34 protein-coding genes, 6 tRNA genes and 1 rRNA gene are annotated in these 43,703 nt (G+C 60.9%); 9 read left to right on the top strand and 32 right to left on the bottom strand.

Annotated features, from left to right (window positions below; all coding sequences use genetic code 11):
• The 4 genes from PWJ82_RS05760 to PWJ82_RS05745 all read right to left on the bottom strand — a co-directional run.
• Positions 1-328, bottom strand: a 16S ribosomal RNA gene (locus tag PWJ82_RS05760); the annotation flags it as partial.
• Positions 329-1,052: 724 nt separating this feature from the next.
• Positions 1,053-2,312, bottom strand: a complete 1,260-nt coding sequence (gene tyrS, locus PWJ82_RS05755) for a tyrosine--tRNA ligase (protein ID WP_274735762.1) — start codon at positions 2,310-2,312, stop codon at positions 1,053-1,055.
• 97 nt (positions 2,313-2,409) lie between these two features.
• Complete coding sequence (gene argH / locus PWJ82_RS05750) at positions 2,410-3,837, bottom strand: argininosuccinate lyase (protein WP_274735761.1); 1,428 nt, start codon at positions 3,835-3,837, stop codon at positions 2,410-2,412.
• Positions 3,838-3,921: 84 nt separating this feature from the next.
• Entirely contained in the window at positions 3,922-4,746 is an 825-nt protein-coding gene (locus PWJ82_RS05745; RefSeq protein WP_274735759.1) for a nitroreductase family protein, read from the bottom strand.
• 275 nt (positions 4,747-5,021) lie between these two features.
• On the opposite strand from PWJ82_RS05745, the gene PWJ82_RS05740 reads away from it, so the two are divergent.
• On the top strand, positions 5,022-6,569 hold the full coding sequence (locus PWJ82_RS05740; protein WP_155875866.1) for an MFS transporter: 1,548 nt from the start codon (positions 5,022-5,024) through the stop codon (positions 6,567-6,569).
• Between the two features lie 160 nt (positions 6,570-6,729).
• Here the strand turns inward: PWJ82_RS05740 and PWJ82_RS05735 are convergent, their stop codons facing one another.
• From PWJ82_RS05735 to PWJ82_RS05710, 6 genes are all read right to left on the bottom strand, one after another.
• On the bottom strand, positions 6,730-7,965 hold the full coding sequence (locus PWJ82_RS05735) for an argininosuccinate synthase (RefSeq protein ID WP_016442686.1): 1,236 nt from the start codon (positions 7,963-7,965) through the stop codon (positions 6,730-6,732).
• A 2-nt stretch (positions 7,966-7,967) separates the two neighbouring features.
• Positions 7,968-8,441 carry an arginine repressor gene (locus PWJ82_RS05730; RefSeq protein WP_274735758.1) on the bottom strand — a complete coding sequence of 158 codons (474 nt, stop codon included), beginning with the start codon at positions 8,439-8,441 and terminating at the stop codon, positions 7,968-7,970.
• 113 nt (positions 8,442-8,554) lie between these two features.
• Positions 8,555-10,183, bottom strand: coding sequence for a dynamin family protein (locus PWJ82_RS05725; RefSeq protein ID WP_274735757.1), 1,629 nt, complete (start codon positions 10,181-10,183; stop codon positions 8,555-8,557).
• Complete coding sequence (locus PWJ82_RS05720; RefSeq protein WP_274735756.1) at positions 10,162-12,024, bottom strand: hypothetical protein; 1,863 nt, start codon at positions 12,022-12,024, stop codon at positions 10,162-10,164. Before PWJ82_RS05720 ends, PWJ82_RS05725 begins: the two co-directional genes overlap by 22 nt.
• Positions 12,021-13,337 carry a histidine--tRNA ligase gene (gene hisS, locus PWJ82_RS05715; RefSeq protein ID WP_274735755.1) on the bottom strand — a complete coding sequence of 439 codons (1,317 nt, stop codon included), beginning with the start codon at positions 13,335-13,337 and terminating at the stop codon, positions 12,021-12,023. The genes PWJ82_RS05720 and hisS overlap by 4 nt, the downstream gene beginning before the upstream one ends.
• Positions 13,338-13,350: 13 nt before the next feature.
• Positions 13,351-14,079, bottom strand: a complete 729-nt coding sequence (locus PWJ82_RS05710) for an MBL fold metallo-hydrolase (protein ID WP_274735753.1) — start codon at positions 14,077-14,079, stop codon at positions 13,351-13,353.
• Positions 14,080-14,220: 141 nt separating this feature from the next.
• On the opposite strand from PWJ82_RS05710, the gene PWJ82_RS05705 reads away from it, so the two are divergent.
• Both PWJ82_RS05705 and PWJ82_RS05700 read left to right on the top strand, forming a co-directional pair.
• Positions 14,221-15,513, top strand: coding sequence for a DUF349 domain-containing protein (locus tag PWJ82_RS05705; protein ID WP_274735751.1), 1,293 nt, complete (start codon positions 14,221-14,223; stop codon positions 15,511-15,513).
• A 90-nt stretch (positions 15,514-15,603) separates the two neighbouring features.
• Positions 15,604-16,083: a hypothetical protein gene (locus tag PWJ82_RS05700; RefSeq protein ID WP_016442679.1), complete on the top strand. Its 480-nt coding sequence runs from the start codon at positions 15,604-15,606 to the stop codon at positions 16,081-16,083.
• 62 nt (positions 16,084-16,145) lie between these two features.
• On the opposite strand, the gene PWJ82_RS05695 is transcribed toward PWJ82_RS05700, so the two are convergent.
• The 21 genes from PWJ82_RS05695 to PWJ82_RS05595 form a co-directional block, all read right to left on the bottom strand.
• Positions 16,146-18,449 carry a RelA/SpoT family protein gene (locus PWJ82_RS05695; RefSeq protein WP_016442678.1) on the bottom strand — a complete coding sequence of 768 codons (2,304 nt, stop codon included), beginning with the start codon at positions 18,447-18,449 and terminating at the stop codon, positions 16,146-16,148.
• Between the two features lie 19 nt (positions 18,450-18,468).
• Positions 18,469-19,011: an adenine phosphoribosyltransferase gene (locus tag PWJ82_RS05690; protein ID WP_016442677.1), complete on the bottom strand. Its 543-nt coding sequence runs from the start codon at positions 19,009-19,011 to the stop codon at positions 18,469-18,471.
• Positions 19,008-20,105, bottom strand: coding sequence for a protein translocase subunit SecF (gene secF / locus PWJ82_RS05685; RefSeq protein ID WP_274735747.1), 1,098 nt, complete (start codon positions 20,103-20,105; stop codon positions 19,008-19,010). The genes PWJ82_RS05690 and secF overlap by 4 nt, the downstream gene beginning before the upstream one ends.
• Positions 20,105-21,844 (bottom strand): protein translocase subunit SecD, encoded by a 1,740-nt coding sequence (gene secD / locus PWJ82_RS05680; protein WP_274735746.1) that lies wholly within the window; start codon positions 21,842-21,844, stop codon positions 20,105-20,107. The genes secF and secD overlap by 1 nt, the downstream gene beginning before the upstream one ends.
• 5 nt (positions 21,845-21,849) lie before the next feature.
• Positions 21,850-22,329, bottom strand: a complete 480-nt coding sequence (locus PWJ82_RS05675) for a preprotein translocase subunit YajC (protein ID WP_274735744.1) — start codon at positions 22,327-22,329, stop codon at positions 21,850-21,852.
• An 80-nt stretch (positions 22,330-22,409) separates the two neighbouring features.
• Positions 22,410-23,429: a Holliday junction branch migration DNA helicase RuvB gene (gene ruvB, locus PWJ82_RS05670; RefSeq protein ID WP_016442673.1), complete on the bottom strand. Its 1,020-nt coding sequence runs from the start codon at positions 23,427-23,429 to the stop codon at positions 22,410-22,412.
• On the bottom strand, positions 23,426-24,019 hold the full coding sequence (gene ruvA / locus PWJ82_RS05665) for a Holliday junction branch migration protein RuvA (RefSeq protein ID WP_016442672.1): 594 nt from the start codon (positions 24,017-24,019) through the stop codon (positions 23,426-23,428). The genes ruvB and ruvA overlap by 4 nt, the downstream gene beginning before the upstream one ends.
• 22 nt (positions 24,020-24,041) lie before the next feature.
• Positions 24,042-24,680, bottom strand: coding sequence for a crossover junction endodeoxyribonuclease RuvC (ruvC, locus tag PWJ82_RS05660; RefSeq protein WP_274735741.1), 639 nt, complete (start codon positions 24,678-24,680; stop codon positions 24,042-24,044).
• Entirely contained in the window at positions 24,680-25,435 is a 756-nt protein-coding gene (locus PWJ82_RS05655; protein ID WP_016442670.1) for a YebC/PmpR family DNA-binding transcriptional regulator, read from the bottom strand. The genes ruvC and PWJ82_RS05655 overlap by 1 nt, the downstream gene beginning before the upstream one ends.
• A 106-nt stretch (positions 25,436-25,541) precedes the next feature.
• On the bottom strand, positions 25,542-26,048 hold the full coding sequence (locus PWJ82_RS05650) for an NUDIX hydrolase (protein ID WP_274735738.1): 507 nt from the start codon (positions 26,046-26,048) through the stop codon (positions 25,542-25,544).
• Between the two features lie 9 nt (positions 26,049-26,057).
• A complete protein-coding gene (locus PWJ82_RS05645) occupies positions 26,058-26,651 on the bottom strand; it encodes a hypothetical protein (RefSeq protein ID WP_016442668.1) in 594 nt (197 codons plus the stop codon).
• Positions 26,648-27,772, bottom strand: coding sequence for a glycosyltransferase family 4 protein (locus tag PWJ82_RS05640; protein WP_274735736.1), 1,125 nt, complete (start codon positions 27,770-27,772; stop codon positions 26,648-26,650). The genes PWJ82_RS05645 and PWJ82_RS05640 overlap by 4 nt, the downstream gene beginning before the upstream one ends.
• A complete protein-coding gene (locus tag PWJ82_RS05635) occupies positions 27,769-28,776 on the bottom strand; it encodes a phosphatidylinositol mannoside acyltransferase (RefSeq protein WP_274735735.1) in 1,008 nt (335 codons plus the stop codon). Before PWJ82_RS05635 ends, PWJ82_RS05640 begins: the two co-directional genes overlap by 4 nt.
• Complete coding sequence (pgsA, locus tag PWJ82_RS05630; protein WP_274735734.1) at positions 28,773-29,438, bottom strand: phosphatidylinositol phosphate synthase; 666 nt, start codon at positions 29,436-29,438, stop codon at positions 28,773-28,775. Before pgsA ends, PWJ82_RS05635 begins: the two co-directional genes overlap by 4 nt.
• Complete coding sequence (gene thrS / locus PWJ82_RS05625; protein ID WP_274735731.1) at positions 29,438-31,417, bottom strand: threonine--tRNA ligase; 1,980 nt, start codon at positions 31,415-31,417, stop codon at positions 29,438-29,440. Before thrS ends, pgsA begins: the two co-directional genes overlap by 1 nt.
• Before the next feature lie 262 nt (positions 31,418-31,679).
• Complete coding sequence (locus PWJ82_RS05620; protein ID WP_016442663.1) at positions 31,680-32,126, bottom strand: Dps family protein; 447 nt, start codon at positions 32,124-32,126, stop codon at positions 31,680-31,682.
• A gap of 771 nt (positions 32,127-32,897) precedes the next feature.
• Positions 32,898-32,969, bottom strand: a tRNA-Val gene (locus PWJ82_RS05615).
• 1 nt (position 32,970) lies between these two features.
• Positions 32,971-33,043: transfer RNA gene (locus PWJ82_RS05610), tRNA-Gly, on the bottom strand.
• A gap of 71 nt (positions 33,044-33,114) precedes the next feature.
• A tRNA-Val gene (locus PWJ82_RS05605) sits at positions 33,115-33,189 on the bottom strand.
• Positions 33,190-33,193: 4 nt separating this feature from the next.
• Positions 33,194-33,264, bottom strand: a tRNA-Cys gene (locus PWJ82_RS05600).
• Between the two features lie 58 nt (positions 33,265-33,322).
• Positions 33,323-33,395: transfer RNA gene (locus tag PWJ82_RS05595), tRNA-Gly, on the bottom strand.
• Positions 33,396-33,607: 212 nt separating this feature from the next.
• On the opposite strand from PWJ82_RS05595, the gene PWJ82_RS05590 reads away from it, so the two are divergent.
• The 4 genes from PWJ82_RS05590 to treZ all read left to right on the top strand — a co-directional run bounded on the left by PWJ82_RS05590 (position 33,608) and on the right by treZ (position 40,415).
• A tRNA-Val gene (locus PWJ82_RS05590) sits at positions 33,608-33,679 on the top strand.
• A 52-nt stretch (positions 33,680-33,731) separates the two neighbouring features.
• On the top strand, positions 33,732-35,894 hold the full coding sequence (gene glgX / locus PWJ82_RS05585) for a glycogen debranching protein GlgX (RefSeq protein WP_016442661.1): 2,163 nt from the start codon (positions 33,732-33,734) through the stop codon (positions 35,892-35,894).
• 10 nt (positions 35,895-35,904) lie between these two features.
• The gene (gene treY, locus PWJ82_RS05580) at positions 35,905-38,568 is read left to right on the top strand and encodes a malto-oligosyltrehalose synthase (protein WP_274735729.1); all 2,664 of its coding nucleotides are present in this window, start codon (positions 35,905-35,907) and stop codon (positions 38,566-38,568) included.
• Positions 38,568-40,415, top strand: coding sequence for a malto-oligosyltrehalose trehalohydrolase (gene treZ / locus PWJ82_RS05575; RefSeq protein WP_274735728.1), 1,848 nt, complete (start codon positions 38,568-38,570; stop codon positions 40,413-40,415). The genes treY and treZ overlap by 1 nt, the downstream gene beginning before the upstream one ends.
• 34 nt (positions 40,416-40,449) lie before the next feature.
• Here the strand turns inward: treZ and PWJ82_RS05570 are convergent, their stop codons facing one another.
• Complete coding sequence (locus PWJ82_RS05570) at positions 40,450-41,493, bottom strand: lipid II:glycine glycyltransferase FemX (protein ID WP_274735726.1); 1,044 nt, start codon at positions 41,491-41,493, stop codon at positions 40,450-40,452.
• 66 nt (positions 41,494-41,559) lie between these two features.
• Between PWJ82_RS05570 and PWJ82_RS05565 the strand changes: the two genes are divergently transcribed.
• Together PWJ82_RS05565 and PWJ82_RS05560 are read left to right on the top strand one after the other, a co-directional pair.
• The gene (locus PWJ82_RS05565) at positions 41,560-42,126 is read left to right on the top strand and encodes a DUF3000 domain-containing protein (RefSeq protein WP_274735724.1); all 567 of its coding nucleotides are present in this window, start codon (positions 41,560-41,562) and stop codon (positions 42,124-42,126) included.
• A 104-nt stretch (positions 42,127-42,230) separates the two neighbouring features.
• Complete coding sequence (locus tag PWJ82_RS05560) at positions 42,231-43,448, top strand: HRDC domain-containing protein (protein ID WP_274735723.1); 1,218 nt, start codon at positions 42,231-42,233, stop codon at positions 43,446-43,448.
• The last annotated feature ends 255 nt before the right edge of the window (positions 43,449-43,703 follow it).

The following is a 43,703-nucleotide window of genomic DNA, read 5'->3' as shown; positions in this document are numbered from 1 at the left end:
TCTCAGTCCCAATGTGGCCGGTCACCCTCTCAGGCCGGCTACCCGTCACCGCCTTGGTAGGCCATCACCCCACCAACAAGCTGATAGGCCGCGAGCCCATCCCCCTTCACAAAAGCTTTCCCAAACAATCCATGCGAATCATCCAGAATATTCGGTATTAGACCCCGTTTCCAAGGCTTATCCCAAAAAGGAGGGCAGGTTACTCACGTATTACTCACCCGTTCGCCACTAATCCACCCACAACAAGTTGCAGGCTTCATCGTTCGACTTGCATGTGTTAAGCACGCCGCCAGCGTTCGTCCTGAGCCAGGATCAAACTCTCCACAAAAAAACTGTAAAGAGCAAGAAAAATAACTAGCTCAAAAAATATATATAAATAACAAGAACAACACACCACCAACAAACAAACCAAACACCACATAAAAACACGGCATCTAGTCACTATCTATTGGAGTGCTAACTGTCCTCGCACACACCCACACAACCAACCAGGAAACCAACAACAACATCAGTCAACCCAGCAAAGGTCATGTGAACAAAAAAATTTCACGTAAAAAATAATAGTCAGACACGCTATTAAGCATCCAAACACCACACCCACACCCCACACCAACCACCAAAACCATTGACTGGTCAGCCCAGGAAGAATCATCCACGCTCAAGAAGAGCAACCCCGTAAGCCTACCACCACCACTCGATTCTTTCAAAGCGGGAAGCTAGTGAACTAGGCTACTCACGAGGAGTTTCCGTGCCACCTCGAGGCGTTTCCGGCTCTCGGCGACGGATAACAAGCTTACAAGCCCAACCCGCCCAACGCAAACCAAACCAACGAGACACCCACCACACCTGGCTAAATGAACGGAAAACACTTGGAAAACACCCAAAAACCCGATAAAAGCCGCAGCACGCCCGGCAAAAATCGTCAATTACGCCGATATCCCGTACTGATCTATTCGTGCACCGTGGTTCATAGATAGTGGCGGCGCTACCGTCACCGGTAACGCCGCCTACCCATCACAGCTCACGTGCGAAAGCTGTTTTGACTTCGCTATTTAGTCCGTAACGCGGATAACCGCGAGGTTTTTCTTGCCCTTGCGTAACACCACAACACCCCCGGGAAGCACATCGCTGCTAGTCAGCACGTCAGACTCTCCGACTTTGCGATTGTTGATATTCAGGCCGCCGGATTTCGCGGTTCGCCGCGCGGCGCCCAGACCCCGTTCTTGACCCGTGGCCACGAAGAGCTCGGGAATGGAAGCTCCCAGACTCGCGTTCGCCTGCGGCAGTTCTGCCACGGCATCACGCAGGGTATCCGCATCCAAAGCGGCCAAACCGTCACCGCCGAAGAGCGCGCGCGAGGCATTGTCCACTCGTTCTGCCACGTCCGCGCCATGCACCCAGGCCGTCACATCTTGAGCAAGCACGCGTTGTGCCCGCCTTTCCTGGGGGCGCTCCGCCACCGCGGTAGCCAGCTCCTCGATCTCTTCCCGAGTCCGGAAAGTAAAGACCTTGAGCATATGCACCACATCTTCGTCGGCGGTATTGAGCCAGAACTGGAAGAACTTGTAGGGACTGAGCATCTCGGGGTTGAGCCATACGGCCCCACCCTCAGATTTCCCAAACTTCGTGCCATCCGACTTGGTGATCAGCGGATTCGTGAGCACGTGCACCGACTCCCCTGTCACCTTGCGGATGAGGTCCATGCCGCCTACGAGGTTGCCCCACTGGTCGTTCCCGCCAACCTCCAAGGTGCAGCCGTAACGAGTGAACAGCTCAAGGTAATCATTGGCCTGGAGAACCTGGTAAGAAAATTCGGCGTAGGAAATGCCCTCGTCCGATTCCAGGCGCCGCGCCACAATGTCTTTGGAAAGCATCGTCCCGAGCCGGAAATGCTTACCCAAGTCGCGCAGGAAATCAATCGCGGAAAGCTGCCCGGTCCAATCCAAGTTATTGACGAGCCGAGCCGGGTTATCTCCCTCGAAATCCAACAGGCCGCGCAACTGCCCGGCCAGAGATTCCACCCATTGAGCAACGGTGTCCCGTGAATTAAGCGTGCGTTCGGTTGAGGGGCGCGGATCCCCAATGAGCCCGGTTGCCCCACCTACCAGCACCAGGGGATGGTGTCCGGCCAGTTGGAGATGCCGCATGAGCTTCACCGCGACAAGGTGACCGTGGTGCAGAGAAGCCGCCGTCGGATCAAAACCGCAATAGAAGGTGACCGGACCGGAGTTCAGCGCGCTACGCAGCGCGTCAATATCCGTATGCTGGGCGATCAGCCCCCGCCATTCCAGTTCCTCAAGAACGTCCTTCACGTCTCGTGTCCTTCCGTTGTGATTCGCGCGTCACGGGCCTTTCCGTAACGTCACGTCCGGACGTTATCACGCCCGGTTTTTTCTTGCCACTATATTTTTACGACGACGCATCGGTCGCGCTGCGGGCAAAGCCCTCCGCGCGCCCGATGAATTCCCGCGCACTGGCCAGCTGCTCCGCGACCCGCTCCGGAGCGGTGCCGCCCGCCCCGCGCCGGGCCCCTACAGAGGCGGCCACCGTGAGTACTTCCCGGACATCCGGAGTGAGCCGCGCGTCGATGGAGCGCAGCTCGTCGTCGTCCATATCCCATAACTCAATGCCGCGCTCTTCGCAGAAGGCGACCGCGCGACCCGAAATTTCATGCGCGTCACGGAAAGGAACCCCGCCACGCACCAACCACTCGGCGATATCGGTGGCGAGGGAGAATCCCTGGGGCGCCAGCTCGGCCATGCGCGCGTAATTGAGCTCCATGGTTTCCACCATGCCCGCTACCGCGGGGAGGAGGAGGTCGAGGGTATCGATGGCGTCGAAAACCGGTTCTTTATCCTCTTGCAGATCTCGGTTATAGGCGAGCGGGAGTCCCTTGAGGGTAGCTAACAATCCGGCCAGATCACCGATGAGTCGTCCGCTCTTGCCGCGGGTTAATTCGGCCACGTCCGGGTTCTTTTTCTGCGGCATAATCGAGGATCCGGTCGCGTATGCATCATCAAGAGTGACGAAGCGGAATTCGCGGGTATTCCACAGGATAATTTCTTCGGAAAGCCGCGAAAGATCCACCCCGATCTGAGCGCAAATATAGCTGAATTCGGCAACCACGTCCCGTGCGGCGGTGGCGTCGATGGAATTGTGTTCCGGGGCATTAAAGCCCAGTTCTGTAGCGATTGCCGCAGCATCCAGCCCCAGGGTATTCCCCGCCAGAGCCCCGGCACCGTAGGGTGAATACGCAGCCCGCTTATCCCAGTCCTGCCAGCGCCCGATATCGCGCAATAACGGCCAGACATGGGCGAGCAAATGATGGGCCACCAACACCGGCTGGGCGTGCTGGAGGTGGGTGCGCCCGGGCATCACCGCGTTGCCGGCACGTTCGGCCTGCGAAACGAGGGCCTGAACCACCGTCAGCAGTTTTTCACTCAGGTACCGCGCCGCGTCGCGCAGGTACATGCGGATGAGAGTAGCGATTTGATCATTGCGCGAACGCCCAGCGCGAAGCTTTCCTCCCAGCTCCACCCCGGCTTCGGCCAGCAGGGCACGTTCTAGAGCCGTATGCACATCTTCATCATCGGGGGAAGGCGTGAGTTCCCCGCTAGCCACCCGCTGTCCGAGCGTATCTAAAGCAGCGAGCATCGCGGCAAGCTCGGAGTGGTCCAAGAGGCCTGCCTTGGCCAACGCCCGGGCGTGGGCGTGGCTCCCGGCAAGATCGTAGGGTGCCAAGCGCCAATCAATATGAGTCGAGCGTGAAAGTTCGGTCAGGGCGTCAGCGCTGGAACCGCTGAAGCGCCCACCCCATAGGGCGAGATGTTCAGTCATTACACTATTCTAAACACGGTCACTTTCATGCGGGAAGTTCAGCCGCTCCCCCGCGGAAAATTCCGTGCACCCGCCGGTATCCCACTACTCTGCTACATCTTCCACTGGAAGTGCCACGTCAAAGCCCTGCGCTCCAATGGCTGCCAGGAGTCGCCCACGGCGTGCCACCGACCCGCTCAGGCGGGTGGGTACGTACTCGGTGAAAGGCCCGACCGGCTTTCCGTAACGGATATCCACCCAGGGCGCGATAGCGGCGTCGTATTCACGCAGCGATTCCACCGCGGATTCCGGTTCCTGATAATGATCGGTAAAAACGCGCAGCCCGGCATCCATGCGCGGTTTGAGCTCGGGAATACGCTGCGAATCGGGGTAGCCCATAATGAGGCCGATAACCGGGAACGTGAGTTCGGGCAGGTCCAGCACCTGGCACATGCGTTCGGCGTCGTTCAAAATAGAACCGAGGTAGGTGGTACCCAAACCGTGACCTTCCGCAGCCACCACGGTGTTCTGGGCCGCGATCATGCAATCCGCAACCGCGGCGTTAAAGGCGTCATAGCTACGGGCACCGGCGCCCTCGACCCCCTGCTCCTGGCATACGCGCCAGACGCGGCGCGTATCCGCCACGAAAATCCACAATTCAGGTGCCTGCGCCACATAAGCCTGGGTGCAGATTTCCGCAATCGCCTGGCGGCGGTCCGGATCCTGCACCCGGATAATACTTGCGTATTGCATGCCCTGCGAGGTCGCGGCGTGCAGGGCTGCCTGGATCAGGGCGCCAGTAAGTTCCTCTCCGAGCGGCCGGCCATCAAAATCACGAATGGTGCGGTGGTTAAGCTGAGTGCGCAGAATCTCTTCCGCGCCGCTGTTGGCAGGACGCGTACCTTCTGAAGTCTTATGTGAAGTATCCATACGGGTATTCTCCCACGCTTGGGCCGCGGCGCAAGATTCGTCACAACTGGCATTGGCGGGGAATGCTGCTATGCTGGCACCCGTACCGGGACTGCTGTCTCTGCTCGCTCGCCTCCGCGCGGGCTCTTTTTGTGCATGCGCCGGGTGTTCGGCTATTCCGCCGCCCCGTCGCTCACCTTTGTACACCACAGCATCGCAGAGTTACCGGAGCTAGGGTGCGTTCGTCTCACGGCTATATCTATGCCGCCAGCGTGCGCGTTGTTGTGAAGGATGGAATGGAAAATACGCGTTATTTCACGATTCCGGGTTCGGACCGAACGTATGACCGCAATAAGCTCCTCGTGGTGCTCATCGTTGCGCTCGTCATGTCGCTTATTCAGGTCAGCTCGGTTAATAATCTGCTTCCCATTATCGAAACGGGCCTGAATGCCGGGCGCGGTGATATTCAGTGGGTGCTCTCCGGCTATTCCCTAGCTTTCGGGCTGCTCCTGGTACCCGCGGGGCGCCTGGGTGATATCTTCGGACGTTCCTCGCTGTGGATGATCGGGATGGCGGTGTTCACACTCGGCTCGCTACTGTGCGGGGTTGCCAGCGACGCGTTGATCCTCAATATCGCGCGCGCCCTCCAGGGCATCGGTTCGGGGATTTTCTCTCCCCAGGTCACCGGCATGATTATGCAGTATTTCGACGGTCACGCCCGCGCGAAAGCCTTCGCCTATATGGGCCTGGCCATTTCTGCCTCGGTTGCCGTGGGACCGCTGCTCTCGGGGAGCCTCGTCCAGATCTTCGGGCCCGTGGGCTGGCGATGGTCCTTTATTCTCAACGTCCCGCTCGGCTTGCTCGGTTTGGGGCTGGGTATTTTCTTGCTGCCGTTCCTGAAGGAACGGCGTGCTATTGGCGACGACGCCGCCAAGATTGACGCCGCCTACCGGGCAGAAATGGAACGTCGGGGCCAACCGGTCGGTCGCCGACGCGGGCATCACCTCGACCTCGACCCGGTGGGAATGACCCTGTTGGCTCTCGCCGTGCTCTGCCTCATGCTGCCCTTCATGTCGCACTTCGCCTGGCGTTGGGCACTGCTGGGCGGTGGGGCCCTTCTCGGGCTCGCCTGGGTGCTCTGGGAGCATTCTTACGCGAAGCGGGGCCGGATTCCCATGGTCAACCTACGCCTCTTCCGCATCGAATCCTTCAGTTTCTGCACCTCCATTACCGCCATCCAGTTCCTTGGGACAACATCTGTTTTCGTGGTGCTGGCCATGTATCTCCAGCAGGGCATGGGATTCAATGCACTGCAGGCCGGCATGCTCGGCCTGCCCAATGCGATTGCCTCGGCCTACGCCTCGGTGTGGGCGGGGCGCTACGCGGTGGCTTGGGGCCGGCATATCCAGGCTGGCGCTTTCGCGCTCGCACTGGTATCGCTCGCCTCAAGTATTCCGTTGGCCGCTGGAATTGCCTATTCGGGGTGGAGCCCGTGGTGGCTTTCCCTTCCCATTTGCGTTTTCGGCTTCGGAATTGGCGTCATTGGTTCGGCCAATCAGACCCAGGCGATGATTGATGTTCCGCGAGCCCACGGCGGTACCGCGGGCGGGGTGCAGCAAACCAGTCAGCGTATTACCACCGCTATCGGCAATGCCATGGTAACCGCCATCCTCTTCGCTTTCGTCAACGAAGGTACCCCGCGCGGAGACGGTGCCTGGTTCACCGGTTACGCGGCTTCCATGGGGACCATCTGTTTTATTGTGGCACTCGCTCTGACTGTCTCGATTATTTTCATGCGCCGGCCCGCTTCGCCGGCGATGCTGCGCGCCCGCGAAGCGAAGTAACGCATTGTCAAGCACCGAATAAAAACGGGGCCGGGGTTATGACGACCTCGGCCCCGTTCTCGATACGGCTAAGTTGGCGTGCATCCTAAATACCTGTAGCTGCTCGCCGGGAACCTCGCCGCGCGAGCAAAACTTAGTTCGGTCGAGCTCACGCGCCTCACTAGTTCAGCCGCGCGGGCGGGATAGCCACCCCGCGCCCGAAGGTAACATCGCGAGCGGCTGCAAGTTTCGCGGGCAGCCCGGTCAATTCGATGAAGCCCTTCGCGTGGGACTGGTCGAAGGAGTCACCGGCATCGTAAGTAGCCAAATTGAAATCGTAAAGCGAAGCCTCCGAGCGTCGCCCGGTGACGGTAGCGCGCCCGCCATGCATAACCATACGAATATCACCGGAGACATAACGCTGGGTATCTTCGATATAAGCATCGAGGGAGCGCTTAAGTGGGGAGAACCACTGGCCTTCGTATACGATATCCGCCCAGCGATCTGCGACCGTACGCTTGAAACGAGCTTGCTCGCGATCCATCGTCACGTTCTCGAGTTCCTTATGCGCGGTGAGCAGCGCCATGGCACCCGGTGCCTCGTAAATCTCACGGGATTTAATACCGACATAGCGGTCTTCAACCACATCAATCCGGCCAATCCCCTGCTTTCCAGCCCGCTTATTGAGCTGCTCAATAGCTTGCAGCGGAGTGACTGCTTCGCCGTCGATCTTAACCGGAATACCGCCCTCAAAGGTGATAATCACTTCATCAGGCAATGGCGGGTAGGTCGGATCATCCGTGTAGGTATACACATCCTTCGTGGGTGCATTCCATAGATCTTCGAGGTACCCGGTTTCAATAGCCCGGCCCCACACATTCTGGTCAATGGAGAAGGGATTATGGTGGGTGGTTTCGATGGGCAAATTGTGCTTATTGGCGTAATCAATAGCGAATTCGCGGGTGAGCGCGAGGTCACGCACCGGGGATAGGCAGGCCAGATCCGGTCCCAACTGGGTAATGCCGTTTTCGAAACGTACCTGGTCATTGCCTTTTCCGGTGCATCCGTGCGCTACCGTACTCGCCCCGAATTGCCGGGCCGCTGCCACCAGGTGCTTCACGATGACCGGACGGGAAATCGCGGAAATAAGCGGGTAGGCGTCCATATAGAGCGCCCCGGCCTTGAGGGCCGGCATGCAGTATTCGCTGGCGAATTCATCGCGGGCATCGGCGATATAGGCTTCCACGGCCCCGCAATCGAGGGCGCGTTGGCGAATGGTCTCCAGATCCTCGCCCCCCTGGCCTACATCCACGGCGACCGTGATGACTTCGGCTCCGGTTCGTTCCCCGATCCAGCCGATCGCCACCGAGGTATCCAGTCCGCCCGAATAGGCGAGAACTACCCGCTCCTTCGCCATTATTACTCCTTTTTCTCCCCCATTGAGAGGAGGTGTTGCCTGATCTCTACCGCGCGTTCTTCGCTACGGGCAATGACCAGCACGGTGTCGTCTCCGGCAACGCACCCGAGCACGCCATCCAAGCGCGCCCGGTCAATCCCGGCGGCGAGTAGCTGCGCGGCCCCGGGCGGGGTGCGCAACACGATCTGGTTGAGAGCACATTCGGCGCTGAGCAGTATTTCACGAGCCCACCGCGCCAGGCGCTCCCCGGTATCCATCGTCTGGTCAGCGATGCGATATGCCATCGATCCGTCCACCCGGATCTTAACGGCCCCCAAATCGTCTAAATCACGGGAGAGCGTAGCCTGGGTGACATCCACCCCGGCACGTATGAGATACTCCCGCAGTTCATTTTGGGAACCGATGAGATGAGCATCCAGAATCGAGGCGATAAGCCCTTGGCGGGCGGTGCGACTCGAAGGAATTCCGGCGGTCACAATGATCCTTTCGCATCACCGGGAGCGCGAACCGGCGGCCCGCACTCCCTTGCATTATAATCATACACGCGCATGCAAGTTCTTGCATTACACGCGGCGGGTGTCGGCCCGAGTCAGGCAGACACCCGCATTAATGATGCCACGGCGCGCGCAAAGTCTCGGTAGCGTTCCATTTCCGTGCGGAACGGCACCAGCACGTTTTCGCGAACTTCGGTTTCGATAGCGGCGCGCGCCCGGGTGCTCACCTGCCGTTCCAGGCGCTGCGCCCCGCGCGTGCGTGCGGCCCTCGCGCTCATACTTACGACGACGCCGCATACGGAACCGGCCACCAAGCAGATCAGGCTCGCCCGACGCAGCCCCAGCGGAAGGGTCACTCCCCCGACCTCGGTGATGATTCCGGCGGCTAGTCCTAGCGCTCCCAGCATCAGAGCGGCGAAAGCGAGCCATTGGAGGGCCGCGGCGCAGCCCCACCAGCGCGGCCGGTGCCAGGCCTGGCTTTCCCGCGCGATTATCCGGGCGATGTTATCGGCGAGCCGCGCAGCTTGCCGGGAACTCTCATCGCGTACCGCCCCGCGCCAGGAACGCGGGAGAAAACGGGTAACTTGGGTGGTGAATTCGGCCAAAGTTACCCGAGTGTTTTCCACGGCTCCGGAGCTAGCCACTGCCGCAACGCTGCCCGCCACATATGGCCTGGCACCCGTATCGGTAGTGGCGGCCGAATGAGACGTAACTCCCGCTGCGGAACTACGCATAATATCTGCGCCGCTTCCGTTTCTGCCACCGGGAAGGGCTCGCCTACCCCGCCCGCGCAGCGGCGGCCAGGCGGTGGCACGCCGTGCCGCCCTCCGGTAATGTCCTGCCGCTTCGCGTGCTGCGGAGCTGAGCCCGCCGGCCCGAGCCAGCCCGCTAACGAGCTCATCCACCCCGGCAATATCGGTGAGGTCACGCGGATAGCCGCCCTGGTAAATGAGGTTCTCCGTGAGCGCGGCTCCCGCGGTCCGCACATCCGCGGCGAGTTTTTCTGCCGCAGCTCTCTTCCCCGCCGCGATTTCTACCAGCGCCCCGCGAATCTCTTCGATGCCGCGCCCGGTGAGTGCCGAGGCCGCCACAATATCCGCGCTCACGCCTTCGGTGACGAGAATACGCCCCAGATCCGCGACAATAGCTTCTTCATCACCAGCACCGAGACGATCAACTTGATTGATGACGATGAGGAGAGACGAATGATATTCGCTCATCGCGGCCAAGAAGTCTTCGTGAACCACGGCATCCGCGTATTTTTGGGGGTCGAGTACCCAGATAACCACATCGGCTCGGGCAATAATACGCTCGGCCTGGACGCGATGGGTATCCGCCGTGGAATCAATATCCGGCAGGTCCACAAGCACCAGATTGGCGGTGGTATCGGGAGCTAGCTGGAGCAGCACTTTACGTTCGCGCACCCCGAGCCAATCGAGGACATCAGAGGCATGGCGCCCCGATACTCCTAGAGGTGCGCGGGTGGCTGGACGGGTGGCGGCCACCCCGGCCACCTCCTGTCCCACAATGGCGTTAAGCAGGGATGACTTACCCGAGCCGGTGGCGCCTGCCAGAGCCACCACGGTGCGTTCGGTTCCTATCAGACCGCGCTGGCGCGCGCGGGTTAGCACATCGCGCGCCTGGGCACGCACCGACTCATCAAGGTAGGCACCACCCAGGTCGAGGGCCTGCTCCAGGTTCTTTAATCCAGTGGGGAGATCCATCCGCGCCTCCCTTCCGCGCTACGCATCGCCTCATCTAGCTCATTCAGAGCATCTGTGCTGACTCCCAAGCGCGCGATTTCCTCTCGATAGGGTGCGGCCGTGGCCGCGAAGAACTCTTCTGCGCGCCCGAGGAGATCCTCGGTAGCGGAAGCGGCCATGCGGCGAACAGCGTCGTCGCCGAAAATAGCTTCCAAAACGCGCTGCGCTACCACGGCCGTTCCCCCGGCGATAGCTACTTCTCCACCGGTAAGACCGGCGGAGTGAGCAAAAACAACCAGCATGAGCGCGACGCCCACCGCATTAATACCGAGGGAAACGACGCGTGCGGTGAGCTGCTTGCCGTGTCCCTGCTCGCCGAGCATATCCATGAGAGAGCGGCGCCAATCACGGACCAGGGCTCCGGCAGCGTCCCGGCGAGCCGCGCGATCCCTGCCGGCTTCGATAGCCCCGCCTACCGCGGCATCATGCCCGGCATCTCCCGCCGCGGTATCGCGCTCGGAACCGGCCTCCGCGCCCCGGGACTCAACAGCGAGAACTATTCCCGCACCCGCTGCGCTGCGCTCCAATTCGGTGGTAAGGCAAGTAGCCAGGCCGGCGTCCGCGGTGAGGAGCATATCGGTGAGGGAGTCTTCGATGGCCTCTCCCACGGCTTCTTCGCTTGCGTTCCGGCTAGCGGTACGCCGCGAGCTCAGCCGATCACGCCAACGCGTGACACCTGCCTGCACAGCGCGAGCCCACTGCCCGCTGCCGAGCATCTCATGCCAGCGACGCAGCACCTCGCCGCGCAACACGGTACCATCCGCGATACCGGATTCTATTCGGGCACGTGCCTCTTTCAGCGCAGCACTGACCTCTGTGTCTAAGCGTTCGGCTTCCTCGATCTGTTCGAGATAAGAGTCGCGGGCCTGGGCGCAGGTATCGGCCAGGCTAGCGAGCGCCCCGGTGAGAGTTTGGCGCGCTACCGAGGCACGCGAACGTTCATCACGGGCGAGCCCGGCGAGCCACTCACGCAGCGGAGCCACATCGGCCTCCGGAATGCCCGGCGCCCCCGGGTACTCGGTTATCACAAAGAGCGGGGCGCTTCCCAAACCGCGTTCCTCAAGCCTGCGGATCAAATCGGGGCGAATCGCCGCGGCATCCCCAACAGGAACCCTATTGAGGACAACGGCAATGACAATATTGCGCTCGGCTGCTTCATCGAGGAGGGCCCATGGAATCGCATCCGAATAACGCGCGGCGGTGGTAACAAAAACCCACAAGTCAGCCGCTTGGAGAAGCTGGCCGGCCAATCTACGGTTATCCCCCTCGACTGAGTCAATATCCGGAGAATCCACCAGTGCCAGGCCCCGCGGGATACGAGGTGATTCCACCAAGCGGATGTCACCGCTCGCTTTCGCCGCCCGCGCGCTACCAACCGCTGCTGCGCCGTCGCTCACAACCACCGCTGCGCCCTTGCCGGAACGTTCTGGCGCAAGCGCTGCGCCGTCGCCATTCAAACGAGCCAGCCCGGGGAAAATACGGTCGCCGGAAAACCATGCTCCCTCCCCGGGAGCGTGGGCGAGCACCGGGATCCGGGTAGTGGGGCGCAGCGCGGAAGATGGTGTCACCGGTGCACCCACGAGGGCGTTCACCAGGGCCGATTTACCCGAGCCCGTAGATCCGCCCACCACGGCCACCAGCGGCGCATCCAGGGAGCGCAGGCGCGGGAGCACGTAGTCATCAAGCTGGTGGAGACCGTCGGTGCGAGCATCGCGCCCGTCTGCCGCCCCCGGGGTGGGCAGTGGGAACCTCAGGTCTTCCAGCGCCTGGCGCACCCGCTCAAGGGAAAGCAGGCGACTCACGGCATAATCACCCGCGGGTAGCGATCTTCTTCCGGCGGAGTCCAGGTGTCCGGGTCAGCGGGGACCTGGGTGCCCGAGCGCACATCACGAACCTGCTCGCCTTCCGCCGTTGTAAACCACACAAAGGGAATACCGCGCTTATCAGCCGCTTTAATCTGCTTACCGAATTTCGTGGCGTTATGCGAGACGTCCGCCGGAATACCGCGGGCACGCAAACGTGCCGCGATGGTGGAGGCATGGTGACGTTCGGATTCATCGTTGACCGCCACGTACACGGCCGTGGGAACCTTGCGGCTAGCACGCAGCAGATCCTGGTGCAGGAAACGTGCGAGCAGGCGCGATACCCCGATGGACAGGCCCACGCCCGGATAGCTGCGGTTACCGGCCGTTGCCAGGTTATCGTAGCGCCCACCCGAGCATACCGAGCCAAGATCTGCGTGACCTTCCACCGTCGATTCGAAAACAGAACCGGTGTAGTAGTCCAGACCGCGTGCAATAGACAGATCCGCGCTGACCGAACCGGGTATGAGAGAGTTCGCTTCGGTGACGAGTGTTGCTAGTTCTTCCAGGCCTTCGTCCAAGAGCGACGACGACGCACCAAGCGCGCGGACTCTGTCTACGAAGGAGGCATCCTCGGTGATGATACCCGCCAAGCTCAAGGCAAGTTGCGCCTGCTCCGCGCTTGCACCCACGTGTTCGGAGAGTAACTCGGTCACCACGTGCGGGCCGACCTTGTCGAGCTTATCTAGGATTCGCAGGGTTTCCTCGGTATTTTCCAGCCCGATCGCTTCGTAGAAGCCCTGGGCGAGTTTACGGTTCGAGGCACGCACCCGCACCCTTGGGATGGGAAGCTTGCTCAACGCATCAACCATGACGAGCGGCAACTCAATATCGTGGTGGAAGGCGAGGGAGTCCTGGCCAACCACATCAACATCAGCCTGGTAAAACTCCCGGAAGCGCCCGTCCTGGGGGCGTTCGCCGCGCCAGACCTTCTGGATTTGGTAGCGCTTGAAGGGGAAATCGAGTTTTCCGGCGTTTTCCAGCACGTAACGGGCCAGCGGCACGGTGAGATCGAAATGAAGACCGAGGCCGGAATCCTGGCCTTCCTCCCCCTGGAGGCGGCGCAGCACATACACTTCTTTGGAAGTTTCGCCCTTGCGCAGCAGCTGATCCATAGGTTCGACGGCGCGAGTTTCCACCCCCGAAAAACCGTGGAGTTCAAAGGTGGAACGCAGGGTGTCAAGAACTTTCTGTTCCACGATACGGGCTTGCGGAAGCCATTCGGGGAAACCGGAAATCGGCGCAATTTTCATAGGTACTATTCTTTCACTTCATCGCGATATAGGCGCGCAGGTACGGTGAGGCTTTGAGCTCGCGCGCCAGGGTGGAGGGTTTGCCGTGGCCGGGGAAGAAAATCGTGGAGCCGTCCACCTCGGCAACGATGGTGCGCAAGGAAGCGCGCATCTGCGCATCGTTCCCGCCCGCGAGGTCGGTGCGGCCCACTCCGTCCCGGAAGAGCACATCTCCGGTGATCATGAAATTCTCCCCGAAACCCCAATCGGGAAGCTGCGGAGTTTCTGGATCCGCTTCGAAGCGCCCCGAGAAGAGAAAAACTGTCGAGCCCTCGGTATGCCCCGGGGTAGCGATGGCGCGCAGGTGCACACCGGGAACCAGCTCCATTCCCTCCGCGTATATTTCTTCGGGAAGAGGCACGATCTTTTCCGGTTTCACCCAGGAACGCCCCCCGGTGGCGGCCAGGACGAGCGGCGCGTAAAAAGCATTGGCGATCGGATTATCCAGCCGGTATGCGTCAGGCTCAGCGATAAAGCACGGCACGCTTGAGCCGGCCACCACCCCGGCATCCCACACATGATCCCCGTGCCCGTGCGTGGCCAGTACGGCGCCCAGGCGCAAATGACGGGCTGCCAGGGTGCGTTCTACCCACGCGGCGCTGCCAGCTCCCGCATCAACAACCAGGGCAACCCGATGAGTAGGGTCGGCCATGATATAACAATTCGCCTCCAGGGCAGTATTGGAATACCGCAAGAAAATCATGCATTAACCGTATCCTTTCTCCCGATTTTTTCCTACTGGCACCCGGAATCCCTTTCTCCGTGGCACAATTGTGGTATACCGTAAGAATTAAAGTTGTCCCGCGGCGTGTACCTCACGCCTCTTTCTCCACAAGGAGTAACAATGTCCACAGCTCATCCCGCTCAGCCCGCTCCCGCGCCGCTGGATCCGGCCGCCGTCGCCAAAGCCCGTCCTTTCGGACGCGTGGACGACGAAGGGAAGGTGTGGCTTAAGGATGGCGATACCGAACGGGTCGTTGGCCATTACGCGGCTTCCGGCACCGAAGATGATGCCCTGGAATTCTATATTCGCCGCTATATTGACCTGGATACCCAGGTAAGTCTGGCAGAAACGCGTGCCCACCACGTATCCCCCGAAGAAAGCCGCAAGTCAATTGCATCCCTACGCAAGGAACTGGCCGAACCGGCCGCGGTGGGTGATATCGCGGCGCTGCGCACTCGCTTGGATAAGCTCGAAGAAGTCGTGGCGCTGCGCGCCAAGGAATACGCGGCTCAGCGCGCCGCCGCCAAGGAAGCTGCTCTCCAGGAGCGAACCCAGATTGTGGAACGCGCTGAGGAACTCGCCAACGCGAATCCGCACACCATCCACTGGCAGAATACCCGCGCTGAGCTCAATGATCTTTTCGAAAGTTGGAAACGGGCCCAGCGCCAGGGTGCGCGCATTGATCGTCCCACCGAAGAAGCACTGTGGCGGCGCTTTGCTACTGCCCGCTCCACCTTTGATCGCGCCCGGCGCAACCACTATAAGGAACTGGATGTACGCCGCAGCCAGGTGAAGGCCACCAAGGAAAAGCTCATTGCGGAGGCCGCCACGCTCTCCTCCTCCACCGATTGGCGGGAAACCGGGGATCGCTACCGCGAACTCATGGATGAATGGAAGCGGGCAGGGCGGGCCGGGCGCCGCGATGACGATAAGCTCTGGGAGCGTTTCATGGCCGCTCGCCAACCTTTCTACGACGCTCGGGATGCGCATTTCAGCCAGGTGGATAGCCAGTACGCGGAAAATTTGGCCGCGAAGCTCGAATTGGTGGCGGAAGCTGAAGCTCTCCTTCCCATTACCAATGTTGATGAAGCCCGCGAAAAGCTCCGTGAGATCGGGGAACGCTGGGATGAGATCGGCTTTGTGGCCCGCGGTGATATCGCCCGGACCGAGGGCCGGATGCGGGAAATTGAGGAAAAGATTCGCGCGGCGGAAAACGACCGCTGGAACCGTACCGACCCGGAAAAGCAGCAGCGTTCTTCCGGTATGGCCGCACAGCTCGAAGCGCTTATCGCCGAACTCGATGAGGAAATCGCCCAGGCCCGACAGGCCGGTGATGAAAAGAAGCTCACCGAGCTAAACGAGGCGCGGGCCGCCCGCGTGGCCTGGCTCGAGCAGGTAAATAAGGATCTGTAACTTTTTCCTACCTGTGGATAAATGCAAGCCGCTCTCCCCGCCTGGGGAGAGCGGCTTGCATTATTTTATTCACCACCACACACTCTCGGTATGTATGTGGACGGGGTGCAGCGCCTGGATATTAACGCTGGCTTGCTGGTGGAATACGCTCCCGGGTTAGTGTGCGCGGCTGATTGTGCCGCCTATGCGCCGCTGCGGGCTTCTCTTCTTGCGCAGGTACTGGGGCGGGATAGCATTGCCACCACACTGAGCGCAATGTGGGTTTATACCGGTTACTGGCCCGCGGACCGGCTGATTCGGATCTGTAGCGTGCGAGCTAAGTCACGGACTATCCGCAAGCCGGCACCCGAGGAGCGCCAATCGATAGCCGGCTTGTGCTTAACCACGCTGCCACGTACCATCACGGATATTTTTCGCCAGGAAGAGCTGGACGTAGCAATTACCTGTGCTCTGGAGGTGGCGCGGCAGCGCCTTCTAGAAGCTGATGGGTGGGAAGCGGCGGCAGAAAACCTGACCGGCCGGCACCTCGCCGCAGCGCGTGCGGCTGTGCATGCTATTGCCCAGCGCTAAGCACGGGAGCGACCAGGAGCTTCCGGCGTTCAGCTCCGTGCCGTAACCGCGGCGAATCCGCGCTATGCACGCGGAGATTCCACCCGGCGCTGATTAGCGGGCTTGGAATTAGTCACCCGGTACGCATCGTACACGCCTTCAATCTTGCGTAGATCTGCCAGCACCCGAGCTAGGTGATGCGGATCGGCCATCTCAAAGGTGAAGGTGTTACGCACCATGCGTTCTTTCGTGGTCATCATATTGCCGGCCAGAAGATTCACCCCGTTATCCAGGAGCGCTCGGGAAATATCGGAGAGTAAGCCCTGCCGGTCGAGTGCGTCCACCTGGACCTGGATAACGTACACCGCTTCGGAATCATCAGCCCAGTGCACCTCGAGGAATCGTTCCGGTTGCTTTTGCAACTGCTCCACATTCGGGCAATCCGCGCGGTGGATGGACACACCCGAGCCGCGAGTCACGAAACCAACGATGGAATCGGGGGGAACCGGGGTGCAGCAGCGGGCTAGCTTGACCATAACATCCCCGGCTTCCATACCTTGGACCACCACAGCGTTATCGGTGCTGGCCGTGCTCCGCCGCCGTGAAATACGGTTCGGAGTCACTGCCTCCGCGAGAGTTTCCTCCACCCCGGCCTGCCCGCCCTGGGAGGTAATGAGGTTACGCACCACCGTTTCGGGGGAGATATCCCCTTCCCCAATACCCGCGTACAGGTCATCGACGGAACTGCGTCCGGCCTCCCGCGCTACTTCCGCGAGTGTGTCATGGCTCATGAGGCGCTGGACGGGTTGGTTACGTTTACGGATGGCGCGGGCAAGCTTATCCTTGCCCTCTTCTACCGCTTCATCCCGGCGACTCTTCTTGAACCACACCCGGATCTTGGCGCGGGCACGCGGACTTGCCACGAAATCAAGCCAGCCGAGGGAAGGTCCGGCATCCGGGCTTTTCGCGGTAATAATCTCAACCGTATCCCCGGATTCCAGCTTGTGATCGAGGGTGACGAGACGATCATTCACCCGCGCCCCCACCGTACGATGCCCCACTTCCGTGTGGACAGCATAGGCGAAATCGACCGGGGTGGCTCCGGTGGGGAGCTCCATAACTTCCCCGGCCGGAGTGAACACGTACACCTTATTACCGGAGATCTCATAGGAGAGCGACTCGAGGAATTCTGCCGGGTCCGCGGTTTCCCGCTGCCAATCAACTAGCTGGCGTAGCCAGTTGAGCTGGGTTGTTTCTTCGTCGACTTTCGCGGTCCCGCCCCCGCGCTTGGTGGCATTCGGGTTTTCCTTATACCGCCAGTGCGCTGCCACTCCGTATTCCGCGCGCCTATGCATATCGTAGGTACGGATCTGAATTTCAAGAGAGCGGTTATCCGGGCCGATAACCGTGGTGTGAATCGACTGGTAGAGGTTGAATTTAGGGGTGGTGATATAGTCCTTGATCCGCCCCTGAATGGGCGTGAAAATAGTATTGGCAACACCCAGCACCGCGTAGCAGTCCGGGATAGTTTCCACGAGTACCCGCACTCCCACGAGGTCATAAATATCTTCGAAGTCCTTACCCCGCAAAATCATCTTCTGGTAGATGGAGTAATAGTGCTTAGGGCGACCGGTAATCGTGCATTTAATATGGGAACTCTTGAGCTCCCGCTCCAAAATGGCCTTGATTTTCGCGATATACGCTTCGCGTTCCGGGGTGCGTTCTTGCACCAGGGATTCAATTTCGGCGTAGACCTCCGGGTACATGGTTTTAAAAGAGAGGTCCTCGAGTTCCCATTTAATGGAATTCATGCCGAGGCGGTGCGCGAGGGGCGCGTAGATCTCCAGGGTTTCATGTGCCTTGGATCGTGCCTTTTCCTGCGGCATGAAACGCCAGGTGCGGGCATTATGGAGCCGGTCGGCAAGTTTAATGAGAAGCACGCGGATGTCTTTGGACATCGCGATCACCATTTTGCGCACCGTTTCCGCCTGCGCTGCTTCTCCGTATTCGACCTTATCGAGCTTCGTGACTCCGTCCACGAGCAGTTCCACGGTGGAGCCGAAATTATCCCGGACCTGCTCGAGGGTATATCCGGTATCTTCCACGGTGTCGTGGAGGAGAGCACCCACGAGGGTATCCTCGTCCATTCCGAGTTCGGCGAGGATGGTTGCCACCGCGACCGGATGCGTAATATACGGCTCTCCCGAGCGCCGCTTCTGGCCACGGTGGCATTCCTCCGCCACGTTATACGCCCGGATAATGCGTTCCTTATCAACATTACCCAGGGCGCGCATAAGGGGTTCCAGGGCATCAGGAACCTGGCTGGCCGTGCGTCCGGTCAACCACGATAGCCGCGATAGTACCCGCGGACCCTGCGATTCCGACATGCCCCACTCCCCTCTTGCGTTAATCGAAGGTTAGCACCGCTTCGACCTGCCTACCGGCCAGACGCTCCCGACCGCCCATACCCGCCAGCTCAATGAGCATGCACAGGCCGGCCACAATCCCGCCCGAGCTTTCCACCAGCTCACAGGCTGCATTCGCGGTTCCACCGGTGGCGAGAACGTCATCGATGATAAGAACGCGCTGTCCATCTTCAATATTAAAGGGCTGAACCTCCATGCGGGCCGAACCGTATTCCAGTTCATAATCAACCCCGATAACCGGCCCGGGCAACCGCCCGGCTTTGCGGATGGTGACCATTCCCAGCCCCATGGCGTACGCCAGCGGCGCGGACAAAATAAATCCGCGTGATTCCAGCCCGGCAACGGCGTCGATCTTACCTTCGTAATGGCGGGCCAGCTCATCAATAAAGAGGTGGAATGCTTCACCGTCTGCTATCAGCGGGGTGATATCACGAAAGATAACCCCGGGCGCCGGGAAGTTTTCACGTTCTCGCACCCGACTGGCCGCTAGTTCCACGAGTTGCGAAGAAAACGCAGTGCTCACTTCTTGCTCCTCTTCTTGCGGCGCGGCTGCGCGGTATTACCAAGATGGTGGCCAGGTTCGAGCACCGCGGAGACGACGTCCTCTTCCGCAACACCGGCCTCAACACGTTCGGCGCGCGCAGCAGCCACTTCCGCGTTATGGGCCTTGATGCGCGGATCGGCATTCGTCAGGGTGACGGCGAGCGGCGCCGCCAAGAAAATGGACGAGTACGCCGAGAGCAGCAGACCGACGAAGAGCACCAGCGCAAGATCGCGCAAGGTACCCGCGCCCATAAGGTACACCCCGATGAACAGAATGGATGCCACCGGCATAATCGAGGTGACCGAGGTGTTGATGGAGCGGATGAGAGTCTGGTTGACGGCGTGGTTCGTGGACTCCCCGAAGGTCACACGGTGCTGACGCAGCACGTGCTCGGTATTTTCACGGACCTTATCGAAAACCACCACGGTGTCGTACAGGGAGTAGCCGAGGATCGTCAGCAGACCAATCACGGTGGACGGCGTGAATTCGAATCCAAAGAGACAGTAAATACCCACCGTCACCACAAGGTCGTGGAAGAGCGCAACAATTGCGCCCAGGGCATTGCGCCAGGATCGCATATAAGCCCACAGCGCGAGGAGCACCAGCACGATAAAGACCACGAAACCCTGGAGGGCCTTCGTGGAAATATCCTGGCCCCACACCGGGCCGATATAGGTGGAGGTGACATCCTGAACGGAGGTTCCGTATGCTTCAGCCAATTCCGTGCGGATCGCTTCTGTTTCCGCATTGCCCACGCCGGTACCATCAGCATTCGCCGAGGTTTGGATGCGCAGGGAGTTCTCACCTACCTGGGCTACGCGAGCGGCTGCATCCCCGCCGTGGCGGGCCATGATATCCGAGGCGAGGCGCTGATCGGTGGTTTGTGCCCCCGAGACCGTGAACTGGGATCCACCGGTGAACTCAATACCCATATTGAGCCCGCGGGTGAAGAGCGCGATAAACGAGGCGATAACGCAAATAATCGCGATGGTGTACCAGGTCTTGCGCCGCTGCACAATTTTGAAGCTGCGCCGCCCAGAGTAGAGATCATTACCTAAGCTGTACATCGACATTAGGCGTTCTCCTTTCCCTCGCTGCTCGCGGGGAGAGCGGCCCGACGCTCGCGGGTGCGACGCTCAGCAAGCGAGCCTTCCCCGGGAACCTTACGGCCGCGGTACGCCGGGGTATGCGCCAAATGCTTGGCGGACATACCCGATGCCGGGTGCCCCCCGCCGAAGAACTTAGTGCGCACCAGCAGCGTCATAAGCGGATAGGTAAACATAAAGACGACAACGAGGTCGAGGATCGTGGTGAGCCCCAAAGTGAAGGCGAAACCGCGCACCGAGCCCACTGCAATGAAGTAGAGAACCCCGGCGGCAATAAGGTTGACGGAATCAGAGGCGATAATCGTGCGGGTTGCGCGCTTCCATCCGCGCTGCACCGCGGTACGTACCGCGTGCCCGTCACGAATCTCATCCCGAATACGTTCGAAGAACACAATGAAGGAATCGACCGTGATACCGATAGAAATAACCAGACCGACGACGCCGGCCATTGACAAGCGGTAACCCATCACCCAGGACAGTAAACAAATAACCCCGTATGACAAGCCCGTGGCAAGCACCACCGAGCCGATAGCCACAATAGCGAGGGCATGGTACTGCCAAATCAGGTAAAGAACAATAAGCACAAGACCGATCAGCCCGGCCACCAGGCCCGCGCGCAGCGATTCAGAACCGAGGGTGGCCGAAATTTGCTGTTCGGATTGCACCTCAAATTCCAGGGGTAGCGAACCGAATTGCAGCTGGTTGGCCAGCACCCGCGACGTCGTCGCGTTAATGCCGGAACCGTTAATAACGGCCTGCCCGCCTGAAATCTGGGTTTGCGGAACCGCGGAGGAAATAACGCGCCCGTCTAGAACGATAGCGAATTGGTTTTGTGGACTCTTCAGGCCCACCAGCCGCCCGGTCACTTCAGAGAACTTCTGCGCGCCCTCGTTATCGAATTCCAACTGTACAATCCACTGGCCCTGCTGCTGATCGAAACCTGACGTGGCCCGGGTCAGGTTCGTTCCGGCAATCTCGGCCGGGCCGAGCACGTACTTAAACGGCGTGACCTCGCCCGTTTTAGAATCCTTGCTTTGCCCGCAGGCCACCAGCGCGGTATCCGGGTTTTCTTCCGGGGCGGTAGCCGGGTTCTCTGCGGTGCAATCCAAGGTCAGCGCATCGTAGGTGACCCGCTCGGTTTTCGCCCAAGCTGGATCCGAGGCGTTGCTCGGCTGGCTGGGCGGAGTGGTGGAGAGCTTGCCGTCTCCATCTGCGTCGGCAGCCTTCATGGCCGCTTCTTCCAGCGCGGTGCCGGTCAGGGGTGCGGCATTCTCCCCCTCGCCCTTCATGGTTCCCGGATTCGCCATGGCGAGCACCGGGCGCATCCGCAACACCGCGGAATTACGCACGAGGTCGAGGGTTTCCTGACTGGGATGCCCGGGCAGACCCACCACAATATTTGAGCCACCCTGAGAGGTAATTTCCGCTTCCGCCACACCCGAAGCGTCCACGCGCTGGCGAATAATTTCAATCGCCTGGTTGACATCTTCGGCAGTGATCTCGGAATTATCCGTGGTCTTCGGGGTGAGAATAAGCTCCGTGCCCCCTTCGAGGTCAAGAGCAAAATTCGGGGTCCACCGGGATTCCGATCCGGAGCCCGTTGCCGACCCCACCCCCAGGGAGACAAAGAGCGCGATCGCCAAGATCGCAAGGGTAATGATCCGGCGCCAGGATAACCGGACGCCGGAATTTTTAGATTGAGACATAGTGTTTACTTCCAGGCCGAGCCCGACTCATCTTTCTTTTCACCAAAAGCCGAGTCCGTGCTCCGAGGAGTCACGTGACCGGTCACTTCCGGGGCCGCCGCACTAGCGGAAGCAGCAGTTCCCGCGGCACTATCCGCATCGCTCGCGCCGGCTCCGGATAGCTCCGAAGCGCTCAGGCGAGCGGCTTCCGCAGCATCTTCCGCCGCCGCTTCTTCTTCAGTGACCGGCGCGAAGGGAATGGAGGCCTGCTCCCGAATAGCCAGGCGCGACCACACAGTTTCATCCCCGGAGGGACTTTCGAGCGTCACCGCATCCCCGTCAATAGCAACAATGCGCCCGTAAAAACCCGCGGTGGTCATGACATCTGTGCCGACCACCAGAATGCTATTGCGGTGTTCTTCAGCACGTGCCCGGGCCTTCTTATTGGACTGGGACATGAACAGAACCATCCCCACCAGGATGGCGCCCATGATGACGAATTCCACGCGAAAGCTCCTTGGAAAAGACAATAATTACCGTGCCAGTTTACCGTGCATAACTGAAAACACCTGCGGCCGTGACGAAACTAATCTGTAGGCGGAGTTAAACCCAGATGTGTCCAGGCCCGCGGGGCCGCCATTCGCCCCCGCGGAGTGCGCACTAGATAGCCTTCGCGCACCAGGTAGGGTTCCACCACCGTCTCTACCGTTTCCGGTTCTTCTCCCACCGAAACTGCCAGGGTAGTCAGGCCCACCGGCCCACCGCCAAAGCGGGTACACACCGCGTCGAGTACCGCACGGTCAAGCCGATCCAACCCGGCTGGATCCACCTGGAAAAGGTCGAGGGCGGCCCGCGCGGCCCTCAGGTCCAGCTCCCCGGTGCCGCGCACCTGCGCCCAGTCCTGGACGCGGCGCAACAGCCGGTTGGCGATACGCGGGGTGCCGCGCGAACGCCCGGCGATTTCCTGAGCGGCATCCTCGGTAATGCTATGGCCGAGCTTAACGGCATTACGCCGCACAATACGGGCTAGGTCGCGCTGTTCGTAATATTCCAGGTGCGCCGTAAAGCCAAAGCGATCACGCAAGGGAGCGGGCAGCAAGCCGGCGCGCGTCGTCGCCCCTACCACCGTGAAGAAAGGCAGCGGCAACGGGATCGAGGTGGCGCCCGGTCCCTTCCCCACCATCACGTCCACCCGAAAATCTTCCATGGCCAGGTAGAGCATTTCTTCGGCATTGCGGGCCAGGCGGTGGATTTCATCGATGAAGAGGACGTCGTTTTCCTGCACGGAGGAAAGAATCGCAGCCAGGTCTCCCGAATGCTGGATCGCCGGACCGGAGGTCAGGCGCAGCGCCCCGCCCACTTCCGCCGCAATAATCATGGCGAGGGTGGTTTTCCCCAGACCCGGCGGCCCGGAAAGGAGCACGTGATCGGGAGTGCGCCCGCGCTGCACCGCCGCCTGGAGCACAAGAGAAAGTTGGTCACGCACGGTATCCTGGCCCACGAATTCGGAGAGCTGGCGCGGGCGCAGGGCCGCTTCGGCGGCACGCTCCGTTTCGTTGGCTTCCGGGGAGACCAGGCCGGCGTCGAAGGACATATCTTCGCTCATCGGCGGGCCCCTAGTATTTGGAGACTTGCGCGCAGCAGCTGGGCCACGGTGCCCTGCGGTACTTGCGCGCGCGCTTCTTCATAGGCGGCGACGGCGTCGCTTTCTTTCCACCCCAGTCCCACCAGACCGGCAACCACGGCATCGGGATCCGCCCCGGCGGTGGCCGTCTCACCCGCCGCCACCGGCGCCGGACCAAGCTTATTGCCCAGCTCCAAAATAATGCGCTGGGCGCTCTTCTTGCCAATACCGGGAACCCGGGTGAGAGCCGCTTCGTCCTTGGATTGCACGGCGGCGCGCAGAGCATTCGGGGTGTGGACAGAGAGAAGAGCGAGCGCAACTTTGGCGCCGATCCCGGACACCGTTTGCATAATGTCGTAAACGTCGCGCTCGTCCGCTTCGCTAAAACCGTAGAGGGAGGGAAGATCATCGCGGCTGGCAACCAGCGAGGTGTAGAGAAAAGCTTCCGCGCCTTCGCGAAGGCGCGCGAGAGTATCCGGCGTCGCAAAAACTTTGACGCCCCACCCGCCGACCTCCATCACCGCGAAAGTGGTGGTAACACGGCTCACAGTTCCGCGAATACTTGCAATCACTCAGGGCTCCTTCCTCATGACTCTAGCCGGTAGCGGAGCGGTGCGGGGAGACCGCGCCGGCGCGCCGACTCATGCGCTCAGCTCCCGCCCACATGCGCTGCGCGGCGGTTAAATCCGCTCCTTCGGCACGTGGGAGGGTACCGGCCCCACCGTGCTGACCGTTATCCACCGTGGCATCCAGGGCGTGGGCGCCCCCGCGCCAAGCGTGGGTGATGGCAATGGCGAGGGCGTCCGCGGCATCCTTGGGACGCGGGAGCTCGGCCAGATCTAAAATCCGCTGAACCATATTCTGCACCTGGAGTTTCCCGGCGCGCCCCGAACCGGTGACCGCTGCCTTCACTTCGGAGGGCGAATGCAAGCCGAGGGGAAGCTGGGCGCGGGCAGCAGCCAGCATAGCGATGCCGGCCACCTGCGCGGTTGAGGTCACCGAGCGCACATTTTCCTGCGCGAAAACGCGTTCCACCGCCACGACCTCGGGGGAAAATTCCGCGATCACCGCCTCGATTTCATCCGCGATGAGGAGAAGACGCCGATGCGGAGCCAGGTCCACCGGGGAGCGCGCCACGCGCATATCCACCAGACGCACCCGCCGCGTCACATCGGCGTCAATGGTTCCCAGCCCGCAGCGCGTCAGTCCCGGGTCAATCCCCAGAATGCGCACTACTCACCCTCGAGCTCAGCGAGGATCTCATCGGCGATATCCGCGTTGGTGTAGACCTCTTGAATATCATCGACATCGTCGAGCGCATCGGTGAGTTTGAGGAGCTTTTCCGCGCCGGCGCGATCCAGGGGAACATTGGTAGATGGAACAAAGCGTGATTCTGCGGAATTGTAGTCAATTCCGGCTTCCTGAAGCGCGGTGCGCACAGCTACCACATCGCTAGAAGCACAGTAAATGGTGAACGTTTCGCCGTCGTCCTCAATTTCTTCGGCGCCGGCGTCAAGAACCGCCATGAGAACGTCATCCTCGGAGTTCTCCCCTTTAACCGCTTCCACCACACCGCGACGGTTGAAGAGATAGGAAACCGAACCCGGATCCGCCAGGGTCCCCCCATTGCGCGTGAGTGCGGTACGCACATCCGAGGCGGCACGATTGCGGTTATCGGTCAGGCATTCGATGAGGATAGCCACCCCACCCGGGCCGTAACCTTCGTAAGTAATGGCTTCATACTGGATGGAATCATCAGTTTCACCCGAGCCACGCTTAACCGCGCGATCAATATTATCGGCCGGCACCGAGTTCTGCTTGGCTTTGCGGATCGCGTCAAAGAGCGTGGGATTGCCCGCGGGATCTCCACCACCGGTTGCCGCTGCCACTTCGATATTCTTGACCAGACGCGCGAAAAGCTTGCCGCGCTTGGCGTCATTAGCGGCTTTCTTATGCTTAGTGGTTGCCCACTTGGAGTGTCCTGACACGTGTCCTCCCGAGTAGATAAAAACTTCCGGAGCCATTGTACGCGGTTCGAGGCCCGGGAACTATTACCTGGGCCGCAGCGCGCCTAAGCTGTACCGTTCAGGGAGGTTAGTTCTCCCAAAGCTCGCGGCAAATCCCATCCCATCCGGCGTGCACCTGGGCCGCCAGCTCCGCGAGACCCGCCGGATACACCCGTTCCCTCGGGGAACCAGCGAGTTGCGCGCCGGCACGCCAGTCGATAACGTCGAGGAGTTCTTCTTCCGCCGCGGTCCAGGCCCGCCCGCTTCCGGTCACCGCCGCGCGGGCGCGCACCGCGTCCAGCCGCACCGCGAAAAATTCTTCGTCTTGGCTGAGGGTGGTACGGGCAAAACGAAAAGTTGCGTGCCGGCGCAGAACCGGCCCGATAAGTTCCGTTTCAGTTACGACGACGCCGGTCTCCTCCCGAAATTCCCGCACCGCCGCCTGCTGGGGGCTTTCCGTATCTTCCAGTCCCCCACCGGGCGTGAACCACCACCGGTGGGAAGGATCGTCCCGGTCATGGCCGCGGATGAGGAGGACGCGGCCGGCTTCATCCAGGGCGATAATGCGGGCAGCACGCCGGGGAGTGGTGGTCATCGGGAACTCTTACTCATCGTCAATATCGATGGTTTGTGGGACCGGGGCGTGCCCGGCGATGGGAAAAATGGAGAGAATCCGGGAATTGCGTACCCGGCGAGCCTGGTCCACATGCGAATTATGGAAGGAGCGTGTCATGCGCACATCGAGGCGGGCACGTTCGAGGCGCCGGTAAAATTCACGGGCGGCTGCATCGGTGATATCGTTCGGGTCCAGCTCATCCACGGTGAGTCGCAGGGCGCGGGAAAGCTCGGATTCCACCGCGCGCCGTTCGCGGGCTGCCACGGCCGGATCGGGAAGATCATCGCGCATATCACCGGGTAAGGCTTCCAATCCGTCCGCCACCACCGGAAGCATGGAGGCGGAGAGCACCCGCTGGGCACTATCGGTGAGGATAAGAGCCCCGGCCATATCCAATTCCCCGGACATAGCCATATCGTAGGCGGTGCGGGCGCGGGCGGCGAGCGCCTGTTCCACCGCGCGGCGCGATTTCAGGAGGGTGGTATGGAGGCGATCAAGGCGACGGGCCGCCACCACCGCGCTCAGACCGAGAAGGAGAAGCACCACGCCGGCGACGAGGGCAAGCCACCACCATATATTCACTGCTCTACCTCCATCTGGGCGGTGCGGACCGCAGTTTCATAGACGGCAAAAACTTGAGAGGCAACAGTGGACCAGTCGTAACGCTGGGCTTCGGCCTGGCCGGCCTGCGCCACCCGAGCCCGGCGTTGCGGATCACGCAAAGCCGCCACGGCCACCCGGGCCAGATCCTCCGGGTCTTCATTGGCGAAGTGGTCCCCGAAGGTTCCCCCGCCCAACACCGCGCGAAAAGCGGGAATATCCGAGGCGAGCACAAAACCACCCGCGCTCATTGCTTCGATAAGAATAATTCCGAAGGATTCACCCCCGGTATTGGGGGCTACGTAAAGGTCCACACTGGCGAGCATGGCGGCTTTATCGGGATCGCTGACGGGACCGAGGAACGTCACCCGTGCGGCCGCCTCCCCGAAGAGTTCCCGCGCTGCCCCCTCATCGCCTTTTCCGGCCACGAAGAAGCGCGCCTGCGGGTAGTCGCGCAGGATGAGCGGGGCGGCAGCGGCCAGCACCGGCAGACCCTTGCGAGGCTCATCCAGACGGCCGAGGAATCCGAAAGTGGGCGAGTCGGGCGTGCCGGTGAAGCGGGCATCACGCGGTACTTCGAAATCGGCGGTATATACGCCATTGGGAATAATAAAAGCGTCTCCACCTAAATACTGCACCGTGGTACGGCGTGCTTCTTGGGAAACCGCGATACGCGCCTGGATCTTTTCCAGGATGGGGCGCAGCACCGGAGAAAAGAGGTCGAAGGCCCGGGAACGGTCCATGGCGGTGTGGTGGGTGGAGACGACCGGGCATTCCGCACTCATGAGGGCAAGCATAGAAACGGAAGGAACGAAAGGTTCGTGCACGTGGAGCACATCGAAATTCCCTTCCCGCAGCCAGCGGCGTACCGCCCGATTGACTCGCGGACCGAAGGAGAGGCGCGCTACCGAACCGTTATAGGGAATCGCCACGGAGGCTCCCACCGGTACCACGTAATCGGGCAGCGCCTCGTTTTCTTCACTCGGGGCGATCACCGAAACACTGTGTCCGCGGGCGATGAGCTCCTCGGCTAGATCCCGGATGTGGAATCCCACTCCCCCGGGCACGTCCCACGAATAAGGGCAGGCAATCCCGATGTTCACGGCGTTCCTTCCTTCGCGTCGTACTCTGCTTGGCGGCACGCAAGTTCCCGGGCGGCTTTCTCACGGTTGGTGCGATAGCGTTCACCGTCCAAATCGGCGACAAAAACAGGCTGGAGCATATGCCAGTCCTCAGGGTGCTCAGCCAGCACGCCTTCAAAAGCTGTGATCCATTCCTGGGTGATTCGCTCGATTTCTGCGTGGCGTTCGCGCGGGGAAGCCGCGGCGTCCACTCGCGCGCGGATGGGTGCGCCGCTGCGCAACACCATCCGCCATCGGGTGGGCACTTCCCGGGTACGTTCCCTTTTCACGTAGTAGGAGAAAATAGGAACGACGGCGCAGCCGGTATCTATGGCAAGGATCGCCGGTCCGGCAGCGGCGAGCATACTCTCCCCAAAGAATTCCACTTCCACACCGGAGGCGGTGAGATCACGATCAGCCAGAACCGGGGCGAGAATGGGTGCCTGGCGGGTATCCTCCGCGAGACGGTGAATCGCCCCACCGCCTTTGACCACGGGATAGATAACCATCCCAATATTTTCACGCAGGCGCACGAAGCGCTCGAAAACCTCGGCGGGTTCTAATTTTTCTACCAGGGTGTGCACAGGTGCGAGGAAATAGCGCGACCACGCCCCGGCCATATCCCAATTGCCCATGTGCATGAGCGCCCCGATGAGGGCATGGCCGCGGGCAAATTCCGCGCGAGCGGAATCGAGACCGTCCTCGATGACCCGCGCCGCTAAGTCGTCGGCTTCCCAATTTCCCAGCCGCAGGGCTTCGTAATAGTAGCGCATATAGGAACGCATGGCGGCGCGATTGAGCCGGCGGGCATCCCTGCCGCGCACATCTGGGCGTATCCGCGCGAGGTTGCGGCGCAATTGCTGGGCTCCGCGCAGCGGCAGAGCTCCGGCGACCGTCCCGACCGCGGCAAAGAGACCGCGGCCCACCGGTTCGGGGAGCCGGGCCACCGCCCCGGTGGCACGGAAAAGAAGATTGCCGAGATTCACTGGCCGCTCCCCTGGCCGACCCGCTCACCAGCACCGTGCTCCGCGCGGGACTGCCGGTAGACCGTTACCATGCGCTGGGCCACCGTGATCCACCCGGCTACCGCGAGATAACCGAGAGCCACCAGCAGCACCCATGCACTGGCCCCGTAGCCGGTAATCAGCGCCCCGAGCAGCACGATAACCAGCCGGTCCGCGCGTTCACTGATCCCCACATTCGCGGTGAATCCCACTGCTTCGGCGCGGGCGCGCGCGTAGGAGGTGCACAGCGCGGCCGGGAGGGCCGCCAGGCAGGCCAGAGCCAGCCAGTCGGTGAGCCCGGCCGTCGCCCCGATGCTCCAACGCGTGATCCACAGGAGAATACCGCAGAATATCGCGGAATCTGCCAGGCGGTCCAGGGTGGAGTCCAGGAAGGCACCCCAGCGGGACGCGGTTCCGGTCAACCTCGCAATTTGGCCGTCAAGACTGTCGAAAATCACGGTGATACCGATAATCCAGGAGGCCCACACGGGGTGCCCGAGGGGATAGAGGATGAGCGCGCAGGCCACCACCGCCACGGTTCCGGTGATCGTCACCGCGTCGGCGCTGATCCCCGCGCGCACGCACAGGCGCGCAATGGGACCGAAAATTGCCTGGGCCAGAGGCCGCCCGCTCCGGGAGAGCATTAGAACTTCTCCGCTTCCGGCTCATTAGCGCGCCGTCGTACCACATCCACGATATGCGCGATCGCTTCGTCAATAGCAACCCCGTTATGCTGCTCGCCGTCGCGGAAACGGAAGGACACGGCACCGGCATCGACGTCGTCCCCACCGGCAATGAGGGTGAAGGGGATCTTCTCCTTCGCGGCGTTCCGAATCTTCTTGCCGAAGCGATCATCGGACGTATCAACTTCGGCGCGAATATGCTGTTCACGCAGGCGCCGGGCGATATCTTCGCAGTAGTCGTTGAAGGTTTCGGCCACCGGCACCAGGCGCACCTGCACGGGAGCGAGCCAGGCGGGAAAAGCCCCGGCGTAGTGCTCGACCAACACACCCAGGAAGCGTTCGATGGAACCGAAGAGGGCCCGGTGGATCATGACCGGGCGCTGGCGAGAGCCGTCCGGCGCGGTGTATTCCAGGCCGAAACGCTCCGGGAGGTTGAAGTCAAGCTGGATCGTGGACATCTGCCAGGTACGTCCGATGGCATCACGTGCCTGCACCGAAATCTTGGGGCCGTAGAAGGCCGCTCCTTCCGGATCGGGCACCAGCTCGAGACCGGAGGATAGCGCCACTTCTTCCAGGGTGCGGGTGGCTTCTTCCCAGAGGTCGTCATCCCCGATGAACTTCTTGGGGTCCTTCGTGGATAGCTCCAGGTAGAAATCGTTGAGACCGTAGTCCTTGAGGAGGGACAGCACAAAGGTGAGCAGTGAGGAGAGCTCCTCGCGCATCTGCTCGCGGGTGGTGTAAATATGGGCATCGTCCTGGGTGAAACCGCGGGCGCGGGTGAGACCGTGGATAACGCCGGACTTTTCGTAACGATACACCGTTCCGAATTCGAAGAGCCGCAGCGGGAGATCGCGGTAGGAACGCCCCCGCGCCTTATAAATAAGGGAGTGCATGGGGCAGTTCATCGGCTTGAGGTAGTAATCCTGATCCTCATCCACCCGCATGGCCGGGAACATACCATCCTTGTACCAGGACAGATGCCCGGAGGTCTGGAAGAGCTGGCCTTTGGTGATATGCGGAGTATTGACGAAATCGTAACCGGCTTCGATATGGCGCTGGCGAGAATAGTTTTCCATTTCCATGCGGATAATGCCGCCCTTGGGGTGGAAGACCGGGAGCCCGGAGCCAATTTCATCGGGGAAGGAGAAAAGATCTAATTCGGTTCCCAGCCGGCGGTGGTCCCGGCGTTGGGCTTCCGCAATACGGGTCTGGTAGGCATCCAGTTCTTCTTTACTCGGCCACGCGGTGCCGTAGATGCGCTGGAGATGATCGTTATTCTGATCCCCCTTCCAGTAGGCGGCCGAAGCGCGGGTGAGCGCAAAACCATTGCCGATAAACTTGGTGGAAGGCAGGTGGGGCCCGCGGCATAGATCGGTCCACACCACATCGCCGTGGCGATTGACATTGTCGTACATGGTGAGCCCGCCATGGCCCACTTCTACGCTGGCGCCATCCGCATCGTGACCCTTGGTGGTGATGAGCTCAAGTTTATAGGGCTGGGAGGCTTCTTCCTGGCGCGCCTCTTCTTCGGTGACTTCGCGCCGCACGAAACGCTGATTTTCCTTAACGATGCGCTTCATGCGCTTTTCGAGTTCTTTCAGCATCTCCGGAGTAACCGGGTCAATATTGCCGAAATCGTAGTAGAAGCCATCCTCAATAAAAGGACCGATACCCAGATTGGCATCCGGGTAGATCTGCTGGACAGCCTGGGCCAGCACGTGGGTGGCGGAATGGCGGAGAATATTGAGCCCGTCCGGGGAATCAATGCGCACCGGTTCCACTTCGGCGCCGTCCAGCGTGGTCAAATCCGTGGCCAAATCCTTGAGTTCCCCGTTGACTTTCAGGGCGATAATCGCGCGATCCGCGGCGAAATAGGCGGTTCCCGGGCACGGTTCGTCAAGGGTGACGAGGGTGCCGTCCACGGATAGACGTGCGGGCATAGTTTTCTCCTTAGTTCTATTTTTCACGGCATCCAGACCGGGGATGCCCGCCCACCAGGATACCTGTTTCACTCCGGCCACGCCCGCGGGGCATCACCACCGGGGCCCGGAAGGGGATACAGCTCACGCATACCGCGGGTAGAGTGCTGGGACGCTCACGCACCCGTTATAAACACAACGGAGGGGACACACCCCACATATCAGTGGGATGGTCCCCTTCGCTCAGAGTCACAAATGTGAGCGTCAGTATGACGCAGGTGACTTAGTTTTCGACCGCGGAGGCCTTCATGAACCAGCCCTGCAGCTCCAGGTTGCGAGCGACCCCGATGAGTAGGTCACCGCTGAGCGGATCGGCTTCGTCCACCTTGGACAGGTCATTCTGAATACGCCGGGACGCTCCGTAGAGCTTTTCTGCCATCACGGTATAAACATCGTCCACATTGAAGGGACCGGTACCCGCATCATCGAGACCGCTTTCCTTGGCCACGGTCACGGCCCGGCCATCCGGGAAACCACCGATGGTTGCGATACGTTCGGCAACCTCATCAAGGTCAGTGCGGGTGACGGATACGACTTCATCAAGAGCAAGGTGCAGAGCACGGAAACGCGCACCCTGAATATTCCAGTGGTACTGCTTAGCCTGCAGGGAGAGGTCAATAAGATCGGTCAGCGTGCGCTGAAGAGCATCGATAACAACTTTTTCGGCCATTGATCCATCCTTTCGTTTACGTATATAGGTCTACCCGCTCTATAGCGGAAAATATAGTCAGGAAGACCTAACACACCGCCGCGCGCGGCACTTTTTTCACCCGCTTTTTCCGCACGACGACGCCATTTTCCCGCGTGGTTGCGCGCTTTTACGCTCATGGCATGATTGCTTCCAGCTTGAGGCGGCCACCCGGGACTTTGGTCATTTACTTCCCTGTCTATTCTGTTACCCGGCTCTGTAGCGATCACCCGCTCGACATGGACAAGCGTGGATGATATGAGCGGTGGCACCAATAAAAAGCAACCTGACGACAACGGGCCCCACATGATGCAACTCCACGACATCAAAACAATTTCTTAACGTAGTTGCCGTTGCGCTTTGATTTCGGGTGGATCCCGCGGCTTCCCTCGAGAACCTCATGGGCCTCACAAGCTTCAATAGTCACACCGGCATCTGCAGGGGTGGTATGTGTTTTCAGAGCTGTACTGCGTTTGTCGTACATGCGAAGTACATCCCGGAAAAACATACCTTCCTCGCCGGCGCGGTACTCCAGATCTGCGGGGCAACCGAGCGGTCCGGCGAGGCAGAGTGTAAGTTCGGGACATCACCCCTCACAGAGTGTGCGTAAGGGACACGAAACCGCCCTGAAACGGCGCTCTCCCGCACGCTTTGTTTCCAGGACACAGTTCACGGCAGTTCCGGGCAGGATCCAAGAACGGTACGCCGTCATTAGCAACCATTTTGTCTAGATAACCCGGTGAATAAATATAGTGGGCGATACTGGGATCGAACCAGTGACCTCTTCCGTGTCAGGGAAGCGCGCTCCCGCTGCGCCAATCGCCCGAGCGGATGACGGGGCTCGAACCCGCGACCTCAACCTTGGCAAGGTTGCGCTCTACCAACTGAGCTACATCCGCACTGTTTCACAGCGAGCCACTAGCTTACCCAACCGTGAGAGCCGGGTCAAAATGGCGCTGCAAGGAAATAGTGGTGGGCGATACTGGGATCGAACCAGTGACCTCTTCCGTGTCAGGGAAGCGCGCTCCCGCTGCGCCAATCGCCCCGCGAGGTGGGTACGGGATTCGAACCCGTGTACACGGCTTTGCAGGCCGTTGCCTCGCCTCTCGGCCAACCCACCGTCTGGATACGTGAGAGGAGTATGGGCACGTGTGCCGCTTTGCCTTTCTTCACATCCGAGCGGATGACGGGGCTCGAACCCGCGACCTCAACCTTGGCAAGGTTGCGCTCTACCAACTGAGCTACATCCGCATGCCCATCAACAATCACTAACCAAACCTGCCGGCCAGGCTATACCGTGGCGGGAACCGCCGCGGCGACGTCGATGACATCGAAAAACTATAGCGACATTCCGCGCACCCGGTCAAACCGGGACAGTGAGGTGCACACCACGTTAGTTAAATTTGAGTTTCTCCGCCCACCCCCTATAAGCTTGCGTGATGCACGGGCCGTTACGGTCGCCCGGGCGATTAGCTCAGTGGTAGAGCGCTTCGTTCACACCGAAGAGGTCACTGGTTCGAACCCAGTATCGCCCACCGTTTCGCTAGATTTTCAGTAGATTCCCACTTTCATATGAGATACTCAGGTATGAGAATTTGGCCTGGACACCCGTATCCGCTGGGCGCTACTTTCGACGGCACCGGCACGAATTTCGCGATCTACTCCTCCGTGGCTGAGAAAATCGAACTCTGCCTACTTGACGATAACAACAAGGAAACCCGCGTGGAACTGCGGGAAGTTGATGCCAATGTCTGGCATTGTTACCTCACCTCGATTCGGCCCGGGCAGCGTTACGGATACCGCGTGCACGGCCCCTACGATCCGGCCCAGGGCCTGCGTTGCGATCCTTCCAAGTTCCTCCTGGATCCCTACGCCAAAGCTATCGAAGGCAATATCACCAATGCTCAGGAAGTCTTTTCCTACGACTTCAACGACCCTTCGCAACCGTGCACCTTGGATTCGCTAGGCCACGTGCCGGTCTCCGTGGTCATCAGTCCCTATTTCGATTGGGGTTATGACCGCCCGCCCAAGCACGAATATAACGAGACCATTATTTATGAAACGCACGTGAAGGGCTTCACCCAGCGCCACCCGGACGTTCCCGAAGAATTACGCGGTACCTACCAGGGCCTCACTCACCCACCCGTTCTTGATTACTTCACTTCCCTGGGGGTGACAGCTATTGAGCTTATGCCGGTGCACCAATTTATCAATGACACCTCGCTCCAGGATCGAGGGCTGAGCAATTACTGGGGTTATAACACCATCGGCTTCTTTGCGCCCCATGATGGCTACGCCACCCGCTCGCGCGGGGAGCAGGTCGATGAGTTTAAGGCCATGGTCAAAGCTTTTCACGAAGCCGATATTGAGGTCATCCTTGACGTGGTCTACAACCACACCGCGGAAGGGAACCACATGGGCCCCACCCTATCTTTCAAAGGTATCGATAACCGGTCCTACTACCGCCTAGTTCCCGATGACCCACGGCACTATTTCGATACCACCGGGACCGGGAACTCCCTGAATATGACCTCCCCGCACACCCTCCAACTGATTATGGATTCACTGCGGTACTGGGTGACGGAGATGCACGTGGATGGTTTCCGTTTCGATTTAGCCTCCACTCTGGCCCGGGAACTTCACGCAGTGGATAAGCTCTCCTCCTTCTTTGACATCATCCAGCAGGATCCCATCATTTCCCAGGTCAAACTCATTGCCGAACCCTGGGATGTGGGCGAAGGTGGCTACCAGGTGGGTGGATTCCCCCCGCTGTGGACAGAATGGAACGGCAAATACCGTGATACCGTGCGTGATTTCTGGCGCGGGGAACCCGCTGCCCTTCCGGAATTCGCCTCGCGCCTGACGGGCAGCGCGGACCTGTATGAATCCTCCGGGCGTCGCCCCTTCGCCTCCATTAATTTCGTGACCGCGCACGATGGTTTCACCATGCGCGATCTAGTTTCCTATAACGAGAAACACAATGAAGCCAACGGTGAGAACAACGCGGATGGAGAATCTAATAATCGCTCCTGGAATTGCGGGGAAGAAGGCCCCACGGACAATCCCGATATTCTCGATCTGCGCGAACGCCAAATTCGTAATTTCATCTCCACCCTGCTACTTTCTCAAGGCGTGCCAATGATTTCCCACGGTGATGAAATTGGGCGCACCCAGGGCGGTAATAACAACACCTACTGCCAGGACAATGAGATCGCCTGGATGGATTGGGATCTCGATGACCGCCAGATGGATATTTTGCAATTCACGCGGGCAGCGATTGCTTTCCGCAAGAACCACCCGGTCTTCCGGCGCCGGCGTTTCGTTTCCGGTTTCAATCCTGTATGCGAAGGTTGCCTGCCGGAAATCGAATGGTTCCGCCCCGATTCCAGCCAGATGGAAGATTCCGATTGGGATTCCGGTTTCGCGCGTGCCCTGATGGTTTTCCTCAACGGCGCTGGCATCCGCGAACCTGATGAGCGCGGCAACCCAATTATTGATGATGATGTCCTCCTCATGTTCAATGCGGGCGACGACGAAGTTGAGTTCGCTATCCCCGGCGGCGAATACGCCCGCGAATGGACAGAGGTGGTTAATACCGCGGCGGAGGTGAATCCCCAGCTGATTTTCGCTTCCGGGGATACCACCAGTCTGATCGGGCGTTCGATGCGCGTTTTCGTGCATGAGCCCTCCGAGGAAGATATCGATGATGCCCTGGCCGGTGCTCAGAAAACTACGCCGACCGTGCGCTAAGCTCGAAAGTATGACCGCAATCACTGATACCTCCAGTATTCCAGCTCTACGTTCCCACGTACCCGGCGCCGGGCAGCGCCAACCCGTGTCCACGTATCGACTGCAACTCGGTCCCCATTTCACCTTCGCGGATGCCACCGCCCTGCTCCCCTACCTCGTGCAGCTCGGGATTACCGATGTGTACTGCTCCCCCATCCTCCAGGCAGCCCCGGGATCCACGCACGGCTATGACGTAGTTGATCACACCCGGATTTCCGAGCCAATGGGTGGGCGGGACGGTTTTGAGGCTTTTGCGAATGCGGCGCACGCTGCTGGCCTCGGCATCATCGTTGATGTGGTTCCCAACCATATGGCGATGCCCACCCCGCTCTACCTCAATCGGGCCATGTGGTCCCTGCTGCGCGATGGGCCCGAGTCGCCCTACGCTTCCTGGTTCGATATTGACGTGGAGTCCAGCGACGATGGGATCCTCATCCCGGTGCTGGGCGAACGGGTGGGTACGGCACTCGCCCGGGAGGCAATTGCGCTCGATCACGTCGTCGTACCAGGTTATGAGGACGACGGCGAAGTTCCGGTACTGCGCTACTATGACCACGTTTTCCCGGTCCGGAAAGGCACCGAATTTCTACCGCTGGCAGAACTGCTGCAACGCCAGTACTATCGGCTCGCCTATTGGCGAGTAGCTGAAGAAGAACTCAATTACCGCCGATTTTTTGATGTGGATACCCTCGCGGGGATTCGGGTAGAGGATCCTGAGGTATTTCACGCCTCCCACGCGCTGCTGCTGGAGCTCTTCCACGCCGGTTTTATTGATGCATTCCGTATCGATCATCCCGATGGGCTCGCCGATCCGCGCCAGTATATGGAGCGCCTGTACGAGGCAACCGGCGGGGCGTGGATCGTGGCGGAGAAAATCCTGGAGGGCAGCGAAAAGTTGCCTTCGGATTGGAAGTGCGCGGGGTGTACCGGGTATGAGGCTTCGTGGCGTATCGGGGCGCTACTGACCGACCCTGAGGGGGTGCGTGCCCTCACCGCGAATTTCGTGCACCTATCCCATACCACCCAGCCGTATCCGGTTCTGGAGCGCGAGGCGAAAAGCCAGATTATGCATTCCTCCCTCCAGGCGGAAGTGGAGCGGATGGCGCGGCTCATGGCGGAAGTATGCCGCGATGATCTGCGCTTGCGGGACCATTCCCAGCGCTCTTTGTATGATGCGGTGTCCGCGCTCGTCATCTCCATGGATAGGTATCGGGCCTACGTGGTTCCCGGGGAGAAAGCGCATGCCAGCGCTGAAACTGCGCTGCTCGAGGCCGCCGAACGGGCCCGGGGCCTGCTCTCCGAAGATCGGTGCGAAACCCTGGACGTTGTTGTTGATATTTTGCTCGGGCGGGAAATCGGTTCGGCAACGAAACGCCATGACGCTTCCCGTAATGAAGCGATTATCCGATTCCAGCAGGTATGCGGCGCGGTCATGGCCAAAGGTGTGGAAGACACCGCTTTTTATCGGTATACCGCGCTCACTTCGGCAACGGAGGTGGGATCCGATCCGTTGCGTGCATCGCTCACCCCCGATGAACTCCACACCTGGACCCGGCAGATGATGGCCGATTGGCCCGTGATGATGACCACGCTCACCACCCATGATACGAAACGCGGGGAAGATACTCGCGCCGCTATTGCCACCTTGGCCGATTACCCCACCGAATGGCTGGAACTCCTGGAACGGCTGCGCGAACGGCACGCTGCCTCCCGCCCCGCGGAACTCGATGGCCAGATCGAGAACCTCATGTGGCAAACAATTATGGGAACCTGGACGGATAACGGGCCTATCGAAGCTGATCGCCTCATTGATTACCTACGCAAGGCCGCCCGCGAACAAAAATCGTGGACCACGTGGACCGAACCGGATGAAGCACTGGAAACCGGGCTTTTTGCCTATGCGCGCTCGGTTATTTCCACCCCGGAATCGGTGGTGGAGCTCACGGCTTGGTGGGAACATACCCGCCCGGCACGCCGCGCGCGTATCCTCGCCGCGAAGGTTCTGGCCCTCACGCTGATCGGGGTGCCCGATACCTACCAGGGAGAGGAAATCACCCGCAATCTGCTGGTGGATCCCGATAACCGCCGCCCGGTGAATTACCGGCGGCTTGCCAGCATGCTCGAGCAGCTGGATAGCGCGGGTGCGCTCCCCGCGCAGGCAAGCGTGGATGAAGAGAAAATGTGGGTGACCTCGCGCCTCCTGCGCCTGCGCCGGGACCGCCCGGATACTTTTGTTTCGCTGCGTTCGGGCTACGAGCCGCTGGCTGCCACCACCGGAAATATTTTTGCTTTTACCCGCACCCTGGATGGGGAGCCGGATGTGATCGTGGTGGTCTCGCGCCTCGCGCACCGCCAGGAGGTGGCCGGCGGCTGGGGCGATGCGCATATCGTGCTCCCGCCCGGGCGGTGGCGCAGCGTTCTGGAGGAAGGTGAGATTGAAGGGCCCCAGCTCCTTGTTCGCGATGCCTGCGCGAATCTGCCGGTGGCAGTGTACGTTCGTGCTGATGCCTGCGGATCCGACGGCGCGAATGCGGCAGGCCGCGCTCAAGCGAGCACTGAATCACCTACTGGAGCGAAGGCCGGAGGGAACGCCGGGGGCAACGCAGGGTGCGACGCAGGAGGGAGCACCGAGTAATGGAACCGCTGAGCGTGTGGGCACCGGGGCGCACGAGAGTCGAGGCCCTGGTAGACGGGGAGCGCCTCCCCTTCCGTCCGGTCACCGCCGCGGATATTGCGGCAGCTCGCTCTGGGCGCGACGGCGCTGCTCTAGCTAGCGGACCGGGATGGTGGATCCTCGATACTCCCCTCCCGGCCGGAACCCGCTACCGCATCAGTCTGGACGGAGGAATGGGGCTGCCTGATCCGCGCACCCGGCGCCAACCCGAAGGGGTCATGGGCCCCTCCGAAATTGTTGATCTCGACGCTTTCGAATTTTCGCCTTTCCCCGGTATTGATCCGCTCGGCAAAGTGTTTTACGAACTGCATATCGGCACCTTCACCCCGGAAGGCACGTTCGATGCTGCGGCGCAGAAATTCGGGTATCTGCGCGACCTCGGAGTGGATATCGTCGAGGTCATGCCGATTTGCCCGGTACCCGGCACCCGCAATTGGGGCTACGACGGCGTGGATATCTATGCGGTCACCGAAAACTATGGCGGCCCGGCGGGTTTCGCACGTTTCGTCGAGGCCGCGCACCGCACCGGACTGGCGGTGTGCCTGGACGTGGTCTACAACCATTTCGGACCGGACGGGAATTTTCTGGCGGAGTTCGGCCCCTACACCACGGATCGCTATGCTTCCACCTGGGGCCCGGGGGTAAACGTGGACGGCCCGGATTCCGGCCCGGTGCGGCGTTATTTTATCGACAATATGCTCCAGTGGGCCCGTGACTACCACGTGGATATTTTTAGGCTTGACGCCGTCCACGCGATCTGGGACAGTTCCGATCACCACATCCTCGCGGAATTATCCGACGCCGCCGCGGCTTTCGCCGCGGAGAGCGGGCGGCGTATCGCACTCGTGGCGGAATCGGACCTCAATGATGTGGCGATGCTGCGCCCCACCCGTGCGGGTGGCTACGGTATGGATATGCAATGGGCTGATGATATTCACCATGCCCTGCACACCTATACAACCGGGGAGAATTTCGCCTATTACGGAGATTTTGCGTTACCCGGAGCCCTGGAGAAGGCCATGCGGCACGTTTTCGTGCACGACGGTAATTTCTCTACGTTCCGGAAGCGGAACTGGGGTTCTCCGGTGCCCGATACGCTTGATTCGCGCCGTTTCCTCGTCTATACCGAAAATCACGACCAGGTGGGTAACCGCGCACTGGGAGACCGCCGCTCCCATACTCTGAGCGCGGAACGCGCCCTCGTTGCCGACGCGCTCATGCTGCTCTCCCCCTTCACACCCCTCCTTTTTATGGGCCAGGAGTGGAGTGCTTCCGCGCCTTTCCAGTTCTTCACCGATCACACTCCGGAGCTGGGAGAACGTGTGGACGCGGGGCGGATTGCGGAATTTCGCGACTGGGATTGGGGTGAACACGCCGGTAAAATTCCCCCGCCCCAAGCGCTTTCCACTTTCACCCGGTCGCACCTGAACTGGGCAGAATTAGAAGAACCTTCCCACGCTCGTTATCTCGAAGTGACCCGGAAGCTAGTGCGGCTGCGGCGTGAGCACCCAGATTTCGCTTCCCCGCACCGGGAGGATTCGGAGATCGTGCGCCTGGGCGAAGCGGGATATTACCGGCGTGGAGCCAGCTTCGTGGTTTTCCATGTAGGGGCAGCGACCTCCCCGCTCCCCGGCGAAACACCGACCCGCACACCGGCCACGGAAACCGCGCTTCCTACCCGGGTGCAGCTACCACCCGAGGCAGGGCAGCTGCATATGCTCCTCACCTGGGGCAGCGTTACCGTGGCCGAATCCTACGTTGATTTTTCCGGTCCTGGCTTCGCGGTTCTCAGCCCCCACAATACCTAGTCCCGAAACGCGACTCGCGCTAAGGAAGCTTTGCCTACCTGCTGCGCCCCAGACGTTCGCGCGCGGCACGCACCGTGCGCGCGACGGCGCGCTTCGCGTGCAGGGCTAACTTGAGTGCCCGGTAGTAGCGCGGGCGCAGCGGAACATCCCAGGCCCCGGCCACCTCGGTGAAATCCGGGGCAAACTTTTGTTTGTATCCGGTCACGCCTTCCAGTTGCGGGGCGCGCTCCGAATGCACCCCCATAAGATCATAAGATTTCCGCCCGGTTTCCCGCAGCCACGTCATCGTATGCATATCCATGAACATAGAAGCGTGGCGCTGGCGGGCCTCCGCGTTGGTCGCCCCGTAATAGGCCTCCCCAAGATCATCGGTGGCGAGCACAATCTGCCAAGCTAGTGCCCGGCCCTCCGCGCGCGCCACGAATAACCGGGCGTGATCCGGGCCCAGAGATTCCAGCATCGTCACGTACTGGCTCATCGGTGCCGCCCCGAAATCATCACGGGTAGCCGTTTCGGTGAGGATGGCGTACAGCTCCGGGAATACTTCCCGGGCCCGCTCCGTTTCGTCACAAAATTCCAGGCCTTCTGCCTCGGCTTTACGTGCCTGACGACGCCCCGACTTGGAGAAATTCGCCCGGATCTCCGCATCCGGGCGTGCGACGTCGACCACCACGGTGCGATCATAGGTAACCGTCTGCAGTAATTCGTGCAGATCCGGAGCCCGGTGCCAGGCGTGAATCCTCATAAAAGCGAGACCGCGGTCCGCACGCCGCACCAGCTGCGCCAGCGCGGTTCGAAACTCCAGTTCTTCGCCGGCCGTGGGCCGTTCCCCCAACCAGACCGGGCCCTTTTTCGCCCACAGGTAAGTAAAACCGCGCCCTTCCATCCGGGTGAGAGAAATAAGAGCACGCGGCGCACCTGCGCTATCACGCCACAGGAAACGCCCGAAAGGTGCGTGGCCGGGCAGAGCATCCTCGTAGCGGTCCCAGGCGGGTAGCTGCTCAAGGGGCAAGCCGTGGCCGGCAGCCAGGTCCAGGTAGGTGGTGTCATCGATCCGCGACAGCGAGAGTGTAGACATGCCGCCATCCTACCCGCGCGGCGCGCCTGGCTAAAACCCGTGCACCGGCGCATTACGGTAACTAGCGTGTCTCAGATTCATGCACCCGAGGACTTTCTCACCGCGCTTGATAGCCTGCGCGGGCACGAGTTTCGTCCCGAGCTGCACATCGTGCAGATACCGCCGCCCAAGCGTATAGCCCCGTGGGCCGTTGCGCTTCAAGCTGAGATTAACGATTCGACAGCGATGGAACCGGATAACTACCGCGGCGGAGCCCGCTTCGTGGTGCTTCATGACCCGGCCGGCCAGGAGGCCTGGCACGGAACTTTCCGGATCGTATGCCATATGGGGGCGCCGATGGATGCGGCCATGGCCGGCGATCCGCTGCTCGGCGAAGTAGCCTGGGCGTGGCTTGCCGATACTTTGGATGCGCACGGAGCTGACTACCACCACCTGGTGGGCACCGTGACTCGCATGTACAACGAAACCTTCGGCGGGCTGGAGCTCTCCTCCTCCTTGACCGAAGTGGAATTACGGGCCTCCTGGACGCCAAACAGCCCCGATCTTTATCACCACGTGCGCGCCTGGGCAGATTTTATTGCGCTGGCCTGCGGCCTAGCTCCGGAAGGAACGACGGCGCTGCCAGCTCGCTAGGTGCGATCCCGCTAGGAGGTGGCACTCCTGCGCGTGGCCACCCCGCGCCTGCGCAGGCCCGCTAGTATTAACCGCGGCCCCTAGTCTGATGCAGTTGTGAGGTTATGACGTCTTCTTCTATTCGCTGGAGCGAAGATCCCACCCTGGTCCATGTGGATACCCCGCGCGAAGGTATCCCGCCGCTCACCACCGGTCCCGCCTATCGCCCCGCACTCGCACGGTTGCGGCGCGGCAGCGGCCCCGTGGCGGTGGATGTGGAGCGTGCCATGGGAATCCGTTATTCGGCCCGGGCCTACCTAATTCAACTGCGCCGCGAGGGCTCGGGAACACTGCTATGCGATCCGGTAGGGAATGAGGAGTACTACCCCGAGCTGGCCGCGATTCTTGGCGATGCCGTGTGGATTTTGCACGCTGCCGATCAGGATTTGCCCTCCCTGGGAGACCTGGGTTTACGCCCGGGACCGGGCAAACTTTTTGATACCGAAGTAGCCGCGTTGCTCTTGGGTGATGAACGTATTTCCCTCCAGGCCCAGCTCGCGGAAAATTTAGGGCTGCTCCTCGCCAAAGAACATTCGCAAGCGGATTGGTCAGAGCGCCCGCTCGCCGATGAGCTGCGTTCTTATGCCGCGCTTGACGTGGAATTGCTCGCTCCCCTGCGCCACGTGCAGCTCGAGCGCCTGGAGCGGGCCGGGCGCCTGGAGTGGGCGGCCCAAGAATTTGAAGAGATCCGCACCCGGCCTCCTAAAGCCGCTCCCGCAGAACCGTGGCGGCGCGCCACCCATCGCCAAGATTTTTCTTCCCGGCGTGATCTCGCCCTGGTGCGGGCCTTGTGGCAGGCACGGGATCGTATCGCGCAAACCACCGATACCGCCCCGGATCTGGTACTTTCCCGCGCCGATATCGCGGCCCTCGCGCGGCGCCGCCCGCGCTCCCTGGCCGATGTGCGTACCGCGCGGCCGCTGCGCAGCGGGGGCAAACAGTATTTGGCGCCGGCGCTGTGGCAGGCGGTGGCCCAGGCCTGGGCACTGCCGAGCTCTGAACTTCCCGAACCCGCCCCGGCCCGCCCCTCCCGGCGCGCCGAACGTGGAATCCCGCATCTACTTGACCACGTGCGCAGCGCGGTTCAGGAACGCGCAGCGGAGCTGGGAATCCGCCACGATGTACTTCTCAAACCGGCCGTGCAGCGTGAGCTGGCGCGCCTTTTGCGCCGCAGGGTGGCGCGCACCGGCCCCGCCATTGGTGATGCGATGGCCGAGCTGGGGGCGCGCCCCTGGCAGGTGGAAAATACCGCGGCCTGGATTGCCGCAGCGGTGCGCTCTTAGCGCAGCGCTGTCACCACTTCGAAGTGGTGGGTATTGGGGAAGAGGTCGACGGCGCGCATGGATTCCACGCTTCGCCCGGACTCCACCATCGCGGCCACATCACGGGCCAACGCTGCCGGATCGCAGGAAACCAGAACTATCCGGCGGGCTCGGCTCGCTGGGGGGGGGGGGGGGGGGGGGGGGGGCCGGGCGCGCCGGGGCCGCTCCGGCGCGGCCGGTCGTCGGGGGGCGGGTGTTGACCAGACTAAATTAGCG

It is taken from the genome of Actinotignum schaalii (assembly GCF_028864145.1).
Taxonomy (GTDB): Bacteria; Actinomycetota; Actinomycetes; order Actinomycetales; family Actinomycetaceae; genus Actinotignum; species Actinotignum schaalii_B.
Note: the sequence above shows the minus strand (reverse complement) of the source record. Positions and strands in the feature narration are given on the sequence as shown.

What these genes read in the sequence shown, in the direction of transcription:
- PWJ82_RS05705 (WP_274735751.1), top strand. Translation starts at nt 14,221, where the DNA reads ATGTCCACAGCTCATCCCGCTCAGCCCGCTCCCGCGCCGCTGGATCCG.
- pgsA (WP_274735734.1), bottom strand. Translation starts at nt 29,438, where the DNA reads ATGCTCTCCCGGAGCGGGCGGCCTCTGGCCCAGGCAATTTTCGGTCCC.
- PWJ82_RS05570 (WP_274735726.1), bottom strand. Translation starts at nt 41,493, where the DNA reads ATGTCTACACTCTCGCTGTCGCGGATCGATGACACCACCTACCTGGAC.
- PWJ82_RS05650 (WP_274735738.1), bottom strand. Translation starts at nt 26,048, where the DNA reads ATGACCACCACTCCCCGGCGTGCTGCCCGCATTATCGCCCTGGATGAA.
- treY (WP_274735729.1), top strand. Translation starts at nt 35,905, where the DNA reads ATGACCGCAATCACTGATACCTCCAGTATTCCAGCTCTACGTTCCCAC.
- PWJ82_RS05735 (WP_016442686.1), bottom strand. Translation starts at nt 7,965, where the DNA reads ATGGCGAAGGAGCGGGTAGTTCTCGCCTATTCGGGCGGACTGGATACC.
- PWJ82_RS05740 (WP_155875866.1), top strand. Translation starts at nt 5,022, where the DNA reads ATGGAAAATACGCGTTATTTCACGATTCCGGGTTCGGACCGAACGTAT.
- PWJ82_RS05745 (WP_274735759.1), bottom strand. Translation starts at nt 4,746, where the DNA reads ATGGATACTTCACATAAGACTTCAGAAGGTACGCGTCCTGCCAACAGC.
- hisS (WP_274735755.1), bottom strand. Translation starts at nt 13,337, where the DNA reads ATGAAAATTGCGCCGATTTCCGGTTTCCCCGAATGGCTTCCGCAAGCC.
- PWJ82_RS05695 (WP_016442678.1), bottom strand. Translation starts at nt 18,449, where the DNA reads ATGTCGGAATCGCAGGGTCCGCGGGTACTATCGCGGCTATCGTGGTTG.
- PWJ82_RS05620 (WP_016442663.1), bottom strand. Translation starts at nt 32,126, where the DNA reads ATGGCCGAAAAAGTTGTTATCGATGCTCTTCAGCGCACGCTGACCGAT.
- PWJ82_RS05700 (WP_016442679.1), top strand. Translation starts at nt 15,604, where the DNA reads ATGTATGTGGACGGGGTGCAGCGCCTGGATATTAACGCTGGCTTGCTG.
- secD (WP_274735746.1), bottom strand. Translation starts at nt 21,844, where the DNA reads ATGTCTCAATCTAAAAATTCCGGCGTCCGGTTATCCTGGCGCCGGATC.
- treZ (WP_274735728.1), top strand. Translation starts at nt 38,568, where the DNA reads ATGGAACCGCTGAGCGTGTGGGCACCGGGGCGCACGAGAGTCGAGGCC.
- secF (WP_274735747.1), bottom strand. Translation starts at nt 20,105, where the DNA reads ATGTCGATGTACAGCTTAGGTAATGATCTCTACTCTGGGCGGCGCAGC.
- PWJ82_RS05560 (WP_274735723.1), top strand. Translation starts at nt 42,231, where the DNA reads ATGACGTCTTCTTCTATTCGCTGGAGCGAAGATCCCACCCTGGTCCAT.
- argH (WP_274735761.1), bottom strand. Translation starts at nt 3,837, where the DNA reads ATGACTGAACATCTCGCCCTATGGGGTGGGCGCTTCAGCGGTTCCAGC.
- thrS (WP_274735731.1), bottom strand. Translation starts at nt 31,417, where the DNA reads ATGCCCGCACGTCTATCCGTGGACGGCACCCTCGTCACCCTTGACGAA.
- PWJ82_RS05725 (WP_274735757.1), bottom strand. Translation starts at nt 10,183, where the DNA reads ATGGATCTCCCCACTGGATTAAAGAACCTGGAGCAGGCCCTCGACCTG.
- PWJ82_RS05710 (WP_274735753.1), bottom strand. Translation starts at nt 14,079, where the DNA reads ATGATTTTCTTGCGGTATTCCAATACTGCCCTGGAGGCGAATTGTTAT.
- glgX (WP_016442661.1), top strand. Translation starts at nt 33,732, where the DNA reads ATGAGAATTTGGCCTGGACACCCGTATCCGCTGGGCGCTACTTTCGAC.
- ruvB (WP_016442673.1), bottom strand. Translation starts at nt 23,429, where the DNA reads ATGAGCGAAGATATGTCCTTCGACGCCGGCCTGGTCTCCCCGGAAGCC.